This is a genomic window from Thiocapsa bogorovii, assembly GCF_021228795.1.
Lineage (GTDB): Bacteria > Pseudomonadota > Gammaproteobacteria > Chromatiales > Chromatiaceae > Thiocapsa > Thiocapsa bogorovii.
On the sequence record NZ_CP089309.1, the window covers coordinates 3,271,619 to 3,328,606 of the forward strand.

A 56,988-nucleotide genomic window follows, 5' to 3' on the forward strand; every position below is an offset into this window, starting at 1 on the left:
CGACTCAAGCTTTGCGAGACGCGCTTGACAGGCAGCGAGTGCCGCCGTAATTCGGTCTAAATTTGTGATGCGCCCGTTGGTTGCAGTCTCCAGGAAGTCAATTCGAGCCTCGCGTGCCGCCAGCGTCTTCTGCAGAATTTCGACCGATTGCTCTAGCTCCACGTGCCGTTGCTCACGCGCCTGCATGACCCGCAGGTCTTCGCGTAGAGCATCGCATTGTCGCTGGGACTCCGCTTTCGCGGCTGCGACCTGATGCTTCGTGTAGCCGGCGATCGCAATCACCTGAGCCAGGGTCCAGCGTCGACGCCAAAGATCGAAAAACGCCTCGAGGCCTGCCCGCGTTTCGGGCGTCGGAGCGCGAACGCCGAAGCCGCTCCCTTCCGAGATTCGATAGACGGCGGTGATCCGGTCGACGTGCAGGAAATTCGACCGAATGCTCAGCTTGACCCAGAAGTCCCAGTCTTCGTAAAGAGAAAGTTCCTCATCGAAGCGGATCTCGCCCCCGAAGAGGGATCGTTCGAAGAGCACGGAATGAATCGGTAGATAGTTTTCGACCAGGAGTCGGGTTGCATCGTGGCGTTCGTTGAACACATGGACGAGGTCCCAACCCCCGCTTTCGTTTCTCTTGCGGCATTCGATGCCGGAATAGGCAGCGCGAGCGGTATCGGAACGGCGCAATGCCCAGACGAGGCAGCTGACATGGTCCGGGAGAAACCAATCGTCGTCATCCAGGAAAACGACATATTGACCTGTTGCCGACATCACGCCGAGATTCGCGGCGGCTCCGCGACCGAGCGGTGTGCCCGTCGATGCCGTATGCAGAGGAAACTGCCCACACCAGGCTTCGGGGGGCGAGGTTCTATGTCCCTCGACATCAACCAAAACGACCTCGATGCGCCGATAGGTTTGGGCGGCAATCGAATCGAGTGCGTCGGCCAGCTCGGGGCGGTTTGCGCTGCGGATCACGACGGAGACCAAGGGTTGGTCCGACGGTGACTCGCTCCAAGTTTTCAATCGGGCCGAGATGCCCGGAACCGGCCGGGAGAGGTCTTCGCCTCGGATGACCGCCAGCCCTTCCGCAGCCTGAATCTCCTGAGGCAAGGTATAGGCACGGAGTCGGTTCAAGGCGGCAACCTGCTCTCTGCGCTGATGGTTGTCGGGCCGCGAATCGAAGCATTCCGCGGCCGCCTGTTTCAGGTCGAGGACCGGGGTGATATCGAGGAGCAGATTGGGTTGTAGCGGTACATCGATCTCGTAGACGACCAAAGCGCACTCGCTCGGAAGGCGACGGACCGCCTCGTGCGCGACAAGGCCGATCATGGAGCGTGTCGAATCGGGGTCATGGACGGACGGAGCGTAGATCAGCTTGGCGCCGGTCTCCTCGGCGATTCGAACGAGCCTCCGGATCATCTTTTCGCCGTAATCCATCTCCGAGGGCGGCTCACCCCAGAAAATCGGCTGTTGAGACCCTACGACCCGTGAGGCCGCGCGACTCTCGGATTCGAGGCAGCGCTTGGTCTCGGTTCTCGTCGACGCGTCGGCGATATCATGACAACCGTCGGTGACGACCACTACGAGAACGTCGTCCCCGGACGTGACGTGTCGGCAGCAGGCCCCGCCGCAGCCGAAAATCTCGTCGCCCGGCTCGGCGGCGACCACCAGGACAGGGCCATGACCCGGAAGGTGTTCCGACGAATTCTGGCTCGATGTCCCTGGCAGGTTCTTCATATTGCGAATCGAAGCGTTTCAGCGAGATAGGGCAGTTCTTGGCGCGGCGACTCCGCTGGCTAGATAAGCGTGACGGGGGCACAAGTAGATCGAGGCGCATCTGAAATGTAACGGACATGCTCGGCGTTGCCCGACGCGCTGCGCAAAGCAGCCGGGCACATCGACCTGTGCGAGGCATTAGGCGTGTGGCGTACCCTTCGACGGCCCGGGGGGGATGTTCCGCGACCGTCGTTTCGTGCCCAGGATCAGTCGAAGTCCATCCGTCAACCTCGATCCGACGATAATACTTGAGAACGGATCCAAGGTGCTAATCGTCGAACGCTACCAATCCACTGGAGTCGCGACGAAAGGCGGCCGGAGCGTTCGGGTTTGGATCGGGAGTCGCGTAGCAGAAGCGGCCGTCGAGTGCGCAGGCTCGTCAAGACAACATGGATGCTGGCTTGTATCGACGCTGCTGGTAAGATAGAGGCGTGTCGTTCAATGCTTCGGCGCGCAAATCGTCCCGCTTTTTCGCATCCTCAAGATCGATCTTGCCGACGCCTCCGTTTCGCCTCGGGTGCTCCCCGACGGCCAAGCGGCCGGCGCCGGCCTTGGAACACCGAGGGCTTGCGGGCTCCGCTCGTCTCGCGGCGAGAGTTTTGACCGGTTTAGTTGTTTGTCTACATGAGAGCCCCGCGCCCCCATCTCTTGAAAGCACCGTCTGACGCCAAGGCCATGGCCGGGCGTGCGATACGCGCCATTTACCACCGGCTTCCGTTGCCGGCCGGCGGGAAAATAGCCTTAAAGTCTTTCTCCTATCGGATGTTTTCGCCGTTTATAAGGCACACGGCGAGCTATCGGCACTGGCGCGAACAGCAGAACCCAGAGGAGGTTTCGTACCACGATGAGCCGGTTTCGCGAATTGCACCACCGCACCTCTTCCCTTCTCTAGAGACTGGTTTCCTGGAGGCGGCCGTCGATCTTGTGCTTCCGTTGGACCCGGATCCCGAGGTCACCATCCTCATGCCGGTTCACAATCAGGTCGGATTTACGCTGTGTTGTCTGCAGTCCATCGCTGCGGCGCCGCCGCGGGTTTCGATCGAGATCATCGTCATCGACGATGCGTCGACCGACGAGACATCCGAGCTGCTTAGCGCCGTCACGGGAATCCGTCATGTACGTAACGACGTCAACCGGGGTTTTCTGTTGAGCTGTAACCGGGGCGCTGCTCTGGCGCGAGGCCGTTACCTACATCTCCTGAATAACGACACTCAGGTCCAGGCCGGATGGCTCGACGCCCTGGTCGATGTCTTCGTGCATGAGCCGGACACCGGAATCGCTGGTTCCAAGCTGATTTATCCTAGTGGGCATTTGCAGGAGGCGGGAGCCGCCCTCAAGCGCGACGGGCGGGTCGAGTTGATTGGTCTTAACGGAGATCCTTCAGAACCGGTTTACAGCCGGCGCCGGCGGGTCGACCACTGCTCGGGCGCGAGTATCCTGATCGAGACGTCGCTGTTCAACCGCCTCGGGGGATTCGACGAAGTCTACGCGCCGGCGTACTACGAGGACTGCGATCTCTCCTTGCGCGTTCAGGCGCTCGGGCGTCATGTGGTCTACGAACCGAGCTCCGTCGTCCTGCATCATCTGAGTGTCTCGACGAACGCTCGCCCGTCCGAGAAGTCGACCCGAATTGCAGCGAACAGCGCAATCTTTCTCGGCCGGTGGCAGTCGACACTCGATGACCTGGATACGGTTCGGCTGATTGCGTTCTTTTTGCCGCAGTTTCATCCTATCCCGGAAAACGATCGATGGTGGGGCAAGGGATTCACCGAGTGGACCAATGTCACCCGCGCAACACCGAACTTTACGGGTCACCGGCAGCCGCATCTGCCGGCGGATCTCGGGTTCTACGATCTTAGGCTTGCCGAGACTCGGCAGGCACAAGCCGATTTGGCGCGCGATTACGGCATCTACGGGTTTTGTTATTACCATTATTGGTTTGCCGGCAAACGATTGCTGCAGCGCCCGATCGATGACATGCTGGCATCCGGACAGCCCGACTTTCCGTTTTGTATCTGCTGGGCCAACGAGAGCTGGTCTCGGCGCTGGGACGGGCGTGAGGCGGATATCCTGATTGCGCAGCAGCATTCGGAAACGGACGATTTGGCATTCATTCGTCATCTGCAACCATTTCTCCGAGACCACCGCTATATTCGAATACACGGCCGTCCGTTGATTCTCGTTTATCGTATCGAGTTGTTTCCCGAGCCGAGGCGTACTGCCGAGATCTGGCGCGAATATTGCGTTCGTTCGGGGTTGGGTGAGATTTATCTCGCTTGCGTTCAAAGTTTCGGTTTGTCTTCCGATCCGGCGGATTTTGGATTCGACGCGATCGTTGAGTTCCCCCCGCACGATCTCTCGGTTCCGCTCGATCCTCAGCCCCCTACAGACAACCCGGCATTTTCAGGGCAGGTCTATGATTATCCGGCAACCGCCGAGCGGTTCATGCAGCGCCCGTTGCCGGATCATCGGTTTTTTCGCACGGCAATGCCCTCCTGGGATAATACTGCTCGAAGGCAGGATGCGGGCACGATCTTTTTGCATTCTACACCAGAGTTCTATGAGCATTGGCTTTCGACGCTTGTGACGCAGTCGAGGCGCTTGAATCCTCCAGGGGAGCGATTCGTCTTCGTGAATGCCTGGAACGAATGGGCTGAAGGAAATCACCTGGAGCCGGATCAGCATTACGGCCATGGCTACCTTGAAGCGACTCGGGCGGCTCTGGGCGATATGGCGCCTTTGCGGCGCGTAAGCGCGTCGGTTCCATACGTTTCGACGGGCCTTCGCACGTCGGTCCAATCCGTCCGAACCAGCGTATGTTGATCCCTCTCCGCAACATTTTTGCTCGGCAGGGTGGGCTCATTCCGGTTTTTGAGCGAGCGCTGAGGATCGCGCGTGCGGACGGCTTGGCGGGTTTGCGCGATCGTCTGCTCGGCGTTTGGAGGTCGGCGCACGACCGCGAAGCGGACTTGCGGGACACCGAGGAGTCTCGGGAGAGGCGGCCTGCGAAAAAACCGACGGATCCTCCGCAGCGAATCACCGCGGCGCCGGGTGCACTCTTGATTGGGCATCCCTATGCCGTCCTGGGTCGGGCGGAGGATATTCGAACGGCTGCATCTGCTTGCGAAGCCGCAGCGATCCCCTTCGCCACGCGAAATCTTTACGGTGACTACGGCCGCGAGACGGCGGGGATGCATAAGGATTTCGACTTGATGCATCGCGAGGATTCGACGGCAGTCTACCGCGCCAACATTCTCGTCTTGAACGCCGACGAGATGGAGAGGGCGTGGCAGTATCAGGGCGAAAGTCTGGATTGCGGCGCCTACAATATCGGTTATTGGGCCTGGGAGCTCAGCCGCTTTCCGGATGCTTGGTTGCCGGCATTCGAGGGTTTGGACGAAATCTGGGCGCCTTCGCGTTTTATTCAACAGGCGATTGCCGAGAAGGCCGATTGTCCTGTCGTATGGATGCCGCTTGCAGTGGAGCACCGCATCACCGCAGCCGCGTCGCGTCGGGCACTCGGACTGCCCGAAGATCGATTTCTCTTTCTTTTCTTTTTTGACTTTCGCTCATTCGTCAGCCGTAAAAACCCATTGGCTGTCCTTAATGCATTTCGACAAGCGTTTTCGAGTGCAGACGATTCGGTCGGTCTCGTCATCAAAACGAATGGTATGTCAGAATGCGCCGATGCCTACGAGGACTTCAAGAGTAGCGGCATCGCCGACGACCAACGCATCACTTGGCTCGATCGTGTGATGGACGATCGGGAGATCAGGTCGCTGATGAGCCGCTGCGACTGCTTCGTCTCTTTGCACAGGTCGGAGGGCTTCGGGCGAGGTCTTGCAGAGGCGATGTTGATGGGTAAGCCGGTGATTGCGACCGGATATTCCGGCAATCTGGATTTCACGAACGAAGAGAACTGCTGCCTGGTCGATTGCGCCTTGGTCCCGGTCGGCAACGGCGAATACCCACATGGTGCGGGGCAGCTCTGGGCCGAGGCCGATGTTGAGATGGCGGCGGATTTTATGCGGCGTCTTGTCGACGACCGGGCCTTCGCGGCGGCGAAGGGGGGTGCAGGTGCTCGCTACATTCGTGCATTCCATAGTCCTGCGGCGGTCGGTGCCCGTTACCGGCGTCGCTTGGAGCAGCTCGGCTTAGTGGACCGGTCGATCTCGTGATGCCAGGGTCTCGGTCCATCACGAGATCCGCTTCGCGTGTCGGGTCTTGACGCGATGGCGCCTTGGAAAGCCGCTGTGGAGCGCGCTCTGCGGTCTCTCTTCCGGCGGCTGCCGCTTAACGACGCCCGACGCGAACAGATCAAGGCCGCAATTCGCGCATCTCGGGTTCCACTTTTTGTCGGAGAGGGGTTGGCGCAGCCGTGCTGGTCGCAGCTCGTCCCTCCCTGGACGGGAGATTGGTCCGCCCTGTTTCCGCCGAGTCGGGTTGAAGCGCACCGCATACTGGTCATTGATTGGAAACCACCGACCCCCGACCGCGATTCAGGGTCGTTTCGTATGCGCATGATCCTGGATTTGATGCGCGAGGCAGGATGGGGCGTCGATTTCATAGGTGACCGAGATGCGGAGGGTGTTTCCTATAGAAGATCGCTCCAGAAGATCGGGGTCTCTTTGCTGATCGGTCAGGAAAGCGCATGGAGACATCTGATTGTAAACGGCGGTATCTACCGATTCGCGTGGGTCTCACGTCCGGAGATTGCTGAACGGTATTTGCCGATGGTGCGAGCCCTTGCGCCGCGGGCCGAAGTGATCTACGACACGGTCGACCTGCATTGGATCCGTTTGCGCCGCGGTATTCCCTTCAGCCAGGATCCGAAGGCGCTTTCTCATCTTGCGGAGTCATTTCGGCGCATCGAAATATGCAACGCGCGGTGTTCCGATCTGACGATTGCCATAACCGAGGATGAAAAGCGGGCTCTCTTGGACGAAGATCCGGAGTTGAAAGTTTGCGTCTTGCCGAATATTCATGCGGTTTCTTCGGTTGTCCCTCCGGTGTCTGGCCGATCCGGCCTTTTCTTTATCGGTAGCTTTAGTCATCCGCCAAACGTAGACGCGGTATTTTACTTCGTCAGAGATATCTTCCCTCGGATTCTCGAGCAGATCCCGGCAGCCCACTTTTACATCGTCGGCAGCGATATGCCTTATTCCGTGCGCACGCTGAAGTCTCGACGCGTTCGGCCGGTCGGGTATGTTCGTGACGTGGAACCATGGTTTCGACGCATGCGTGTTTTCGTTGCCCCGCTACGCCATGGGGCGGGAATGAAGGGGAAGGTCGGTCAGAGTCTCGCCCTCGGCCTGCCCGTCGTGACGACGGGTGTCGGGGCGGAAGGGATGGGGTTGACTCATGAGATCAATGCCTTGATCGCCGAGGATCCGGCAGACTTCGCCGCCTCCGTGATTCGCGTCCATCGGGACAACGCGCTTTGGGATCGCCTCTCTTACGCAGGCCAAGCGCTTGTTCGTCAGCACTTTTCTAAGGACGCTGCGGAGTGTGTCCTAATACCTCTCCTGCGTGTCGAGGGGTCGCAACGGGAAGTTGGGCGTGATAAGGATTGAAGCGGAGGGCCCGATGCCCCTGATCAGCGTCGTGCTGCGTCTGTCTGACGGGTGTCCGGGGCTGAGGGATTGCCTCGATAGCCTACTCGCTCAGAGTCTCGGGGTGGACCGGATCGAGGTCTGCGTTGATGAGGAAGGCCGTGGCGAGGAAGCGCTGGCGCGGCTTGACTCGATCGCTTCCCCTCTTGTTCTCCGGCATCCGCCACGACGCAATTCCGTGAGTCCCGTCGGTCCCAATGCAGGTTTGTTCGCCGCGCGTGGCCGTATCGTGTTTTTCATGAGCGGGAATGATGTCTTGGAGGCGCGTTGCCTTGAGGAACACCATCTTACTCACGAGGAGTTCCCGGACCCGCACGTCTGCGTCCTCGGTTATACTCGCCTACGCGGCGAGGCTGCCCGTTCTCCGCTGATGCGTTCCCTTGTCGGATCCATTTGCGTGGACCCCGACAGGCGCGAGACTTCGCCTGTGTCCGCATTGGATGGATCCGCAATTTTCGGGCAAATACCCTCCTTCAAGCGCGATTTCCTTCTTGAGCAGGGGGCGTTGAATTCACGCTTTCCTAGCGGTTTCGAGTGGAGCGAGCTTGGCTATCGCCTGCATCGAGTGGGTCTGTCGATGATTCGTAACGCGGATGCCATGATCGATATGACGCGGCCTATCGGTCTCGAAAATGCTTGCGTTCACTGTTATCGACAAGGTCAGTCGGATCGGATCCTCGTTCAAGTTCATCCCGAGCCCGAGGCGCGCGCGTGGGCGCAGATTGATCATTGGGAGTCGGAATGGGAGCTTGTCGAGCCGATTTTTGGAGACATCATGAAATCAGCTCGCATGCTCGATCGATTTGCGCAAGAGCGTGTTCGCTTCGAGCTACCTATCGACGAGCTGGCAACACGCCTTCTTCATCGTGCCTATGCGGCTGCTTTTCGCGCAAACCGCCTTCTGGGAGCGATAGACGGCGTCGTTAATGGAATCAAGTCATGACATCCAATACCAGTAATATTCAATCGCCCCTGCTTCAGCAGCTCAGTCATGGTCTTGAGCTGGAGCAGCTCAAAAAGGCTTGGCGCGATATATTGGAAGGCTGGAGGCGTCGAGAGCTCTGGGCAACCTTGGGCCTGCATGATATCCGGCAACGTTATCGTCGTTCGACGCTTGGGCCTTTCTGGATCACGATCTCGATGGGTGTAATGGTGTTTGCGCTGGGTCTTCTATACGGTCAGATCTTCGGCCAAGAGCTGCATGACTATCTGCCGTTTCTCGCCGCCGGATTCGTGATTTGGGGTCTCGTATCCGCGATGATCCTGGGGGGGTGTACGACCTTTATCTCTGCGGAGGGAATGATTCGCCAGCTCAATGCACCTGTATCCATTTACGCCTATCGCGAGGTGTGGACGGCGGTCATCGCCTTCGCCCACAATATCTGGATATTTGTTGCCGTGGCTTGGTGGTATGACGTCGGGCTGAGCTGGAATGCACTTTGGGTTCTCCCTGCGATTGCGATTCTTCTGATCAACGGCTTTTGGATGGCGCTCTTCTTCGGGCTGCTGAGCGCGCGTTTTCGGGATGTTCCTCTGATCATCGGCAGTATCGTCCAGGTGCTGTTCTTTTTGACGCCGGTCATCTGGCGCCCCGAGATGTTACCGGACCGCGCACTCTTGCTGGAGTTGAATCCCTTCTATCACATGGTCGAAATCCTTCGCGCGCCGATGCTCGGTCACACACCTTCTCTCAGTAATTGGTTGGCCGTCTTGCTGATTGCCGTGGTTGGTTGGGGGGTGACGCTCTTCTTTTACTCCGCTTATCGCTGGCGGATCGCCTACTGGGTCTGAGGATTAGGCAGATGGCATCCATTACCCTGGAGAAGGTCTCGGTATCCTTCCCGGTCTATAGTTCCGCGACCAGATCCATCAAGAATCGTTTGATACAAAGTGCGACGGGCGGGCAGATCCGTTCCGAGTCGGGTTCGGACCGAATTTCGGTTGTTCAGGCCCTGCAGGATATCAATCTCCAGCTTGAGAGCGGGGATCGGATTGGTTTGGTCGGCCATAACGGCGCAGGTAAAACAACACTCCTTCGTGTCCTCGGCGGCATTTACGAGCCGAATGAGGGGCGGGTCGCGGTTAGGGGGTCGACTGTCCCGTTGTTCGATATCAGCCTGGGGATGGATCCCGAAAGTACCGGCTATGAGAATATTGTTCTACGAGGCCTCTATCTGGGTCTGAGTCGCTCTCAGATGCGCGGACGGCTCGACGAGATCGCGGACTTCACCGAGCTCGGCGATTTTCTCAACTTGCCGATCCGAACCTATTCAGCCGGGATGCGGATGCGTCTTGCGTTCGCCGTGTCGACGTCGGTCGCACCGGATATTCTTTTGATCGACGAGGGCATCGGGGCCGGCGATGCGGCTTTCCTGCAGAAAGCCAGTGAGCGACTGAAGCTCTTTACCGAACAGGTATCGATCATTGTGTTGTCGTCCCATTCAGAGGATCTGATCAAGCGAATGTGCAACAAGGCGGTGCTGATGGAGCACGGTCGCGTTGTGGGATCAGGGTCGACGCAGGAGGTTTTGACGCAGTATCGTCAGCGGCAGGAGGGGGCGAAAAGCACCGCAGCAAGCGTTGAGCTTCCGCTCGAGATTGCGTCCAAAGTCGCGACCCGCTCCGATGCATCGGCTTGGGCGATGGAAACGACTAGACTCCTGAGACAGGGTCGTTGGGATGCCGTCGATGTCGACCGTCTTGTGGAAGAGGTTGTCGCCCTCGTGGATCCGGATCGCGATCTGATCGAAGGACAGTTGACCTATCTCTTGGTGCAATTGCTCACATGGCATCAGCGGGAATCGGAGAGATCAGAGCTGCGGCGAGAGATTATTGATCAGGTCAGGCGGCAGACCGAGTTGATGATCAAGCAGGATAAAGAGGTCGCCGGCACTGCGAAAGACTCTCTGGAGAGCGCCTACCGAAAGGCGCGATCGGCCGCGGCGCGTCGCATGGGTATCGATGCATCGCGGTTTCCGGCGCAATGCCCGGTCGCATTGCCGCTCCTGCTGGATCCTACTTGGTTTCCGGGGGAAGGGCCGTCCGACGACGTCACGGTCGCACGCCGCCAGCCGACTGACGCTTAGGTTTGCCGCCCCGCAGAGAAAAACAGCAGCGCGCCAAGCATGTAACACGCCGCGACGAGCACAACCCCGGTCGTGGCCGGTAGCCAGGGACCCGGGCCGAGCAGCAGGACGAGGGTGCCGCAGACGATCACGGTGGCGCCGCCGAGTGCGCGGACCGACTGGGATGTCGAGGCGGCCTTGTCGTGGCTCGCGCTGCGGCCGTGGTTTCCGAGTGATCCGGCCTCGGCTGCCCGCAGTCGTTTGTCGTAGGTGCTGAGGATCCGGTAGGCCATCAAGGGGATCTCGGGGGTCTGATCGGCGACGGAGATAAAGTTGCGCTTGGTCCGGTCGAGTAGCCCGACGACCCCGATCTGATCCTTCATCCAGCGTTCCATGTAAGGCTTCGCGGTGGTCCAGAGGTCCAGCTCGGGGTAGAGCTGACGGCCGAGGCCCTCGATGTTGAGCAGTGTCTTCTCGAGCAGCACCAACTGCGGTTGGATCTCCATGTCGAAGCGCCGCGCGGTCTGAAACAGTCGCACCAGGAAGTGCCCGAAGGAGATCTCGGACAGGGGCTTCTCGAAGATGGGCTCGCTGACGGTGCGGATGGCGGACTCGAATTCATCCACTCGGGTGCCGGAAGGGACCCAGCCGGATTCCACGTGCAGCTCGGCAACGCGCCGATAGTCCCGCTCGAAGAAGGCGAGCAGATTCTCGGCGAGATAGCGCTGATCCTCCGTGGTGAGTGTGCCGACAATGCCGAAGTCGATCGAGATGTAGCGCCCCGAGGGCTCGACGAAGATGTTGCCCGGGTGCATGTCCGCATGGAAGAAGTTGTCTCGGAACACCTGGGTGAAGAAGATCTCGACTCCGCGCTCGCCGAGTTGTTTCATGCTCACGCCTTGGGCCTTCAGCCGGGCGACATCGCTGACCGGGGTCCCGTAGATCCGCTCCATGACCATGACGCCGGGGCGTGTCCAGTCCCAGTAGATCTCCGGGATGTAGAGCATCTCGCTGTGGATCCAGTTGCGGCGCAGCAGGGACGCATTGGCGGCCTCGCGTTGCAGATCCAGCTCGTCGTAGATGGTCTTCTCGTATTCGCGGACCACGTCGACCGGGCGCAGGCGCCGCCCGTCCTTCCAATAGCGTTCGGCGAGATGGGCAACGGTATACATCAGCCCGAGATCGCCCCGAATGGTTCGCTCGATGCCGGGTCGCAGCACCTTGACCACGACCTCGGTCCCGTTCTTCAGGCGGCCGGTGTGGACCTGTGCGATGGAGGCGGAGGCAAGCGGGATGGGGTTGAATTCGTCGAGCACGTGGTCGACCGAGCAGCCCCAGGCCTTCTCGATGATGGCGCGTGCCTCCGCGCCGTCGAAGGGCGGTACCCGATCCTGGAGCTTGGCCAGCTCGACGGCCAGGTCGTCGGGCAGTAGATCGCGTCGGGTCGAGAGGATCTGCCCGAATTTGACGAAGATGGGACCCAAATCCTCCAGCGCGAGGCGCACGCGCACGGGGTAGGAGGTCGGCAGGTCGCGCCGAAACCAGTGCCATGGCGAGATGTACATGACCCAGCGCAGCGGTCGAAACAGATGGGTCGCGAGGATGACCTCGTCGAGTCCGTGGCGCAGAAGGATCCAGTTGATGCGGAAGAGCCGCAGGGCCTCGCGGGGTCCGATCATGACGGGGTGCCGGACCCCGCGTGCGGTCGAGCGAGGCGCTCGAGGCGTTCGATACGCGCCTCGGCGCGCTCGACATCGTCGCGCAGGATGTCGACCTGCGCGAGGAATGCCTCGACCTCGTAGCGGGTCGGGGTCAGGCGGGCCTCTTCCTGAAGGTATTCCTGAAGATCCTTGGTCAGGGACTCGGATGTCTTGCGTGCCCACTGCGCCGCCGCACGCGCTTGGTTGCCGACCTGGTGGGCGAAGGGGTCACCGATCACGCGCGCGAGCTGCTCTTCCCAATCCACGTCGAGGCCGGCGATCGCTCGGTTGAAGGCTTGTGCCAGGGAGGTGTCGCCGAGAATCTCGACCTCGCCCTGGATGATCTGCGTCTCCTTGCGCTCCGCCATGCCCATGCGGGCGAGCGCGAGCGGGGTGCCGCGGATCAGGCAATCGGGCTCGGCGTCGTAACCGCCGAAGAGCTGGAGGCGTCGGTCGCTCGGGATGATGGTGACGCGCGTGCCGAACCCTTTCAGCTCGATGCCGATGATCCGCCCTTCCAGGGCGGCGAAGGCTGCAGCACCCTCGGGGTCCAATGCGATGTAGCGGTTCAGTGCCTGCTCGACGACGGCCAGTACCGCGTCCGGGATCTGGATGCCTTCGGTCACAGTTTGTAACCTCGGTGAATGGCGACGATACCGCCGCTGTGGTTGAAGTAGTCGCAACGCTCGAACCCGGCCGCTTCCATCATGGCGCGCAGGGTCTCTTGATCCGGGTGCATGCGGATGGATTCGGCCAGATAGCGATAGCTCTCGGGGTCATTCACGACCAGGCGCCCGAGCGTCGGCAGGACCGAGAAGGAGTAGAGGTCGTAAGCTTTGCTCAAGGGTCGGCTGACCGGGTGCGAGAACTCCAGGATCAGTGCCCTTCCGCCGGGTCGAAGCACCCGTTGCATCTCCACGAGTGCTGCTTGTTTGTCGGTGACATTGCGCAGTCCGAAACCGATGGTGACGCAGTCGAAGTAGTCCGAAGGGAACGGCAGCTTCTCGGCGTTGATCAGGGCGTAGTGAAGGTTGCCGACGTGTCCCCGGTCGAGCATGCGCTCGCGCCCCTCGGTGAGCATGGAGGCGTTGATGTCGGACATGACCACCAGCCCCTGCGCGCCGACGATGCCGGAGAAACGCTCGGCGAGATCGCCCGTACCGGAGGCGAGATCCAGCACCCGCTGACCACGGCGCACCCCGGCGAGCTCGATGGTGTGACGCTTCCAGAGCCGATGGATGCCCAAGGACATGAGGTCGTTCATGAGGTCGTATCGGGAGGCGACCGAATCGAACACGGCGCGCACGCGCGATGCCTTCTCCTCGACCGGGACCTGTTGATAACCGAAATGTGTCGTTTTGTCGTCGGACATGCTGAATCCCTGCTGAACCGCGCTTGATAGGGTCTGCACCGCTTCGGGGTTTTTTGGCCTTGACGCGAACAAGGGCCGTCGGCGGCGCGGTTCAGATCGATGGTTTTCTCAAAGGCCGCGGCTGTTATGCAGCAACGGCCGTGTGATCCGGGTCGGTCAAGGCGACGATCAGTCGCTCGCTGCCGAGCCGGCTCAGTTTACAACATCGGGTCCACGACAGCGGCGTCGGGGATCAGGACGCGCGGACCTTTCGTTTTTGTCCGGCCTTCTCCAGCTCGTCGAGATACTCCTTCCACAAACGCTCCTGCTCGACCCCGAGGTTGTAGAGGTACTCCCAGGAATAGATCCCTGTGTTGTGCTCGTCGTCGAAGTGCAGACAGATGGCGTAGTTGCCGACGGGCTCGATCTTGTCGATCCCGACCTCCTCCTTGCCGAGCTGCAGGACGCGCTGCCCAGGGCCGTGGCCCTGGACCTCGGCGGAGGGGGAGTAGACGCGCAGGTACTCGCACGGCAGGTTGAAGTGCGAGCCGTCGTCGAAGGTGATCTCGAGGATCCGCGATTGTTGATGTAGGTTGAGTTCGGTCGGTGTCGGCATGCTGTTCTCCTTGGCCCGCGAATCCAACGCGGACGTTTTGAATGGGGTTGATTGGACCAAAAAGACCTTGTTCTAAACCGCGTCAGCTCCGGCGGCGTTAGGCCGAGATGCGTTCGACGGCAGGCGACACCGGCACATGGGGAAGTGGACGCGGTTTAGAGGATGTAGCGCGACAGGTCCTCGTCCGCCGCGAGCCCCGACAGATTCTGATCGACATAGGCGGCGTTGATGGTCACGGTCACGCGGTCCAAGTCCGAGGCGTTGTAGGAGACGTCCTCGAGCAGTCGTTCCAGGACGGTGTGCAGCCGACGGGCCCCGATGTTCTCGGTCCGCTCGTTGACCTGCCAGGCGATCTCGGCGAGTCGACGGATGCCGTCCTCGGTGAACTCCAGGGCGACGCCCTCGGTGGCAAGCAGGGCGCGGTACTGATCGGTCAGGGAGGCGTCCGGCTCGGTCAGAATCCGCACGAAATCCTCTGTGGTCAGGGCCTTGAGCTCGACGCGAATCGGCAGGCGTCCCTGCAGCTCCGGGATCAGATCCGACGGCTTGGAGAGATGGAAGGCCCCGGAGGCGATAAAGAGGATGTGGTCCGTGCGCACCGAGCCGTGCTTGGTCGACACGGTGCTGCCCTCAACCAGCGGCAAGAGGTCGCGCTGCACCCCCTCGCGCGAGACATCGGCGCCCGCCATGCCTTCACCGCGCTTGGTCACCTTGTCGAGCTCGTCGAGGAACACGATGCCGTTCTGCTCGACGTTCTCGATGGCGCGCAGCTTCAGCTCTTCGTCGTTGACCCGTTTGGCGGCCTCTTCGTCCTTGAGCAGCTGTCGGGCGTCGCGGATGCGCAGCTTGCGTCGCTTCATACGCCCTTGGCCGAGGTTCTGGAAGAGCCCCTGAAGCTGGCTCGTCATCTCCTCCATCCCGGGCGGGGCCATGATCTCGACCCCCATCGGCGAGGCGGAGACCTGGATCTCGATTTCGCGCTCGTCGAGCTCGCCGGCGCGCAGGCGATCGCGGAACTTCTCGCGGGTCGCCGAGCTGGTCACGGAGCGGCTTTCCTCCTCGAAGCTCGAAGGTGGCGGGAGGAGTGCATCGAGGATCCGCTCCTCCGCGGCGGCCTCGGCCTGCCCCGCGAGCTTCGCCATTTCTTGTTCGCGCGCGAGCTTGATCCCGATGTCCGCCAAGTCGCGAATGATGGACTCGACATCGCGCCCAACGTAGCCGACCTCCGTGAATTTGGTCGCCTCGACCTTCAAAAACGGTGCGTTGGCCAGGCGGGCCAGACGCCGCGCGATCTCGGTCTTGCCTACACCGGTCGGCCCGATCATCAGGATGTTCTTGGGTGTGATCTCCGAGCGCATCGGCTCCGGGATCTGTGCCCGACGCCACCGGTTACGCAAGGCGATGGCGACGGCGCGCTTTGCCTCGTCCTGACCGACGATGTGCTTGTCGAGCTCCGAGACGATGCGTTGTGGGGTGATTTCCGACATCTGGACCTGTCCGTCGAGGGGGTCGCCCGAGTCGAGCGACCGATTTGGATAGAGGATCGACCTCACGAGGTTTCGTCGAGGGCCGCCGCGGGCTCGCGCATAGGATTCGCGGCGCGAACCGACGGCGACACTTGCGGGTACCGGAAACGGTCGCGGCCAACAGGCCCGGCCGTGGCGCGACAGACAGCCTTCACCGGTCTGTATCGAGCTCTTCGATCACCAGATTGTGATTGGTATAGATGCAAATGTCCGCGGCGATGTTCAAGCCCTTCTCGACGATCTCGCGGGCGCCGAGCTCAGTGTTTTCGAGCAGCGCGCGGGCCGCGGCCTGAGCAAAGGATCCGCCGGACCCGATGGCCATCAGGTCGTTCTCCGGCTCCACTACGTCGCCCGTTCCCGAGATGATGAGAGAGGTCTGCGCGTCGGCGATGCAGAGCAACGCCTCGAGCCGGCGCAGCATACGATCGGTCCGCCAGTCCTTCGCCAACTCGACGGCGGATCGGGTCAGGTGACCCTGGTGCTTCTCGAGCTTGCCCTCGAAGCGCTCGAAGAGCGTGAAGGCGTCCGCCGTGGCCCCGGCGAACCCGGCGATGACCTGCCCTTTGAAGAGGCGCCGGACCTTTCGCGCGTTGCCCTTCATGACCGTCTGTCCGAGCGAGACCTGCCCGTCGCCGCCGATCACGACTTTGCCGCCGCGCCGAACCGAGAGAATCGTCGTACCTCGAAAACCTTCCATCACCCCGATCCCGTTTGTTCAGGTCGCGGCTAGTCTACGACATCGGGGGGTTCGCTGACGAATATGCAGAGGGTCATCCGGCAGGTCCTGTCCCGCCGGGATGGCGCCGCTAAACCGTCTCCAGCGCGAGACCCGCCGCATCGGTTTGGGTCGCTGGCTGCACAAGAAGCCGACGTGAGCGCAAGACACGGTTCAAACTTGTCTATATCCTTGACTTCCTGCATCATGCCGCAGCGTCTCGCCGAACTCTCCACGAACAGTCGGAGACGTTCTCCCTGCCTCGACGCGCATTGCCGGAAGCGGCCTCCTGCCCGTTGCGTTCCTCATACGGTTGATTAATGCCCAGCAATCAGGCGATTGAATAGGCTAAAACATGCGTTGTGTTTGTAAGCGTGCGTTCCCGTCCTTCAGGTTCGTTGCCTCATGAAGCTGCTGATCGTCACCCATGGTTCGATCTTCCGGCCCGATCACATCCTGTCGGGCAATTCCATTCGGGCCTACTATCTCGGGCGGGGACTTGTTGAACACGGCATCCATGTCACATTCGCTTATCCACGGCCGCAGTCTGCGGATCCGAAGGAAGTTGGCGAGTCAGACACGTCCGAGCCCGATTCCCGGCTTTTCGGAAACAGCACCGAACTGCATGCGTTGATTCGCGAGGTGAAGCCCGAGGCTATCCTCGTCGGCTACTGGGAGCTGTTGGACTTCTTCCCATATGACTTCGAGATCCCGCTGATCGTGGATCTGATCGCGCCCCGGATTCTGGAGATTCTGTTTCAAGACGGGGAGGATGTTAATCACTATGCCGGTCGCATGCTGGCGCAATACCGTAAGGCGAGCCGTTTCATTTGCGGAACCCGGCGTCAACGCCAGTTCCTGATTCCGTGGCTGATCCTGGCCGGGTTCGACTGTCGATTCGATCCCCCGATCGATATCATCCCGATCTCGACCGAGCCCGTTTCGTCCCTGCCGCGGCAGCGTTCCTCGGATACCTGGACCCTCGTGACCGGCGGGGTCTCATGGCCTTGGCGTATGGCCGAGCTCTATCATCAATCGATACGCGAAACACTCGCGGAGGGCTCCGGTATGCGGGGCCGTTTACTCGTTCTCTCCGGAGGCTATGTCCACAAAGCGGCGTCGGAGGATGCGGCGGATTCGAACGGCGAGACTGCGCCTGATTCGGATTCAGCGGTCGAATCTCCGGGGTTGTTGCCCTACCGTGACATGGTGTCTCTTTTCCGGGATGAATGCGACATCGGGATCGAGTTGTCCGATTACAACATCGAACGGGACTTCAGCGCATCATTCCGGTCCGTGGAGTTCCTGCGCTGCGCTCTGCCGGTGATCTGTAATCGAAGTCTCGCCCTGGCGTCCGATCTCCTGGACTATGACGCGGGTTGGGTCATCGATGGTCCGGAGGATCTGCCCGCGTTGCTCGAGTCGATCGCGAGGGCGCCTGCGGATTATTCACGCAAATCGGCCAACGCCATCCGTCTCGTCGATGAGCGCTATCATTACTTGAAGACGATTCGGCCGCTCGTGGAGTACCTGAAACACCTAAAGCCTCCCGAGAAGCAGGCGGACTGGCTGTTCATCGACGCCGAGCCGCAGCTCGACCGTCTGAATCAACAAATTCTCGATCTCGACCGGGAGGTTCGTCTCCGCGATACCTGGATCGAAGAGCTGCGCCATCACGTTGAGAAATTGCAGAATCGATTGGACGAGATTCTCAAGAGTACGAGTTGGCGACTGACCGAACCGCTGCGCAATGGCTTGATTAATACGCGCGGCTGGATCGGGTCGTTACGCTATCGTGCATGGCAGGCGATCCGATTGGCCTGGGAAGCGCCCGAGCCGTCGGAGGCCTTTCACGCCTCGCGCGGCCGGTATGCGCAGCTCGAAGGCGAGATGGTAAATACGGACGGTGCACGTCGGGCGGGATATGTCGCCATCGTTTCCCGGGAAGACATCTTTCCGACCAATCACGGCGCGGCGGTCAAGATCGAGCGAACCGCTTGGGGGCTCTCTCATTTTGTCGACGGGGTCCTCCTGATCAGCAGCGACTGGGGTCGTTACTATCTCTTCAAGTCGGGGATCGCCGAGGAGCATCTCTTTCCTCGGCCGATTCGGTTGACCGGTCTCATGAATCGGTTCAGCCGCAAAAAGATTTTGCGCTCGGGCATGCCGTTGAACGAGGCCTATCTCTATCAGGCGCGCCATGATTGGAGCTTTTCCGCACGCCTCCTGTACCTGGCGTTCAAATACCGAATCATCCTCTACCAGGCCGAGTTCCCGGCCTACGTCAGACCCTGTTTGCAGGTCAATCGCATGAAGCCGGCCACGACTTTGCTCGTGGAGCACAACGTCGAATGCGACCGTATCCGAACGCAATACCCGCAGACAACGCCGCAGGCGTACGATTGGTTGCGAAAATTGGAGATCGATGCCTGCAATCGAGTGGATCATGTCGTTGCCGTGTCCGAGCCGGATCGCGATCTGCTCATTGCGCACGGGGTCGATTCCCGGAAGGTGCAGGTCGTACCGCATGGCGTGGATCTGCGACTCTTCGATCGGGACTATTCCTTTGGCTTGCGGGATCTGTATGACATTCCGGCGAGTAGCCCGATCATCGTGTATCACGGCATATACAGCTATCGCCCCAATCTCGAGTCGGTCGAATTGCTCGCCTCCGAGATTCTGCCGCGTCTGAGCGCGCGGGGGATCGATGCCCGGGTGTTCGCGATCGGGCCCGAGCCGCCCGCCGAGAGTCCGCATCCGGATGTGGTCTTCACCGGATCGGTCGAGAATCTGGCGCCCTATTTGAAGAGCGCGGATATTGCCGTGGTCCCTCTGCAGAAGGGCGGTGGAACGCGCATGAAGATTTTGGAATATTTTGCCGCCTCGGTCCCGGTCGTGGCGACCAGGAAGGGCATCGAGGGGATACCCGCGCAGCAGGGCGTCCATGCGCTGATCGAGGACGACTTCGACGGGATGGCGGATGCGATTGTCTGGCTTCTTGAGCATCCGAAGGACGGGCAAGACATGGCTGCGCGCTCGAAGGCTTATGTCGATACGCTGGACTGGACCTCGATCGCGAAGCGCTATCTGGATCTGCTGAAACCGGATGCCGGCGCAGTAACATAAGCCGTGATAGACGTGGGTTCGACGATGCATGCTGTTGCTCTCGGCGATACCCCGCGCGTGGAGGCTGTTGGACGATGACGACTCGAAAGCATACCGCTCCAGGCTGGGTTTCGACAGTCTCCGAGCTCGCCGCGCGTCTTCGCCGCGTGCTTGTGTGGACGTTGACGTTCGAGTTGTTCAACCAGCTTGATAAAAGACGCCTGTTGCGGTCGTTCATCGTGCCCAGAGTGCGCCCGGACTATCGCGTCCAGATCGAGATCCCGGAGTATGTCAGGGAGTCCGCGGAGCCCTATCAGATCGATGAATTTCGCGCCTTGATCGAGCGCGTCGATATTCGCGGCAAGCGGATTCTGGAGATCGGCAGCGATTATCACATGTGCTCGGCGCGTCTTTTTCAGGCGAACGGTGCGCTGGATGTGGTCGGCACCAATATCGGCGATTGGCGCAGCCTCGAGGCCCTGCCGGTCGGCGTCGAGCTGAAGGTCGGCGATGTCGCCGACGTGGAGTATCCGGCCGATAGTTTCGATATCATCTACGGGATCGCAGTCCTGGAGCATATCGTGGATTTCGATCGGGTCTGTGCCGCGCTCAAGACCCTGCTGCGTCCCGGTGGCGTCATCTATCTCCAGGGCGAGCCGATCTGGTCCGGGCCGCAGGGGCATCATCTTTGGTATCAACCGGAATCAGCCGGCGCATCCGCTGCGTCTTCGATGCATGATCCGGTCGGCGGACCTGTCCTCTACCGATTCGACGAGGCGGCAAGGAATCCGATTCCGGATTGGGCGCACCTGGTGCTCGGTTCTCACGAGATGGAGGATCTCCTGATTCGCAAAGGCGTGCCGGCGTCGCACGCCGCCGGGATCACCCGATTCGTTTACAATCTCGGCGGCGACAAGACGGGCTCCTGCTCGAACTTTCAAAGTGCCAGCGCGATCATCGCTGCGTTGAGCGTATCATTCGATATCGAAGCGGAACGGATCGCTATTAATATCGACGAGGAGCGGATTCATTCCGTTACCGGCAAGAATCAATACTATCGCCGGGCGCTTCGGCAATATTCGAAAGAAGATCTTTGGACACGGGGACTTGTCGTCTGGATGCGGCACAAGTCAGACGGCAATGACGCGGTTTGCGTAGAGCGTAACGCGACGGCGTCCGGAAACGCCGTGTCCGCGTGATCGGCGTCTTGCCACAATCAACCGACAGATCCTCCCATGAGGCAGCGACCTTGATTCAGATCAACGAACCCGCGCGCGAATACGCCGCGCTTGCACCAAGCATCGAGGCGGCGGTCCTCGCGTCGCTGCGCACGGGGCGCTGGCTCTTCGGCGAGGCAACCGAGGGTTTCGCGCGGGACTTCGCCGAGTATCTCGGCGTGAACCATGTCCTTCCCGTGGCTAACGGAACGGACGCGCTCGAGCTGGCCCTGCGCGCCGTGGGCGTCGGCGCGGGCGACGAGGTCATCACCGCCGCGAATGCCGGCGGGTACACCTCGATCGCGTGTCGGCTCATCGGGGCGATCCCGGTTTATGCCGATGTCGTTTCGCCGACGATGACCCTCGACTCGCAGGATGCCGTCGCGCTCCTCTCGAGCCGGGTGAAGGCCGTGGTGGTCACTCACCTCTACGGCAATCTCGGCGAGGTCGAGGGGCTGCGCGTCCTGCTCGAGGCGGCCGGCCGCGCGGACATCGCAATCATCGAGGACTGCGCCCAGGCGCATGGCGCGCGCGCGGGCGACCGACGCGCGGGCAGCCTCGGAGATCTTTCGACCTTCAGTTTCTACCCGTCCAAGAATCTCGGCGCGCTCGGTGACGGCGGTGCGGTGGTGACCAACCGGGATGATCTGGCGCATCAGGTCCGTCTTCTGCGTCAATACGGTTGGGAGCCGCGGTATCGCAATGTCGCCGCCTATGGCCGCAATAGCCGCATCGACGAAGTTCAGGCCGCGGTTCTGCGCATCAAGCTCGAGCATCTCGACGCCATGAACGGCGCGCGCCGTAAAATTCTGCAGGCCTATCGGAATGCGCTACCCGAAGGTTTTCGGCTGTGTGTGGCCGAGGGCGAGGCCACGGTCGGTCATCTCGCGGTGCTGCTATGCCCGAGTCGAGACAGCGCTCGATCACATCTGAACGAAATGGGCGTTCAGACGGATATCCATTATCCGACCCTGGATCCCGATCAGCCGGCCTGGTGCGATCTGCCGATGCGTTGCGGCCCCTTGTCGAATGCGCGTCTCGCCGTCGAGCGTATCCTGACCCTGCCGTGCTTCCCCCACATGACCGAGGACGAGATCGCGAAGGTCTGCGAGGCGCTCCGGTCACTCCCGCCGGCGGGTTAGACTTATGTCGCAGCCTATAGACCAATCCATCGTCATTCCGGTGTATCGCAACGAGGAGAATGTCCCGGATCTCCTGAAGGCGCTCGAGTCTCTCATCGCGTCGATCCAAGGCACGACCGAGGTGGTCTTCGTCGTCGATGGATCGCCGGATCGCTCCGGAGAACTGCTTCGTGACGCGCTCGCGGGCTGTTCCTTTCCATCCCGTCTGGTCTCCCACAGCCGAAACTTCGGATCCTTCGCAGCGATTCGTACCGGGCTCGTGCATGCGCGAGGAGAGCGCTTCGCCGCGATGGCCGCCGATCTCCAGGAGCCGCCCGAACTGCTGCTCTCCTTCTTCGAGATCCTCGCGCGGGACGAGGCCGACGTGGTTTTCGGCCATCGTGCCGAACGTCATGATCATGCGGCCAGCAAGCTCTTGTCGAATCTCTTCTGGGGCTTTTACCGGCGCTTTGTCCTGCCGGACGTGCCGCGCGGTGGAGTTGATGTCTTTGCCTGCAATCGCAAGGTCCGCGATGCACTCCTGAACATCGAGGAAAGCAACAGCTCCCTGGTCGCCCAATTGTTTTGGGTGGGCTTTCGGCGCAAGTTTGCCGCCTATACGCGGCTTGCACGCGAGAAAGGCAAGAGCGCCTGGTCGTTCAAGCGCCGCTTCAATTACATGCTCGACAGCATCTTTTCCTATTCGGACCTCCCAGTCATGGTCTTGTTGTGGACCGGGATCCTCGGGATCCTATTCTCCTTGCTGCTGTCGCTCGTGATCCTGGTTGCGAAGATGCTGGGTTGGATCGAGGTGGCCGGCTATACCCCCGTCATGCTCACCATCTTAATCATGGGCAGTTTTTCGCTGTTTTCACAAGGTTTGATGGGATGCTACCTGTGGCGCACCCTGGAAAACACCAAGCACCGGCCACTCAGCCTGGTGTCGGACGAGCGGGATTTTCAAGGTCGGATCGAGGGGAAGCCCAATGACTGAGCAGGAGTTTTTCGTTCACCCATCCGGGATCTGCGAAAGCGAAACGATCGGGTCGGGGACGCGCGTGTGGGCCTTCTCGCATGTGCTTCCCAGGGCGTCGATCGGGGCGGATTGCAACATCTGCGATCATGTCTTCATCGAGAACGACGTCACCATCGGCGACCGTGTCACGATCAAGAGCGGTGTCCAACTGTGGGACGGCATTCGCGTCGGTGACGATGTCTTCATCGGGCCGAATGCAACCTTTACCAACGATCGGTTTCCCCGCTCCAAGCGCTATCCGGACAGCTTTGCGGTCACGACGCTCGAGGATGGCGCCTCGATCGGGGCGAATGCGACGATCCTGCCGGGGTTGACGATCGGAAAACGTGCCATGGTGGGTGCGGGAGCGGTCGTGACTCGGTCTGTTCCGCCCAACGCGGTCGTTGCCGGCAACCCGGCGCAGATCATCGGCTATCAATCGGCGTCCGAGACGAAGCAGTCGCGGCTCGGCACCCTGTCGGTTCTCGAGGCCAGCCGCCTCGGGGTTGACGGTCTGCCCGCGCTCGTGGTGAACGGGTGCAACTTGGTGCAATTGCCTGTCTTCAATGACCTACGCGGCGATCTGATGGTGGCCCAATTCGATCAGCATCTGCCGTTTTCGCCGAAGCGCGTTTTCTTTGTCTACCATGTCCCGAACGATCACGTGCGCGGTGAGCACGCTCACCGCGAATGTGCGCAGTTTCTGGTGGCCCTCAACGGGGCCCTCTCGGTGGTCGTGGATGACGGCGCGGAGCGACAGGAGATCCGATTGGATCACCCGGGGGTCGGTCTGCTGATCCCGCCGCTAGTCTGGGGAATCCAATACCGCTTTTCTGCCGATGCGGTCTTGGCGGTCTTCGCGTCCCACCCCTACGAGTCGAACGAATATATTCGTGACTACGACGCGTTTCTGCGCCTGGTGACCGCGTCTGAACCGCAGGCATGATGAAACACCTTTTGGGATTGTTCATCATCCCGGTCGTGGGGTGGCCGACCGAGAGCAGAGTCCACCGAACTCTGCGCCGGCGCTGGTGGACTGCGCTGCGCTTGTCCACCCTACAGCGCTTGTCGACCTTATGGCAGCGATTGGCGACGTGGCCGGGTTGATCAGCAAGTCCCATCTTTTGGGCGGACAGGGTCTGCTCGGCGACGGTTTGCGGTTTGCCCTCGTCGGTGCAGCCAATACGCTGTTCACCCTTCTCGTTTTCCAGCTTCTTCTGTTTTGGCTTTCGCCTCTTGTCTCCTATTATCTCTCCTGGGCGATCGGGTTGACGGTTCTGCTTGTGGCCTTTCCTCGGTATGTCTTCAAAGGCAGCACCGCGACCGCCTGGCGAGCCGTATCCACTGTCGCCATCTATCTCGCAAGTCTGCTGATTGGCGGTATTCTGTTGAGTGAGCTGACGGCGATCGGGATGAATCCGCGTTTCGGCATCCTGATCACGATCGGCTTTACGACCATCTTCAATTTTGCGGCATCTCGGCTCGTGTATCGGTTGATTCGGCCGGATCCGGCTTAAACCGCGCCCGGTGCGGTATGCGTCGTGTGTTGGATTGGTTTAGCCGCGCCAGCTCCGACAACTGTCGGAGCTGGCGCGGTTTAAGGTTTTGAAAAATTTTAAATTACAAACTGCCTCTCCAAAAAGCTCGGCTCAATCCTTGAGCCCGACACAACGTGAAAACGACGCATATCACTCTGGACGCGGTTTAGGCGGGGCCGCCGATTTAGGACTCCGGGCTTGCTGCTCCGCCAATGCGCTCAAGTAGGCGGAGAAATCGAGTCTATGGCTGTTCAAAAGCTCGTCGCTCAGTGTTTTGGGGTCGAACGGCTCCCAGGCATCCTCGCCCCAATCAGGATTTTCGATGATGGTCTGTACCTTGCCTTGCTTGGACAGGATCACGCTCATGGTCGGATAGGTCCATCCCCAGCTCATGTTGACAAACTGGCGCTGAGCTTCGGGGGTCAGCTCGGCGAGGGCTTGCTCGTGAGAGAGAAGACCGCGGTGGTTGTCCAGAAGGCTGCGGAAGCTCGCGATGTAATGCCGCCACTCGTGCGTTGCGGCGACGTTCCAACCGACCTGTCCGAGCGCCAGCGCAAGCACCACGCCTGCAACAAAACCGGACTCGATGTATGCCTTGGTTTGGGCTGCACGCAGCGAGGCGACTGCCATCAACAGCACCAACGGCGGGATCAGGATCGGCCCGTAGCTTCTCGCGTCGAACTGCAGCTTTGCGGATAGGGCCCGTTCGGCGATCAGGGGAGAGATTGCGGCGAGTACTGCGGCCAGCGCGATGACGATCCACAGAATGCGCTGGAGCTTTAAGAGTCCGCGCCGTGTCGCATAGACCCCGACGAGGAGTCCGAATCCGGCGATCAGGCCGAGAATCGCGGGTGGGTTGTAATAGCCATAGCTCCTAATGAATGCCAGCGACGTAATCGTGGAGAAATAGGACAGAGACCGGCTTTCGTAGTACTCGGATTTCGGCACCAAGATAAACGACAGCACCACGGCCGTGACCGCGATCAAGAGTGCGGTCAGACCCGCGAAATAGAGGCGGTCGTTGGTGCTCTGCGAGCGCAGCAACCGGTAGAGAGCCGCCAACGCGAGGAGCGGTGCCATCAGGACGAACGTCTCGTGGATCACGAAGATCGGTAGGACGAGCGTGAAGACGAGGATGTTGGCAAAGAGCCCGGTTCGGAAAAACAGGATTGTAAAAAAGAGTAGCCAAAAATAGCTGCCGGCAAGCTGCGCCTCTCCGATTGCGGAGAAGGCGCCCGCCATGACACCGGCGAGATAGTAGAACATCGGAAAGATGAAAAGATGCTTATACGCCTTCGGGAGTACGAGGTAGGAGAGTGCGATGAAGACGATCGGCGTCATGAGCATCGTCAACCCGTGAATCCGGGCCAACACGACAAGGTCGTCGATGCCAAGCTTCATGGCAAGGATCGTCGCCCACTGATGCAGGAAATACGACGCGTTGCGAGGTGTCTCCCAAAAGAGAAACTTCTCGCCGGTCGCAAGACTCTGGAGGTGAAACGCCCCGTCGGCGTGAAGTCCGCGCAGTTCATAGGCGCCGTAAGCGGCCGCAATGGCGCAGAGCAGGAGCGAAAAGAGCAAAACGAAAGACGTATAGGATCGGTTGGCCGACGAATTCTCGACTACAAACATGGTGACGGGTCCTTGTATTCCATCAAGACAACAGCCTGCAGACTGGCGAATGAGCGACATTGACGGTCGGGTGCGAGGTTTGCATCACGCCTGACGCATCCTGCCGTCTCAGAATGCCTTCGGGATCAGAATCAACCCCCAGACCACGACGGCAAACACGATACTCGAAAAGACCGCGGCGGAGGCAATGTCCTTTGCGCGGGCCGACAGCTCGTTGCGCTCCATGCCGACACGATCGACGTTCGCCTCGATCGCCGAGTTCAACAGCTCGACGATGGGGACCACGAGTAGACTGCCGATGAGCATGGCACGCTCGACCGCGGAGTCGCCGAGCCATAGGCCGAGCGGGATGAGCGGAATCAGCAGGAAGACCTCCTGGCGGAAGGCCTCTTCCAGCTCGAAACAGGCCTTGAACCCTTTCATGGAGTAGCCGAAGGCGTAAACGACCCGCCGCCAGCCTTTGGATTTTCCTTTGGTCATGTCGATCCTTGCTGCTGTCCCTGAGGTTGCCAGGCGAGATCGAGCTGACGCGCGGCGCGCACGTCGTCGAGTCGGCGCACCGGCATGGTGTGTGGGGCCGTCTTCACCAGCTCGGGATTGGTTTGCGCCTCCTCGCGGATCGCGATCATGGCCGCGACGAAGCCGTCGAGATCCTCCTTGCTCTCGCTCTCGGTCGGCTCGATCAGCAGACACTCGGGCACCAGCAGCGGGAAGTAGGTGGTCGGCGCGTGATAGCCGTAGTCGAGCAGGCGCTTTGCGAAATCCATCGCGTTGACGTCCAGCTCTTTGGCCTCGCGCCTGAGCGTGATGATGAATTCGTGGCTGGCGCGCCGCTGCGGGTAGGCGGCATCGAAGCCGGCGGCCTTGAGCCGTGCCATCAGATAGTTGGCGTTCAGGGTGGCGAACTCGGAGACGCGGCGCATCCCCTCGCGTCCGAGCAGCCGGGCATAAATGTAGGCGCGCAGCAAGATGCCCATGTTGCCGCCGAAGGCGGTGAGACGCCCGATGCTCTCGGGGCGCTCTGGCTCGCCGAGCCAGCGGTACGCCTCTGCGTCGTAGGCGACCAAGGGGACCGGCAGGTAGGGCTCCAGGCGCGCCGAGACACCGACCGGTCCGGCACCCGGACCGCCCCCGCCGTGTGGCGTGGAGAAGGTCTTGTGCAGGTTCATGTGGATGACGTCGAAGCCCATGTCGCCCGGGCGCACCTTGCCGAGGATGGCGTTGAGATTGGCCCCGTCGTAATACAGCAGCCCGCCGGCGGCATGAACGCGCGCGGCGATCGCCTGGATGTTCCGGTCGAACACGCCGACCGTGCTCGGGTTGGTCAGCATGATCCCGGCGGTCTGGGGCCCGACGGCGTGCTCGAGCGCGGCAAGGTCGACGTCCCCGTCGGGGCCGGTCGGGATCTCGCGAACCTTGAAGCCGCACATGACCGCGGAGGCCGGGTTGGTGCCGTGTGCCGCGTCGGGGACCAGGATTTCGGTGCGGGCGAGATCGCCGCGAGCCAGATGATAGGCGCGGATCATGGCCACGCCGGCCAGCTCGCCTTGTGCACCCGCAGCGGGGGCCAAGGAGACCGCGTGCATCCCCGTGACCTCTTTGAGCATCTCCTGCAGCTCGTAGAGACAGGCCATAAATCCTTGGCTGTGTGACTCGGGTGCCAGCGGATGGCGCGCCAGAAAACCGGGCAGCATCGCCAGGCTGTTACAGGCCCGCGGGTTGTACTTCATGGTACAGGAGCCCAGCGGGTAGAAATGGGTGTCGATCGAGAAGTTCTTTTGCGACAGCCGTGTGTAATGGCGTACCGCCTGAAGCTCGGAGACCTCCGGCAAGACCGGTCGGCTCCGACGACGCAGCGTCGCCGGGATGTCGATGACCTCGGGCATGGCGAGCGGTGCCTGCGCGGTGGCACGGCGTCCGGGTCTGGAGCGGTCATGTATCAGCATGGCAGTCGGCTTCGATGAGTGAATCGGTTCGGAACCGCAAGGGCGCAGCGGCGCAATGGGAGACAAGGTCGGGGGGTTGGGTTCGGCTCGGCGATGCCGTCATCGTGCCGGGCTAGGCCTGCCTCCGAGAATCCGTTGCGCCTTTGCGGTTCGGAATGAACGCGCCTCAGAGTACAGCCAAGGCGGCGTCGTAGTCGGGCTCTTGGGTGATGTCGGGCACGAGCTGGGTGTAGATCACCTTGTTGTCCGCATCCAGGACCACGACGGCGCGGGCGGTGATGCCGGCGAGCGGACCGTCCTCGATGAGCACGCCGTAGTCCTTGGCGAAGCTGCGCGAGCGCATCATGGAGAGTGCGACGACGTTCTCGATGCCTTCCGCCCCGCAGAAGCGCCCCATCGCGAAGGGCAGATCGGCCGAGATCACCAGGGCGACGGCGTCGGATTTGCCGGCCATGGAGGTGTTGAAGTGCTTGGTGGAGGTCGCACAGACCGGCGTGTCCAGGCTGGGCACGATGTTGAGGAGCTTCTTCTTGCCGGCGAAATCGGCCAACGTCTTGTCGCCGAGGTCCTTGTCGACCAGCTTGAAGTCGGGTGCGGTGCTGCCGACGGCGGGCAGATCACCGGAGAGGTTGACTGGATTGCCTTGCAGTGCTGTTTGAGCCATGAGCCTATCCCCATCGTTGGTGGTTGGATGTTGCGTCCGCGTCTGTCGATCGAGCTGTCGCTGCCCGACCTCCCGAGGCCTGCGCGGTGGGCCTGTTCGCCCTTTTCGCCCTCGGTCCAGCGGAGAGTGCTAACGCAAGCGCCGCTAGGGGGCGGGTGCCACCGGCCGGGGTGCCTGCGTTCCGGTGGCGATGATACGCCCGAGCTCGCTCGCGTAGGATTGCATCTCATCCTCCGTTCTCATCTCGGTTGCGCAAACCAGGACCGCGGGATCGAGCTCCGGATAGTCCGCGCCGAGATCGAATCCGCCCAGGATGTCGTGTGCAGCCAGCGAGCGAAGGACGTCCGCGGCGGGTACGGGCAGCCGCAGCACCTGCTCGTGAAAGACCGCACGGTCGAACAGAGGCTCCACGCCCGGCACCTCGCACAGCAGTTGCGTCAGGCGTCGGGTATTGGCGTGACAGGCGGCGGCGACACGCTCCAGCCCCTCGGCGCCCAGGAGGGTCATGTGGATGGTCGCGGCGGTGACCAGCAAGCCTTGATTGGTGCAGATGTTCGAGGTCGCCTTGTTGCGCCGGATGTGTTGCTCGCGGGCTTGCAGGGTCAGGGTGAAGCCCGGCTTACCGTCGAGATCGAGGGTGCGGCCGACGATGCGTCCGGGCAGTTGGCGGACGAATTCCTGACGACAGCAGAGGAACCCGGCATAGGGTCCTCCGGAGGCGAGCGGCATGCCCAAGGGCTGCGCCTCGCCGCAGGCGATATCGGCGCCGGTGCTGCCCCAGTCGCCGGGCGGGGAGAGCAGGGCGAGCGCGACCGGGTTGACAACCCCGATGACCAGGGCGTTTCGGGCATGCGCCCAGTCGGTGAGCGCGTCGACGTCTTCGAGCACACCGAAAAAATTGGGCTGATTGACCACGAGCGCGGCGTAGGGGCCTTGCTCCGCAAGCGCGTCCAGGGCGGCGATCGCGGTGTGTCCGCCGCGGGGGTCGAACGGCACCTCGACCAGCTCGATCCCCTGGGGCGAGACGATGCTGCGCAGGGTGCGCCGATAGGCCGGATGCAGGGATCGCGGCACGAGGACCTTCTCTGACTTGACCTTGCGGTTCGCGCGCACGGCCATCAGGACCGCTTCGGCCAGGCCCGATGCGCCGTCGTAGAGCGATGCATTGGAGACGTCCAGTCCGGTCAACGCAACCATCATGGACTGGAACTCGTAGAGCAGCTGCAGGGTGCCCTGGCTGGCCTCCGCCTGATAGGGCGTGTAGGCGCTGTAGAACTCCCCGCGGGTCGCGATCTGCCAGACGGCGGCCGGGATGTGATGATCGTAGGCGCCGGCGCCGATGAAGCAGAGCGGCTGGCCGTCGGCGCGTGCGCGGGACTGCATCAGCCGCGCGACGTCCATCTCGGACAAGCCGGTGGGGATGGCCGCCAGCTCCCCCATCTGAAGCTCGGCCGGGATCTCGTCGAACAGATCATCGATGGAGGCGACGCCGACGGTGTCGAGCATCGCGGCGATGTCGTCGTGGGTGTGGGGTACGAAGGGCATAGCTTAGGGTCCCGGCTGAACCGCGTCTGGTGCGGCATGCGTTGTCGAGTATCGGATCGGCCGCCTACTCATTCACAAGCCTTGCAGCGGACGCGGTTTAGGTCTCGTCCTCGACGACCTGCTGATAGGCGGCCGCATCCAGGAGCCCCGAGAGCGCTGTCATGTCGTTCGGGGCGAGGCGGAAGATCCAGCCTTCGTCGTAGGGGCTGTTGTTGATCGACTCCGGGCTGTCGTTCAGAAGGTCGTTGGATTCGATGACCTCGCCGGCGAGTGGCGCATAGATATCGGAGGCGGCCTTGACCGACTCGACCACGGCGCAGGCCTCCTCGGCGTCGACGTCGCGCCCTTGATCCGGGATTTCGACGAAGACGATGTCGCCGAGCGCCTCTTGGGCGTGATCGGTGATGCCGACGGTGACGGTGCCGTCACCGTTGTCTCTGATCCACTCGTGGCTCTTGGTGTATCGCAGGTCAGCAGGGACGTCGCTCATGGTTCTCTCCGATCAATCGACGGGTTGTCTTTGCGCTCTTCGCGCCTTTGCGATTTAAACCGCGCCCGGTGCAGGATGCGCACTTTGTTGGACTGGTTTCGCCGCGCCGGCTCCGACGACTGTCGGAGCCAGCATGGTTTAAAGTCTCAAAAAATATTGAATTCTAAAGCGCATTTCAAAAAAGGTCGGATAAAGTCCCCGAGCCCGACACAACATGCAAACGACGCATTCCGCTCTGGACGTGGTTTCGACCTGACGACATGGGTCAGAGGTCGACAAGGATCCGGCCGTTGCGCACGAACGGCGGTTTGACGATGCGCGCGCTCACCGGCTTGCCGCGGATGTCGACCGCGCAGTCTGCGGGTGTGCCGGGCGCGACCCGCGCGAACGCGATCGAGCGCTCCAGGGTCGGCGAGAAGCCGCCCGAGGTGACCTCGCCGACTGGGCGGCCCTGCGCGAGGACGTTCTGGTGCGAGCGCAAGACGCCGCGCCCGGTCAAGAGGAGGCCGACGAAGTCGCGTCGGTCCGGATGATCGCGTCGAGCGGCCAGTGCCTCGCGACCGATGAAGTCGCGCTCCTCCGGCTGCCAGGCAATGGTCCACCCCAACCCGGCATCGAGCGGGCCGACCGTCTCGTCCATGTCCTGGCCGTAGAGGTTCATGCCGGCCTCCAGGCGCAGCGTGTCCCGAGCCCCGAGACCGCAGGGGCGCACATCCGCCGCGACGAGCGCGCGCCAGAGCGTTGCCGCATCCTCACTCGGAAGCATGATCTCGAAGCCGTCCTCTCCTGTGTAGCCCGTACGCCCGACAAACCAGTGCGTGTCTTCGGCGGCGAAGAAGGGCCCGACCTGCATCGCCGACGCGCGCAGACCTTCGGGCAACAACGGCTCGGCGCGGGCACGCGCATCCGGACCCTGGACGGCGATCATGGCGAGGTCGTCGCGGCTTCGGATCTCGACCTGACGGCCCTCGGCCTGTGACTGCATCCAGGCGATGTCCTTCTCGGCGGTGCCCGCGTTGACCACGGCGCGATACCGCTCGGGTCCGCGAAAGTAGAGGATGAGGTCGTCGATGACGCCGCCTTGCGGGTTGAGCATGCAGGCGTAGAGCGCCTTGCCCGGCGCGGTGAGTTTGGCGGCATCGTTGGCGAGCAGATGTCTCAGGAAGGGCAGGGCATCCGGACCCTCGATGTCGACCGGGCGCATGTGGGAGACGTCGAACATCCCGGCGGCGCGGCGCACCGCATGATGCTCTTCGATCTGAGATCCGTAGTGCAGCGGCATGTCCCAGCCGCCGAAGGGGACGATCCGGGCGCCGAGACGCTCATGCTCCGAATATAAGGGGGTGCGCAATCCCATCCGACTCTCCGTTCGCTCAGAGGGCTTACCCTGCGGGCTAGCCCGTTGAGTCGCCACCGCTCGCGAGGCGTCGACCTGGATCTGTACCCGGCGCAGATGCGCTCGGTGATAAAGGGCGAAGGACGCGGGTGATGCGAGTCGGTCGCGTGCGAAAACTGTCGTCCGGTACGGGACGTCGGGCCGGGATGCGAGTGCGCTCGAGGGCGCGGCCCCGGATGTGGGGACGACGGATCAGGCGCGCGTCGCGTTTCGGACCCGTGCAGGCACGAGCCTTCGGGATCCACCCGGATCCTCGACACCGCCCCTCTGTCCTAGACCTGAGAGTTTGCAGACGACCGAACGGTTCGTTCGCTGCTGCCCCTTCGGTGGGTCCCGACTGCCGAGACAGTCCGGACCGCTCTCCAGAGTCGGTCGTTATTCCCGCGGTCCTTTTGCCTGAGCGATTCCGGGCAGTGTTGCGCCTTCGGCGCCGGCCGAGGCCGGACTCTCCCGCGGGACTTGACGCGAAACGGGACTATAAGCGCGGTTCGGTCGGATTTCCAGCCATCGCGGTCGCGGACTTAAACCGCGCCCGGTGGGGTATGCGTTTTTTGTTGGATGGGCTTGGCCGCGCTGGCTCCGGCAACTGTCGGAGTCGGCGCGGTTTAAGCTGATTCCAGGGAGAGGAATGACTTGTGTCGGTGCGAACTTATTCGCACCTACGGCCTATGCGTAACCGTTGGGTCGTTCCGGGTCCGTATGGGCGATTTCCATCGCTCCGACCATAACGCCTCGACCTATGGGCAAGCGCTCTTATCACCCGGAACCTTGCCGGTCAGCTGCAGGAAGGTGTCGAACGGACCCATGACGCCCATGGCTTCCATCTTGGGTCCTTTAAACTTGAGCTTGCCGGTCGCCATCGCGCCCATCGCGCCGCAGCCCAAGCTGCCTTCGCCCATGCAGACCCAGTCCTCGTCGGTTGCGTTCATGAGGTAATCGACGCTCGGGTCGAGCGTCGTGGTCTTCACCGCGCCGCCGTAGGTGCACATGGCCTTGCCGTCCTTGTCACTGATCTGCAGCTCGACACGGCTGCCCTCGCCGCACTTAGTGCGGTAGAGCTGGATGACCTTGTATCCACGACCGGCGTTGTTTGCCGCCCAGTTATCGCCCGCCAGACCGGCGGTGAGCGCGCCGGCCCCGTTCCAGGCTTGACAGGCGGAGGCCGCCCAATCGGCGTCCATGAAGGTTGCGGCCTGTGCGCCGGCTGAGAAGGTTAGGGCGAGTGCCGGGAGAGTGAGTGCGATGCGGCGAATCATGATGGTGTCCTCGTCTGGTGTTTCGTGCGGGCGCGGAAAGTGCCCGTTCTTGGTGTTGTCGTACAAGCATCTCGATGCTAGTCGGCGCGGGGTCTGTGATGCAACTGCGGGGCGACGAGCTGATCAGGTCGCTCGCGGGGCGGGGTCTCGTTCGTCATGTCGGCGATGGCGCGGCACGTGGCGCGGAGCGCCACGGGGCATGCGTGACACCGCGGAGCGGATGTCACGAGTGCTGACGATCCTCAACCCTTACCCTTGTCGCGAGGCTCGTCGCCGCGGCGGCGGAAGCTCAGGCCGCCGCAGTCTGCACAAGGCGGGATGCGTCCGGCCTTGACGAAATGGGTCTCGGCCCCGCAGCGGTCGCAGACCAGGGTGCCGGGGCCGGTGACCTCGCCGGCCTGATAGAGGCTCATCTGGCGTGCAACCTCGGCCCATTGGGCCAGTTGCAGGCTGGTCTGGTCCGCAACCTTGGAAAAGGCGTCCATCATGCGCTGCTCGATCAGCTCTAGGTCGAAGCGCCACCAATCGCGGATGTCTTGGCCGGTCTCGGCGATATAGTTGGCCGCGTCCTCGATGTCGCGTTTGATGTAGTCGGAGACCTTATCGGCCTCTTCCCGGGTCAACTCGCCAAGCTCGACCATGTTGTCGCGCGCCTTCTCCAGTATCTCGCGGAACTTGGGTGCCGATTCTTCCCGGGTCTTTTCGATCGTCTCGTGGGTTTCCTTGAGCATCCGCTCGTAGGCATCCACCAGTTTGTCCGTCGTCGAGCCTTTGTCGTCTTTGTTCATCATCCTCTCCGGTGGGTAGGGCGCGGGGCAGCGCTTGCCGCTGCGACAGCACCTCACGCGTTTCACGCAAAGGCGTCGAGACGCCGATGTCTAAAGTGTGCAGTATGGCCGCGATTTCGCAAGGACCGCTTGCACCGACCGATCGCTGCTCGTTATGCCCGATGTGCCCCGTTTGTGTCCAAGTCGCCGCGGATCCGTCCGCTGCGGTATCCTAACGCCCATCGCCGTCACCCCCTTGCCGGAAGACCGAACACCCATGCAGACCGATTACGACCCGCAGGCCGTCGAGGCCGCGGCCCAGCGCTATTGGGAAGACAACCAGTCCTTCAAGACCGTCGAGGACCGCTCGCGCGAGAAATTCTACTGCCTCTCGATGTTCCCCTATCCCTCGGGGCGGCTGCACATGGGGCATGTGCGCAATTACACCATCGGCGACGTGATCGCACGCCATCAGCGCATGCTCGGAAAGAACGTGCTCCAGCCGATGGGGTGGGACGCCTTCGGTCTCCCGGCCGAGAACGCGGCCATCCAGAAGGGCATCCCGCCCTCGGAATGGACCAAGTCGAACATCGACTACATGCGTACCCAGCTCAAGCAACTCGGTTTCGGGTACGACTGGGATCGGGAGCTTGCGACCTGCAATCCGGATTATTACCGCTGGGAGCAGTGGCTTTTCACGCGTCTCATGGAGAAGGGGCTGGTCTATCGCTCGCAGGCGACGGTCAACTGGGATCCGATCGACCAGACGGTGCTCGCCAACGAGCAGGTTATCGACGGCAAGGGATGGCGCTCGGGCGCGCCGGTAGAGAAGCGCGAGATCCAGCAGTGGTTCGTGCGGATCACCGACTACGCGCAGGAGCTGCTGGATGCACTCGACGGCCTGGACGGCTGGCCGGAGCAGGTCCGCACCATGCAGCGCAATTGGATCGGGCGCTCCGAGGGTGTCGAGATGCGCTTCGGCATCGAGGGCTCGGACGAGACGCTGGAGATCTACACGACCCGTCCGGATACGCTCATGGGCGTGACCTATGTCGCCGTCGCCGCCGAGCATCCGCTCGCGCGACGTGCAGCCGAGGATCGGCCGGCGCTCGCGGCCTTCATCGAGGAGTGCCGCAAGGGCGGGACCTCCGAGGCCGAGATCGAGACGATGGAGAAGAAGGGCCATCCGCTCGGCCTGAACGCACTGCATCCGGTCACCGGGGAGGCGGTGCCGATCTTCGCCGCGAATTTCGTGTTGATGGGTTACGGAACGGGTGCGGTGATGGCGGTCCCGGCGCATGATGAGCGCGACTTCCATTTCGCGCACAAATACGGCATCCCGATCCGTCCGGTGATCGTCCCCGAGGATTGGAAAGATCTCGCGCTGGAGGTCACGTCTGCTGACGGCACACCCGCGGAAAGCCGCCCGGTCGTTGCGGTGCTCGGAGACGCGTCCCGAGTCCCTCTGGACTGGTCGCACTGGGACGCGCGTTTCGAGCAAAAAGGCGTTCTCATCAACTCCGGCCCTTTCTCGACCTTGACCAGTACCGAGGCGTTCGAGTCCATCGCGGCCTGGCTGACGGAGCACGACAGGGGCCGCAAGCGCGTGAACTTCAGGCTGCGCGACTGGGGTGTTTCGCGCCAACGCTACTGGGGCTGCCCCATCCCGGTGGTGAACCGTCCCGACGGCAGTCTGCGCCCCGAGACCGACCTGCCGGTGCGCCTGCCCGAGAACGTCGTCGTTGACGGTTCGGGCTCGCCGCTCAAGAAGATGCCGGCCTTCTCGGACCTTCCCGGCGGCGAGACCCGCGAGACCGACACCTTCGATACCTTCGTCGAATCGAGCTGGTACTACGCCCGCTACTGCTCGTCGGATTGCGAGACGGCCATGCTCGACGAGCGTGCGCGCTATTGGCTCCCGGTCGATCAGTATGTCGGCGGGATCGAACACGCCATCCTACATCTGCTCTACGCGCGCTTCTTCCACAAGCTGATGCGCGACGAGGGTCTCATCGACTGCGACGAGCCCTTCGCCAGGCTCTTGACGCAAGGGATGGTGGTCGCCGAGACCTGGTATCGCGAGGACGCCGACGGGCGCAAGCAATGGATCAACCCGGCCGAGGTCGAGACCGAGCGCGACGAGAAGGGCCGGCTGGTGCGTGCCTGGCTCGCGGCCGACGGGCTGCCGGTGACCTTCGGCGGCATCGAGAAGATGTCGAAATCCAAGAACAACGGCGTCGACCCGCAGGTCCTGACCGAGCGCTACGGTGCGGATACCGTCCGGCTCTACACCATGTTTACCTCGCCGCCCGAGCAGTCGCTCGAATGGAACGACGAGGGTGTCGAGGGCGCCTTCCGTTTCCTCAAGCGCCTGTGGTGGCTGGCGACGACCGAAGCGGAGACCATCCGCGGCGCAGGCGATCCGGCCGGGATCGATCTCGACGAGGCGACCGGCGAGGTCAGGCGCGAGATCCACGGCGTGCTCAAAAAGGCGCGCTTCGACTACGAGCGTCAGCAGTTCAATACCGTCGTCTCCGGCTGTATGACCCTGGTCAACGTGCTCTACAAGCTCGACCCGGAATCACCGGCACGCGGCACCGTTTTGCGCGAGGGTCTGGCGATCGTGCTGCGTCTTCTCGCACCGATCGCGCCCCACATCACCCATCATCTGTGGCGCGAGCTGGGGTTCGGCGAAGACATCCTGGGCTCGACTTGGCCCGAGGTCGACGCCGCGGCCCTGGTGCAGTCCACGATCGAGTATGTGGTTCAGGTCAACGGGAAGCTGCGCGACAGCGTGAAGGTTCCTGCGGACGCCGATCGTGCGACCATCGAGGCCGCCGCGCTGTCGAGCGAGAACGCGCATCGCTTCATCGGCGAGTCCACCGTGCGCAAGGTCATCGTGGTTCCCAACAAGCTCGTCAACATCGTCGCCAACTGATGCGGATGCCCCTCGATCCCCGTGATCTTTGCCCCGACCCCGGGCGCGAGTATCAGGCCGGCACTTCCATCCATGCCCCGGCTGTCGGGGACCCGGCGCCTGCATCGCTCCCCTGGCTCAGGCCGTGGGCGCGGACGGCCTTTCTTCTGATCCTGGGTCTGATCTGTCTCGCTCAGCTCGGCTGCGGTTTTCGTTTGCGCGGTGTCGTCGAGATCCCGGCCGAGCTGAATCCGGTCTACATCCAGGCCGCCGGCAATTCGCCCGTGCGCGAAGCCCTCGTCGACCAGCTCGCGGGCAGCGACGTGGCGCTGGCTGCAACGGCGGGCGAGGCGCGGCTGATTCTGCGCATCCTCTCCGAGGGTCGGCGCTCGCAGGTGGTTGCTGTCGACACGGGCGGTCGGGTCTTGGCATACGAGCTTCATTATCTGCTGAGCTACGATGCCGTCACGCCAGACGGCGTGCAGAAGGTGCCGGCCCAGTCGCTCGATCTGGTCCGCAACTTCGACAATCCGGACGTGGAGGTGCTCGGCAAACAGCTCGAGGAGGCGCTGATCTACGAGGATTTCGCGCGCGACGCCGCGGATCGGATCCTGATGCGTCTGCGAGTGACGCTGCTCTGAGCGGCCCCTCACGCCGAACCCCGAGCGACGAACCGATGCGACTGCGCTTCAACCAACTCCAAGACGCCTTGTCCCGCGGTCTGGCCCCGCTGTACCTGGTCTGCGGGGACGAGCCCTATCAGCTCGGCGAGGCGGCGCGTCTGATCCGCGAGGCGGCTCGCCGTCAGGGGTTCGCCGAGCGCGAGGTCCTGGATCAGGACGCCTCGTTCGACTGGCATGCCTTGGCTGCCTCCGCGGACGCCATGTCGCTCTTCTCCTCGCGCAAACTCATCGAGCTGCGCATCGGTACGGCGAAGCTCGGCAAGGACGGGGGTGCCGCGGTTCGCGCCTATTGCGATCGGCCCTGCCCGGACAACCTGCTGCTGATCATCGCGCCCGAGCTCGATCGCAAGGAGCTGCAGAGCCAGTGGGCGAAGCGGGTCGAGTCGGTCGGCGCGCTGGTTCAGGTCTGGCCCCTGAAAGGACGCGAGCTGGTCCAGTGGCTCGGACAGCGCCTACAGGCGGTCGGGCTCCAGCCGGGGCCGGGCGTGGCCGAGCTGCTGGCCGAGCGTGCCGAAGGCAACCTGTTGGCGGCGGTGCAGGAGATCGAAAAGCAGCGTCTGCTGCGGGATCCGGGACCGCTCGATCTCGCCGATCTGCTCGGGAACCTCGCCGACAGTGCCCGTTTCGACCTCTTTTCGCTGACCGATGCGGCCTTGTCGGGAGACCGCGCGCGGACCCAGCGGGTGCTCTCGGTCCTGCGCGCGGAAGGAACCGCGGATGTTCTGGTGCTCTGGGTCTTGGCGCGGGAGCTTCGGACCCTGGCCGAAGCGGCCGTCGTACGTGCGGGCGGCGCGCGTGCGCCGGGTGCGGGGGATGCGCGCATGCCGCCGCAGCGTTTTGCGGCAATGGAGCGCGCCTTGTCGCGTCTGTCGCCGACCCTGCTGCGTGCGTTGCTGCATCAGTGTTCGCTGGTCGATCAGTCGATCAAGGGGCTCGCTGTCGGCGACCCTTGGCACCGTCTGGCGGTGGTCGCCGATGCCTTGGCCGCCGGCGGTTTTCGAGCCGGTCGGCCGATCCCGCAGCGCTGAGACGCGGTCGTCCTGGTCTTCTCGGTTTCCACGCAGCGACCGCTTCCATCTGATATCCGGTCCCTTTTCGGCTATACAGACCCCGGGCGCCGTCTTACACTGATCCGAACGACTGGTGCGGCAAGGCAGATTTAAGATGATTGATTTCTTAATACCGAAACCGCGCCGGCTCCAACGGGCGTCAAGTCTGCGGGGGCTGATCCCATCCAAACACATTGCATACCGCGCTGAGCGCGGTTTAGGTTCGAAATGAGCGAACGACAGATCACCGATATCGACGCCTATATGTCAGACCTCGGACGCCGAGCCCGTGCCGCGTCGCGCGCTCTGGCTCGGGCGACGACCCGCCAAAAGAACAACGCCCTCTCGGCGATCGCCGATGCGATCGATCGTCGGCGCGACGCCATCGCCGCCGCCAACCGGATAGACCTCGAGCAGGGTGCGGCCAAGGGCCTGGACGCCGCGCTGCTGGATCGGCTCGAGCTGACCGAGGGGCGTATCGACACCATGATCGAGGGGCTGCGCCAGATCGCAGCCCTGCCGGATCCGATCGGCGCCATCACGGATCTGGATTACCGCCCCTCCGGTATTCAGGTCGGCCGCATGCGTGTGCCGCTGGGTGTCGTCGGCATCATCTACGAGTCGCGGCCGAACGTGACCGCGGATGCCGCCGGGCTCTGTCTGAAGTCGGGCAATGCGACCCTCTTGCGCGGTGGCTCCGAGGCCTTCGAGTCGAACCAGGCAATCGCGGCCTGTATCGGGCAGGGTTTGGTCGAGGCTGGTCTGCCCGCCGACGGGGTGCAGGTGGTTGCCACGACCGACCGCGCGGCGGTTGGTGCCATGATCGCCATGCCCGAGTTCGTCGACGTCATCATCCCCCGCGGCGGCAAGGGCCTGATCGAGCGGATCAGCCGCGAGGCGCGGGTCCCGGTCATCAAGCATCTCGACGGCATCTGTCACGTCTTCATCGACGCCCATGCGGATTCGGACAAGGCGTTCGCCATCGCCATAAACGCCAAGACGCAGCGTTACGGCACCTGCAATACCATGGAGACCCTCTTGGTGGACGAGTCCGTCGCGGCGAGCATCCTGCCGCGCCTGGCGGCCGCCTATCGGGAGAAGGGCGTCGAGCTGCGGGGATGCGCGCGCACCCTCGAGATCCTGCCCGAGGCGATCGCCGCGACCGAGGCCGACTGGGATACCGAGTATTTGGCCCCGATCCTGGCCATTCGGGTCGTCTCCGGGCTCGATGCGGCCATGGATCACATCGCCGCGCACGGCTCTGCCCATACGGATGCGATCGTCACCGAGGATTACAGCCGTGCTCGACGCTTCCTGCGCGAGGTGGATTCCAGCTCCGTGATGGTCAACGCATCGACGCGCTTTGCCGACGGATTCGAGTACGGCCTGGGCGCGGAGATCGGGATCAGCACGGACAAGTTTCACGCGCGCGGTCCGGTCGGGCTCGAGGGGCTGACCTCGGTGAAGTTCGTGGTGCTGGGAGACGGCGAGGTCCGCACCTGATGACCGGGGGATCTCTCGGTGGCATGGATGTGGCCGTCGGTCGCATCTCGAAGCCTCGATGATCGGCGTCCTCGGCGGCACCTTCGACCCCATCCATTTCGGACATCTGCGTCCGGCGCTCGATTGTCTTCAGGCGCTCGCTCTGGACGAAATCCGGCTCATCCCGCTCAATGTCGCGGTGCATCGTGCGCCGCCGGTCGCCTCCTCGGCGCTTCGTTTGGCCATGTTGGAGGCCGCGATCGCCGGGCAGCCGGGCTTCGTCGCGGACCCCCGCGAGATCGAGCGGCCGGGTGGCTCCTACACCTACGACACCCTGATCTCGCTGCGCGCCGAGCTGGGTCGGGAACGCCCCCTGTGTCTGCTCATCGGCGCCGATGCCTTCGCTGGCTTCCCGGGTTGGCATCGCCCGGCCGATATACTGGACTTGGCGCACCTCGTGGTCATGCAGCGACCGGGTGCATCGGTCGCGCCGGACCCTGCACTGCAGGCATTGTGCGCAGGGCGTATCAGCGACCGGGCCGGCGACTTGGCAGAGACGTCGGCCGGCCGCATCCTCTTTCATGAGGTCACGCAGATCGATGTCTCGGCCACCCATGTGCGCGAGCTGGTGCGGCAGGGTCTGAGTCCCCGCTGGCTGCTGCCCGATGCGGTGATCTCGATCATCACGCGGGAAGGTTTGTATCGGTGAGCCGGAGGCCCGCCGACCCGAAGGGCTACGTTTGCACCGTCGCCCGTCGGATCAGACCAAGGATGGTGTGGTCGTCACCGCGGATCGCGGTGCGACGCAAACCCCTGTGCGACTGTTCGTGTCGCATACCTGATTCAAAAGCAGAGGAGATCGCATGCAGCTTGAGACACTTCGGGAACTGGTCGTCGACACGCTTACCGACATGAAGGCCCGCGACATCGAGGTCATGGACGTGCGGGGCAAGACCGCGATCACGGACTATATGATCGTCGCGTCCGGCACCTCGGATCGGCATGTGAAGGCCATCGCGGAGACCGTGGCCTACAAGTCGAAAGAGGCGGGCGAGACCCCGCTGGGTCTGGAGGGCGTCACCGAGGGCGAGTGGGCCCTGGTAGACCTCAACGGGGTCGTGGTGCATGTCATGCTCCCCAAGGTGCGTGACTTCTACAATCTCGAAAAGCTTTGGGCCGCACCGGCTGTGGTTGCGAAGGTCGCCGCCGTTCCCGTTTAGGGCCGACCCGGTGGACCGCTTCGACCGGATCTTCGAGCTCAACCGCATCCTTCAGGCGGCTCGACATCCGGTCTCGCGGCAGCGGTTGCAGGAGGCACTCGAGTGCTCGCGCGCGACCATCAAGCGCCTCATCGAGGATATGCGTCTGCATCTGAATGCCCCGATCGTTTACGACCGAGATCACAACGGCTACAAGTACGATCTGGCCGACGGGGCGATGTACGAACTGCCCGGTCTGTGGTTCAACGCCTCCGAGCTGCATGCCCTGCTGACCGTGCAGCAGCTCTTGACGAGCGTCGAGCCGGGTCTGCTCGATCCACATCTCAAGCCCCTGCAGAAACGCATCGGCGATCTCCTCGAGCTGCAACGCCCCGGGTTCGACGGGCTTTCGGCTCGGGTTCGGATCATGCAGGTGGGCGCACGCCGCGGCGGTCGCCACTTTCAGACGGTGGCCGGTGCCTTGGCCCAGCACCAGCGGCTGTGGATCCGCTATTTCAATCGCGGCGACGATCGGCACAGCGACCGCGAGGTCTCGCCCCAGCGACTCACCTACTACCGCGACAACTGGTATCTCGACGCTTGGTGTCACCTGCGCGAGGGTCTGAGGACCTTCGCCCTGGATGCGATCCAGACCGCGCGTCCTCTGCCCACGACCGCCTTGTCGGTGGCGAACGAGGATCTCGATCGACACTTCGCCGTTTCCTACGGGATCTTCGCCGGCGCGCCGCAGCAGACCGCGGTGCTGCGATTCAGCGCCGAGCGCGCCCGTTGGGTGGCGAAGGAGCAATGGCATCGAGACCAGGCAGGGCTGTTCCTCGAGGACGGGCGCTACGAGCTGCGCATCCCCTACAGCAACGCGCTCGAGCTGACGATGGACGTGCTCAGGTACGGGCCGGATGTCGAGGTCGTCGAGCCGTCGATCCTGCGCGATCTGGTCCGGGATCGCCTCGCCGCGGCGCTGGCGCGGTACGGCTAAACCGCGTCCGGAGCGCAATGCATTGTTTTTGGATTGGAGCGGCCTCGGCCGGATCCTCGAGCGTCGGAGCTGACGCGGTTTAGGATGATTGACGGAAAAGGAAGCACGTTCGTGATGCGGCGCATGAAGTCGCCACTACATGGCTTTTGGCTCGTTGCCCGCTTCCTCGTCGCTCAGGATCTGCTTGATGGTGAAGGGGCAGACCGGCGGGAAGGTCTCTTCGGCGAGGCCCGTCTCACGGGCCGCCTCGAGGATGGCATCGCCATAGGCGTCAAGGACCGCTTGTTCCAGCTTCGCCTTCAGACTCGGGTTCTGTGCGAGATGGCGATGAAGACGTCGGCGCTGCTCCTTGATCGTCAGTGTCCAACTTCGACTGCGCCGATTGGGCTGGAATTGCCACTTGAGCAGATGGGTGAACAGCCGTGCGAGTCGATTCTCAAGCTCCCGCAACTCGCTCTTGCCCATGCTCTCGATCTCCTCGGCGATGTGCTCGATGTCGGCCTGGTCGATCCGTCCGCTGCGCAGCAGCGCGGCTTGGGTGTTGGCCCAGGCGTAGAAGTCCGAGTCGTAGGTGCTCTCCATCGGTGTCCTCGGGGAATGGCTGCTGGGTTACAGGTATGATTGGTACCGCAAATGCGCAAAGGACGCAAAGTCAGACAATGTACTCCCCCATGGAATCGACCGAACAACAAGCGCCAACCCTCTGCCTGGTCGCCGCGATCGCCGACAACGGCGTGATCGGTCGTGACAATCGGCTGCCGTGGCATCTGCCGGCCGACCTCGGGCACTTCAAGCAATTGACGCTCGACAAGACGATCGTCATGGGGCGACGGACCTGGGAGTCCCTGCCGGGTCTGCTGCCGCGTCGACGCCACATCGTGCTCTCGGGTGATCCGGCATTTCGTCCTGACGGCTGTCTCGTGGTGGATTCTCTGGATGCCGCGATCGAGGCGGCCGGCCCGGTCCCCGAGCTGTTCATCGTCGGCGGGGCGACACTCTATGCCGAGGCGCTGCCGCGTGCCGACGGACTCTATCTGACGTTGGTCCATGCCGCCGTCGAGGGCGATGCGCGCTTTCCGCAATGGGATCCGGCGGATTGGGTCGAGGTGAGCCGGGTCGAGCGTCCGGCCGACGCGCGCAATGCGTATGCGTTGACCTTCGTGGAGCTTCGCCGCGTGCCCGTGCTTCAGTCCGATCCGGGCCGCAGATAGCCCTCGCAGTCGATTTGGAAGGGGGTTATCGGTCTCTTGTCGTCGCCGGTGCCGTCGATCCGGATTGCGGTCAGCGCGCCACCCCAGAGACAGCCGCTATCGAGTCCCCAGACGTTGTGCTCGGCGAGATAGCCGATGGTGGACCAGTGACCGAAGATGATCCGGTCGTCGCGGGTGCGCCGGTCCGGCATCCGAAACCAGGGCAGGCGTCCGGCCGATTGGCTGCCGATCTCGCCTTTCTCGCCGAGTGCAAGGGCGCCGTCCGACGCGCAGAAGCGCAGTCGGGTCAGGCAGTTGGTGATGAATCGCAGACGGTCCATGCCGGTCAGGTCGGGCGACCAGCGCTTGGGTTTGTTGCCGTACATCGCCATCAGATAAGCGCGGTAATCCGGTCCGCGCAGGGTCGACTCGAGCTCCTGCGCGCATGCCCGCGCGTCCGAGAGGCTCCATTGAGGCGGCAGACCGGCATGGATCATCGAGAAACCGAGATCCGGATCATGGTGCAGCAGCGGGCGATGGCGCAGCCAGTGCAGGAGCGCGTCGCGGTCGGGCGCCTCCAGCACCGCGTGGAGCGTGCTCTTGCCCGCGTGCCGGGTATTGCCTTCGGCCAGGGCGAGTAGATGCAGGTCGTGGTTGCCGAGGACCGTGACGGCGCAATCGCCCAGATCGTGGACGAACCGAAGCACGGCAAGCGACTCGGGCCCGCGATTGACCAAGTCGCCGACGAGCCAAAGTCGGTCGACGCCCGGATCGAACCGGAGCCTGTCGAGCAGTTGCCGCAGCTCCCGATAGCAGCCCTGGATGTCGCCGACGGCGTAGGTGGGCATGGCCGCGTGGGTTCCGGCGGGCGCGCTCAGTGAATGGTCATGGCGGACGCCAACGAGAAGGCCGGGATATCGGCATCGAAGCGGGTGCCGTCGTCGCCGATCATGCCGTAACTGCCGTGCATGCTGCCGATCGGGGTGGCGATGATGGTGCCGCTCGTGTACTCGAAACGCTCACCGGGCTTCAGGTGGGGTTGCTCCCCGACGACGCCCTCTCCTCTAACCTCCTGCGCCTTGCCGTCCGCATCCGTAATGATCCAATGCCGATCCAGCAGGCGCGCCGATTGGTCGCCGTGATTCTCGATCACGATCGTATAAGCGAACACATAACGTCCTTCTCCGGGAGAAGACCGCTCCGGCTGGTACTGACTGTTGGCTGAAATCTTGATCGAAAACTCTTTCACCTGAACCTCCACATCGCAGACAAGCGCATCGGATCGCGTGATAATACACATGGCCCCGTCGCGCGATCCAGGCGCATCGGGGCCACTCTTAAATTTCGGTGTCCCGCAAGGACAGCGAGCCACTCAGCTAGAGTCGTGACATCAGGTCGGTTGACGCATGCGCTCCAAATCATCTCCTCCCAAGCCCGATCTCGTGGTGTTGGTGATCGCCTTTGCGTTGATCGGGATGGCGGTGACTCTGGCGTATCAGATCGGTCTTTACGCGAACGTCGAGCGCGCGCCGATCGCCAAGCAGGCGGTCGCTCCGAAGGATTTCGGCGGCTGAAGACCTCGGCGCGCGGGAGGACAACGTGACCTCAACCGTTCCTCGGCACGCCCTGCCGTGCGATGTACGCCGGCGCCCGGTCCCGGGGGCTCCGAGGCTCAACAACGCATCCGGTGGTAGCCTATGTCCGATAAACTCCGCGTCGCCGTCATCGGTGTCGGTTATCTGGGGCGTTTCCATGCCCTGATCTACTCGCGCATGCCGGATGTCGAGTTGGCGGGCGTGGTCGATGTCGACCCGGCCCGCGCCGCAGCAGTCGCTGCCGAGGCCGGATGTGCCGCGTTCGGGCGGATCGAGGATGTCATCGAGCGTGTCGATGCGGTCAGCATCGTGGTCCCGACGACCGCGCACCTGGAGGCGGCGGCTCCCTTCCTGTCCCGCGGGATCGCGGTTCTGCTCGAAAAGCCCATCGCGGCGAGTCTGGCCGACGGGATCGAGATCGTCCGGCTCGCGCGCGCGCAGCATGCCACCTTGCAGATCGGTCATGTCGAGCGGTTCAACGCCGGCGTCATGGCGCTCGCAGAGCGCATCCACGCGCCTGTCTACATCGAGGCCCAGCGGATGGGCGGATTCACGGAGCGCGCGACCGATGTCGACGTGGTCTCCGATCTCATGATCCACGACATCGACATCATCCTCTCCCTGGTCGGGGCACGGATCGCGAACATCTCCGCCGTGGGCGCCTCCGTGCTGACGGATCACGTGGATATCGCGAGTGCCCGATTGGAGTTCGACCAGGGGACCGTCGCCAACGTCGTCGCCAGTCGCGTCTCGGACAAGACCACCCGGCGGATTCGCGTCTTCCAACCCGGCAGCTACCTCTCGCTCGACTTCATCGCGCAGACCATCGATATCGCCGCGCCTCGCGCCGCCGCGGGTTCCGCACGCCCGGAGATCGCCCGCGAGCGGATCAGCGTCGAGCCGGTCAAGCCGCTGGATCTGGAGCTTGCCGAGTTCGTGCGCTGTATCCGGGAGGGACGCCCTCCGCTGGTGGACGGGCAGACCGGGTTGAACGCGCTCGAGGTTGCTTTGGAAGTTCGCGCACGCACGGGGCACTAGAGCTAAACCGCGTCCGGCTTGACATTCGCCGGGATGCTTTGGCCGCTGCGTCCGAGCCATCAATGGGCGCTTAAGCAGACGCGGTTTAGGAATTCATAATATTGTTTTTGAAATTATTTTTGATTTTGGTCGTGCCGTTCGAAGGGCTATTTGGGTTGCCGTCGCCGATGCCGTCGGTCTTGGCCAAGCCGTGCGAGGCAGAACCGACCGTCGGCGTCATCCACGAGCCTAATCGTTGTCGTTGTCGTTGTCGTTGTCGTTTCCGACAACCGTGGCAAAGGTGCTTTCTCGCCGAGTTGTTCTGCTTATTCTCGAACCGTTTGTTGTCGGTCACTCTATTCCACGGGAATTCCTCAGAGTAATCCGCGCTGGCCCTACCGGATTCGTCCACCGCTTTTGCGGCTGCCTACGGTCCAGCTGGTCTTGGGCCGGTTCAGGGGATCCTAACGGCAGTAACCGGCCACTTCCGACCGCTCGCTCTTCGGCTATGGCTGACCGCTCTACGCGCTTATGGAAAGCTTTCCATAAGCGCGTTTATGCAAAGCTCGCGATTATGCGGAGTTTAGATCGTGAAGCGCGTGCCGAGTGAGGCAAGGTGCGGCTTGGCGGGCAAGATGGGCATTGAATCCTCGACATAATCGCTGCGACGTCCTGAAGTGGTCGGCCCACTTGTCAGGAGGTTCGCATGAGCAACGATACACAGCTTCCGCTCTCGAAGGCAGATCGTCAGGCCCTCACTTCCGCTTCCGATCCCATCGGCGCAGAACTGCAGCGTTACGACGCGCATCTGCGTGACGTGCATGGCCTGGCACCCGGCACCCGAAGGGGCTACTTACGGATTGCGGGCCGGTTGCTGCATCAACATTTTGATGGTGATCACGTCGATATCGCCACGCTCCAGCCGTCCGACATCCGCCGGTTTCTCACCCACGAATTGATCGCGCGTCACACCCCCTCTCATGCTCACAGCGTGACCGGCGGGCTGCGCAGCTATCTGCGCTATCGCAGCACGCAGGGAGATGCGGTTGAGCCCTTGACCGCCGTCATCGCCTCCCCGGCGCACTGGACACTGGCGCACTTGCCGAAGGCGCTCTCGCGCGAGGAGGCCGCACGCCTGCTCGACGCCTGCCAAGCGGTCCAGCGCTGGCCGAAACGTGGGTATGCCATGGCACGCTGCGCGCTGGACCTGGGTCTGCGGGCGGGAGAGATCGCCCCTTTTGATGATCAGCGACATCGATTGGCAGGCCGGGACGGTCACGCTGCGGGCCACCAAGTCGCGACGACAGGATGTGTTGCCTTTGCCGGTCGAAACCGGAGAGGTACTGGCCGACTATCTGATGCATGAGCGCCCCGGGAGTGCCGGCGCGGCGGTCTTTGTCCGTGCGCTCAAGCCGTACGATCGCCCCGTGACCTCGACTGCCGTCCAGAAGGTGATCACCCGCGCCTTGCGTCGCAGCGGGCTGCCGTATTCCGGCTCGCATGTGCTGCGGCACACCTTTGCGGCGGATCTCCTGGAGCGAGGCAGCTCTCTCAAGGAGATCGCCGATCTGCTGCGCCACCGCTCGCTGCGAACCACGCAGATCTACGCCAAGCTCGACACGCCGCAGCTGATCGGCGTTGCGCTGCCCTGGCCGGGGAGTGTGTCATGAGCACGACCATCCCTCTTCAGCAGCGCGTCGACGACTATCTGTCCGAACGCCGTCGGCTCGGCTTCGAGCTGCGCCCGCTCCACGGGCTGCTCACCGATTTCGCCACCTTCGTCGCCGAGCGCCATCACGACGGACCGCTGAGCATCGAGCTGATGGTCGAGTGGGCCCGAAAAGGGAAAGGAGGTCAGGGAACACGGGAAACCTGGTATCGGCGCCTGGCCAATCTACGCCCCTTCCTGCGCTATCTGCGCCAGTTCGAGCCGGACACCGAAATCCCCGAGGAGACGCTTTTCGGCCCGGCGCCCGGCCGCGTAGCACCCCACATCTACCGTGAGGAGGAGATCGTCGCGCTTCTTGCCGCCACCCGCACGCTCGGTCCACCCGGGTGCTTGCGTGCCGCGACCTATGAAACCTTGTTTGGCTTGATGGCGGCAACCGGGCTGCGCGTGTCCGAAGCCATTCACCTGCGCGAGGCCGATGTCGACCTCAAGCGCGGCCTGCTGACCGTGCGCGAGAGCAAGTGTGGCAAGTCACGCCAAGTACCCTTGCATCCCAGCACCGTCGAGGCGCTGACCCGCTTCCGCCAACGGCGTCGGCGCGAGATCCCAACGACGCCCGATCCGGCGTTCTTCACCGGCGCGCGTGGGTCGCTCCCGGGGCAACCCCTCGGCGAACGCCAAGTCCGTCGTGTCTTCAGTCAGTTGCGCGAGCAGCTCCACTGGGCCAATCGCGGCGCCCATGCCGCGCCGCGTCTGCATGATCTGAGGCATACCTTTGCCGTCAGACGCTTGATCGCGTGGCAGCGCGAAGGCTGCGATCTTGACCGGAAGATGCTGGCCCTCTCGACCTATCTGGGCCATGCCAACATTGGCTGTACCTACTGGTATCTCTCTGCGGTTCCGGAGCTGATGGCCGTGGCCGGTGCGAAATTCGAGCGCTTCGCCGCGCTCGAGGAGTGCCGGGATGCCTAAGCCTGCGTCGCCAGCTCCCTCATTCGCCGCCCTCGTGCAAGCCTACTTCACCGAGTATCTCACCCGGCAGCGGGCCTTGAGCCCACAGACCGTTGCCGCCTACCGTGATGCCATGGTGCTCTTTCTCCAATTCGCGCAGTCGCACCTGGGCAAGGCACCGGTTGCGATGACCCTCGCGGAGATCACCCCGGAACTGCTCACGGCATTCCTCGATCATCTTGAGCAACAACGCCGGAACTGCGTGCGCAGCCGAAACGCCCGCCTGGCGGCGCTGCGCTCCTTCTTAAAATTCGCCGCTCACCGGGATGTGGCGTCATTACAGATCGTCGAGCGCGCGCTCGGCATCCCCGTGAAGCGTTTCGAACGCCCCATGTTCGGCTACCTCTCCGCGGAGGAAATGCAGGCCGTGATCCATGCGCCACCGAGTACCTGGTTCGGTCAGCGTGATCACCTGCTCCTGCAGCTGCTCTACAATACCGGGGCACGGGTCTCCGAGATCACGCAGGTCAACGTCGGCGACGTCGTCTTGGAGGAACACGCCGCCTGCGTGCATCTGCATGGCAAGGGGCGCAAGCAGCGCAGCGTTCCGCTCTGGCGCTCCACCATCAAGGCCATCCGCGCCTGGCTGAAACAAAACCCCGACCTTGGCGCCGGATCTCCGTTACTACCCAACCGAAACGGGCAGGCCATGACGCGGACGAATGTCTCGCTACGCTTGGAAGCGGCCGTGCAGACAGCCTCCAAGCGCTATCCCGCATTGGCTAGTCGCGCCATCTCGCCGCACACGATTCGACATACGACGGCCATGCACCTGTTGCAGGCGGGCGTCGACATCAGTGTCATCGCACTCTGGCTCGGACACGAAAGCCCGGTGACAACGCATCAGTACATCGAAGCCGATTTGGCGATGAAAGAGCACGCGCTGGCCAAGCTCCAGGAGCCGGACACGGTGCTCCATCGCTACCGGGCACCCGACAGCCTGATCGAGTTCCTGACGACCCTGTGATTATGAGAAGCTCGCAGCGTACCTTGACCGCCTGCCGACGGCGGTCAGTGAGTCCTGCCAAAGCCCGCTTTGCATAATCGCGAGTTTTGCATAAACGCGCGTTGCGGTCACCGACCTACGCGAGGAGGGCAAGGAAGTACCGCAGGAAGCGGACATCGACCTGCGGTGGTGGTCGGCGCTACCATCCACCCGGGGAGAACGGAGCCTTCTGGGTGGTGAGCGGGCGGACCCGGCCACAAGCCGTCGCACGTCAGTCCAAACCGAGTGACTCTTCAACGCGCAAAGCGGACTCTCAGGGCTGGGCTGCCTCCGCCAGCGATCACTTGACGCGGGAAGCGGACTATAATCGCCTACAGCCCCCGACGCCGGGCTTGCGGTATTCTCGCAGGGGCGCTTTCCCGATTCGAACAGAAACTCGCGAGGATAGATTCAATGTTTCACTGGATCATGTTTGCGACGGGTTTACTGGTATCAGGCATCGGCATGAGTGCTGCGGCGGCCGACCCAAACTGGGGCGGTTTCTACGTAGATGGCGCGATCGGCGCGCGCAGCACGACGACCGATATAAAGACCAGCGCGACATATAGCACGTATTCCGAAAACCGCTTCAATAGAATTCCTTTCACGGAATTGAAAACCGACACGTACGACACGGCGGACGACGGAGGTAGCACCAACTTCCTTGGCCAGATCGCCGGCGGATGGCGTTGGGACAATGGTCAGATCGTGGCCGGGATCGGACTCTTTGTCGACTTGGCGGGCGACGATGCCGGCCGGACAAAGGACAGCGGTTCCAGCTCGACGACCTCCTGGCCCAGTGGCGTTGAAGGCAGCACCGTCTACTCCGACAGCGCGGAGCTGAAACAGACCAGTCGCTATGGAATTAGCCTGGACATTGCGCCGAGCTGGCGCACTCAGCCTTATCTGAAGGTGGTCTACGCGTGGTCGGACATCGAGCTGAAGATGCGCACGTCCGAGTGTGGCACCTCACGCGGGTACGGGCCCACGGCGCTATCCTACGACGAGACCTATTCGGGTCTAGGCATCGGCGGCGGCGTGCGCCATCTCTTCGACGATCACCTGTACTTCTTCGCCGAGGCAATGTGGCAAGACCTAGGTTCGAAGTCGTTCAACAGCGTCGCGCTTTGCGGGGACTACGGGTCGCTCTACAAGGCCGAGTACGGCGAGTACGCAACCGGCACCCAAACGGTCAAGGTCGAGCCGACCAACTTGACTGGCGTCGTTGGCATCGGCTGGAAGTTCTGACAAGTCAGACCCGATCCGTCCGATCGGGCGGCGCCGCTTGCACCTGCCGCGCGCGGAGAGGTAGGAGACCCAGGGTAGTCCGGGGACCCTCGATGTAACGCATTGGTAGGGCGAGCGTCGGCTGTCCACCCGACTTCCCACTCCGACCGACGAAACTCCAGTGTTTGGAACTGGAGCCCAACCGTCGCGGATCCCGGCAACGCGATAGACAGCAAGACGCGCGTTACAGTCAGCGATCGACGGCATAGGCGGCCGGGCCGCCCAGCAGAAAGCGGACATTCATCCGAGGATGGAGGCTAGGCCCGCCGAGCCCCGCGCGGGGCGGAGCTGTCTGCGCCGGGAGGGACCGGACCCGGCCAGAGGCAGACATGAGCCACAGACGAAAACCTCGCCGAGGCGTGGTCGTGAGGCCAGTGGATCTTGAGGTCTTCGCAGCTAAGCGTGTGCGCTCCTATGGCCGGGGGGCCGTCCATCGCCTCGCAATTCCTATCCCGCCTTCCTTCCGCCGAAGCGAATCCGGCGACACGCCAAAGGCTTGCGTCACCGGCCTTTGGCTGTGACCCGGTCTTTCGTGTGGCTAGCGGTGCCCCTGGAAGGGCTGTCCGTTAATGGTGTCTACCGGAAAGCCCCAAACCCCGAGACCTAGGCTTTGCGCCTTCCTCTCATACGCTCGGTACTCCAGAGGCGCGTCATCGGTGGCCAAGGCGCAGCCTGCCTTAAGCAGATAGGCCGCCAAGTCGATTCCCTGATGGAAGGTTGTGTGGTTGACGTAGCACACGGCGCTCACGCTGCCGTCGTCATACTTTCCCTGCGGATAACAGTGGACAAAGCCCTGCACCCGAAAATCCAGGGCCGCCCGTGCGGTGCAAGGCCCGCGCCGCAGATTCCAGCACCGGTCCTCGCGCGCCGAAGGGGGAATATAGATGCCGTAGAGATGCACCACATGGTTGTTGATTTCGATGGTGCAGTCTTCCTGGACGAATGGGCGGCCCACGATCTCATACAGCGCGTGGCTGTCCATCGCTAGGAGGGCCAGCGCGAACGCCAGGACCAAGGTAATCGCGGTACGTGGTCGCACCACTTTGGAACTCCCAAAGAAGACCATCAGTTGCGGTTGCGCGTGATGCATGGGCCAAGATTCGCTGCCTGTCAGACGCCCACTTGGTCCCAGCCCCTACCGCAGTCTTTGAGGCCTGAATCCGCTGCACGTGCGCAGTGGTTATAGTTCCGCGGGCGAGTGCGGAGGGTAAAATTCAGCGCGGTCCTGAACCGGTAACTCCCGTTCTTCCTGCGGACTGATATGACATGATCACAGCCCCGTCATGCAGCCGTTCTGTTACCCCAGAGCGTAGTGCGTAGGCCTCTGGGCTACAAGAGCGAATAACACACTGAAGGTGGCACTTGAAACGAATTCAGATGCAGGTGCGGGACGGGATGGACCATGAACCGACCTGCAAAAGGTCAGTTTGGGTAGGTCAGCACCGACCCAAGACAGGGAATGCCAAATCTCGCGAACCCATCGTCAGGGACTAGTCCACAGGGAGCTTTACCGGAATTTAGCCGGTCGGCTATGCCAGACGTTGTGCGCACGCCGATGTCTGCTGTGGATCGGGAACGGCCCGCTGCCCCAGCGCGGATTTCTAGAGCGCCACAGGGTGGAACCGTCTGGGGGAGATCGCCGCAGAATGTCCGCTTTGTGGAACCTCTGCCGCATTGTTGCTTCGGCGGTCAGTGACGGCATAGCGTCCGAAGCCGCCGCGGGCAGTCCGGCTCAGGGGCGTCCGGAACACGCGCGCTGCTGCCACTGACGCCTCAGACAATCGGTAGGCCGACTGGACCGGAAGCGGACACCCGATCTAGAGCGGCGAGTGGGGCTCAGTCCCAATAGCTGCCACTGGGTCCTTCTCCCGCTGCGCCGGTCTGGTTCAGTTTGCTGCCAGTTTGGTCTAGGGTTCCTTGAGGGCGAAAACTTGTTGCAGATGAGTCAAGTTTTTTTCGCGACGCAATCAACACTCCCTCGCCGGATGGCAAGATTTTGCGCGGACGCTGGCTGGGTTGTGCTGCGCGCGGCAGGTGCCTGAGGAGGCAATGGCGGTTAGCTTACCGACGCATCGTAACGTGAACAGGTCACGTTTAGAGCCGCGTTGCGTCTTATGGAGCTATTGTCAAATCTGGTGTATGACCATAGGGCCAGAGTTTGATCAGGCGGCTTCCCGTTGCTCCTCTTGGGTCTCCGGTGGGTCGTCGGACACCGGAATCCCGTCTTCGTAACGTGTTCCGCCGAGCAGTTCGGCCACTTTCTCGGGGGCACGGATGCGCCGCCAGGTCTTGGCGGCCTCTTCGCTCATCTTGAAGGCCAGGCCGAGGAAGGTCGCGCGGGTGACGCAGTTCTTGGTCCGGCCGGTGCGATGGCGCACAGTGGCGAAGGTGGACTCGATGGGGTTGGTGGTGCGCAGGTGCACCCAGTGCTCGGCCGGGAAGGCGAAGAAAGCGAGCAGGGCCTCGCGGTCCTTTTCGAGCTTCTCGGTCGCCTTGGGGTATTTGGCCCCATAGCGGCTGATGAAGCGCTTGAAGGCTTGCGTAGCCTGCTTGCGGGTCGGTGCCATCCAGATCGCCTGCAGATCCGCCTTCGCCTTGCCTTGCAACGACTTGGGCAAGGCATTGAGCACGTTGCCCATCTTGTGGAACCAGCAGCGCTGATGCACGGTCTCGGGGTAGACCTGCTCAAGCGCACCCCAAAACCCCAGCGCCCCGTCGCCGACGGCCAGGCGCGGACCCGCCTGCAGACCACGTGCCTTCAGATCGCGCAGCACGTCGAGCCAGGATTCGGTGGATTCGCGCAACCCGTCGACGATGGCGACCCACTCCTTGGTGCCGTCGGGTCTCACCCCGATGATCACCAGCAGACAGAGCTTGGGATCGTCGCTCTCGCGCAGTGTCGTGTAGATGCCGTCGACCCACCAGTAGGCGTATTGCCGGCCTTCGAGGCTGCGCTGGGTCCAGTCCTTGTACTCCTCGGCCCACGCGGCCTTGAGCCGGCCCAGCGCCGCCGCGGAGAGCCCTTTGGCGTCCTCTCCCACCAGCACCTCCAACGCCTCCCCGAGGTCGCCGCTGGAGATCCCCTTCAGATAGAGCCACGGCAGCGCCGCGGCGACCCGGGCACTGCGGCGCACGTACGGCGGGGCCAGCGCGGAGTTGAACTTCACCCCGGCCCCGGAGCGGTCGCGTACCTTGGGCACCTGCACCTCCACCGGACCCACCGTGGTGAGGATCTCGCGCGCCGGCAGATAACCGTTGCGCACCACCGCCCGGCGTCCGTCCATCAGCGACACCCCGGCAAACTCCTCGAGCAGCTGCTCCACCTCCGCCTCGATGGCCCGCTGCAGGATGTCGCGCGCCCCGCGGCGCACCAGCTCCTCCAGCGGCAGGCCCAGCTCGGCCAGCACCTCGCCCCGATCCCCTCTTGCACGGCGGGCCCCCGTACTCGTATCGTCGCTCATGGCGCACCTCTCTCGTTGCTGCTTTGGGTCTCGACAACCACATTGTCAGCAACGGTGCGCCGCCTGCTCAAGCTCTATCAGTCCCCGCTCATACACCAGAATCGAGCATAGCTCCGTCTTATGCGTTTACTCCCAGAGCGTTCGTTGGCTGAACGGAGCCTGTACCGTGAGTTTAGCCTATGAGCCCGCTACCCATGGCTCGTCGGTCTGAGGCGAAGCCTCGCTAGAGTTGGGGCGGCAGAATCGTCTCGCAGAGCGGCCGCTGATCTTGCACGTACCGGGGTTGCCGGAAAGTCCAAGAAACCGGCATCCATCAAGCACCTGCCGCGGGCAACTTCGCTTTAGGAGTTCCCGATAGCGCGATCAAAGCTTCGGGCAGTACCGAGCCCGCCCGCAAACCACGGGGCGGACTACCGATGGCAGCAACGGGGCGGACCGGCACGTTCAGGCCCTTCGACACGTTTGGACAATCGCCAGACATGAATACACGCGACCGCCCCCTACGCGAGTCGCAAATGCGCTATGGTTCGCTTCGTCCGCCGCTAGGCATCTGAGGACAGGAAGAACAAGTGACAGGAGACCGAAAACGATGCCGATCCAGAACATCATCATCCACGAAGTGTCCAAAGAGCCGCAGGGCGCAGCTGCATTGACCCTCCGCAACGAAGAGAACCCCATCAACGAGCATGCCGAGCGCGTCAGCTCGAAGCTTGCCGGGCTCTTCACAGGCGTCAACATCGGCGGATTTCGGCAGCCTGAGGAGCCTGGGCTGCCACTGACCGCTTTCGAGTCACTGCTTCAAACGCATTTCGACGGCTCTGATTTCACCGATTTCGTCGCTTTCTCACGCGGAGCTGCGACGATTTTGGCAGACGCCCTCAACAGACCATCCGCACAGTCAGCGAAGGGTGGATACCTGCTAATGAACCACTATACACATCAGGCCAACCACTTCCTGTCCGTGGTTATGCTGCGGATGCGGCAGGGTATCAGCCTAGGCGCCGATCTGAGCTTTGCCGAGGTTGAGGAGTTGAATCTCGACACCCTGCACATGGCAGGACGCATCAACCTCACCGAATGGCGCGGCGGTGCGAGTGAGCGATATATCGCGTTCAAGATCGGGCGCCAGGCGCGCGATGTTACCCAGTACTTTTCGGACTTCATCGGCTGCCGCGAATACACGGCCGCGAAGTTGGACACTAGACATCTTGTTGAGGCGACCAAGACCTTCTGTGAACGACGATACCTCAGCGAGGCCGAAAGTGTGAGCGCAAAGCGAGCGGTCAGTGAGCTGTGCCGCGAACGCATCGAGAATGAACAGCCAGTCTTGATAGAGGACATATCCAACTTGCTCGATGCTCGGTTTCCTCCTTCTGACGAAGACCAGCGGGGCATGCTTCTCGCCATCGCCCAAGACGAATACGGCCTGACGAACAGGCTTTCGGCGGTCGACAAGAACGCTCTGCGATCGCTCGTCCGGTACCAGGGCAAGACGAGGCAACTATCGATCAGCTTCGATGCCGACCTCCTGGAACAAGGCGTCGTCCAATTCGACCCAGCCTCCAAGCAATTGACGATCAAGGAACTGCCGGAATCTCTTCTTGCGGACCTCGATCAATCTGTCGGTCAGACGCAATAACCGTGGCACTTAGACACGAACATCTCACGGCCATACGCCAGATCTGCCGTGCGTTGGAGCCCCGCAAGGGGGTTTGGAATCGGACGACCGGCGCACTTGAGGGCACAGTGCCGCTAGGCAGCGAGCTTTACGGTCAGCTTGATCTGCTCATCCAAGATCGAGTGCTTGACGATACGGTCAAGATCGACGGGAAGTACGCGGAGTGGTCGAGCACTGCGCCGACCCCAGAGAGTCAGGCCAGCTTGGAACTGCCCATTACCGACTGGGCCATCGGTAAATATGTCGTCTACCGGAGCTTGGGTGCGCTGATCGGCCGTGGCCAGTTTCTGACTCAGGCACCGACTGCCTGCTATCTGGTTGACGAAGACACCCTGATCCCGGACGAGCCTGGCAGCGAGCGCATCCAGCATTATCGACAGGTCGTCAAACTCGCAGATCTCCTAGACAAGCAAGCTGATCATGTTGATCGAGCGGGCGGAACGCCGCGGCTCGTTTTCCTGCACAAGGCATCCCTCACTATTCCGTTGGTCTACAGCGCAGACGACCTTGATACACCTGTACAAGGCCTCGAAGCCCTTAGCCCGAATATTTCATAAAAAAGGGCGACTCTCGTTCAACCCATTGATAAAATGGCTGTTCCGCCAAGAACGCTTCGGAAGAAGCTAAACGAGGTCGCCCATGCCCGAGTCTACCCCGGAACAGCTGCGTTTTCCCCCGGTCGCCGGTTTCACGGTCCGCGGCGACTTCGACGGCGGCGCCATGT

At 62.5% G+C, this 56,988-nt stretch carries 51 protein-coding genes, 1 pseudogene and 1 riboswitch (2 of these 53 only partly in view); of the genes and pseudogenes, 30 read left to right on the plus strand and 22 right to left on the minus strand.

All coding sequences use genetic code 11. The features are described from left to right. On the minus strand, nt 1-1,728 hold the 5' portion of the coding sequence (locus LT988_RS14735) for a PIG-L family deacetylase (RefSeq protein WP_232406314.1). The gene continues 1,596 nt to the left of window position 1, outside the view; only the first 1,728 of its 3,324 coding nucleotides appear in the window; its start codon is at nt 1,726-1,728; its stop codon lies beyond the left edge, outside the window. 714 nt (nt 1,729-2,442) lie between these two features. Here LT988_RS14735 and LT988_RS14740 point away from each other — a divergent pair. From LT988_RS14740 to LT988_RS14765, 6 genes are all read left to right on the plus strand, one after another. Then, a complete protein-coding gene (locus LT988_RS14740; protein ID WP_232406315.1) occupies nt 2,443-4,590 on the plus strand; it encodes a glycoside hydrolase family 99-like domain-containing protein in 2,148 nt (715 codons plus the stop codon). A 389-nt stretch (nt 4,591-4,979) separates the two neighbouring features. Continuing rightward, the gene (locus LT988_RS14745) at nt 4,980-5,945 is read left to right on the plus strand and encodes a glycosyltransferase (protein ID WP_232406316.1); all 966 of its coding nucleotides are present in this window, start codon (nt 4,980-4,982) and stop codon (nt 5,943-5,945) included. 336 nt (nt 5,946-6,281) lie between these two features. Beyond that, nucleotides 6,282-7,340, plus strand: coding sequence for a glycosyltransferase (locus LT988_RS14750; RefSeq protein WP_232406317.1), 1,059 nt, complete (start codon nt 6,282-6,284; stop codon nt 7,338-7,340). Between the two features lie 13 nt (nt 7,341-7,353). Continuing rightward, nucleotides 7,354-8,322: a glycosyltransferase family A protein gene (locus LT988_RS14755; protein ID WP_232406318.1), complete on the plus strand. Its 969-nt coding sequence runs from the start codon at nt 7,354-7,356 to the stop codon at nt 8,320-8,322. Further along, the gene (locus LT988_RS14760) at nt 8,319-9,170 is read left to right on the plus strand and encodes an ABC transporter permease (protein ID WP_232406319.1); all 852 of its coding nucleotides are present in this window, start codon (nt 8,319-8,321) and stop codon (nt 9,168-9,170) included. The genes LT988_RS14755 and LT988_RS14760 overlap by 4 nt, the downstream gene beginning before the upstream one ends. Nucleotides 9,171-9,181: 11 nt before the next feature. Further along, complete coding sequence (locus LT988_RS14765; RefSeq protein ID WP_232406320.1) at nt 9,182-10,465, plus strand: DUF29 family protein; 1,284 nt, start codon at nt 9,182-9,184, stop codon at nt 10,463-10,465. Here the strand turns inward: LT988_RS14765 and ubiB are convergent. From ubiB to hslV, 6 genes are all read right to left on the minus strand, one after another. Next, nucleotides 10,462-12,123 (minus strand): ubiquinone biosynthesis regulatory protein kinase UbiB, encoded by a 1,662-nt coding sequence (gene ubiB, locus LT988_RS14770; RefSeq protein WP_232406321.1) that lies wholly within the window; start codon nt 12,121-12,123, stop codon nt 10,462-10,464. The two genes, LT988_RS14765 and ubiB, sit on opposite strands and share 4 nt — an antisense overlap. Beyond that, nucleotides 12,120-12,770, minus strand: a complete 651-nt coding sequence (locus LT988_RS14775) for a ubiquinone biosynthesis accessory factor UbiJ (RefSeq protein ID WP_232406322.1) — start codon at nt 12,768-12,770, stop codon at nt 12,120-12,122. Before LT988_RS14775 ends, ubiB begins: the two co-directional genes overlap by 4 nt. Further along, the gene (ubiE, locus tag LT988_RS14780; protein WP_232406323.1) at nt 12,767-13,516 is read right to left on the minus strand and encodes a bifunctional demethylmenaquinone methyltransferase/2-methoxy-6-polyprenyl-1,4-benzoquinol methylase UbiE; all 750 of its coding nucleotides are present in this window, start codon (nt 13,514-13,516) and stop codon (nt 12,767-12,769) included. Before ubiE ends, LT988_RS14775 begins: the two co-directional genes overlap by 4 nt. A 232-nt stretch (nt 13,517-13,748) precedes the next feature. Next, nucleotides 13,749-14,111 carry a gamma-butyrobetaine hydroxylase-like domain-containing protein gene (locus tag LT988_RS14785; protein WP_232406324.1) on the minus strand — a complete coding sequence of 121 codons (363 nt, stop codon included), beginning with the start codon at nt 14,109-14,111 and terminating at the stop codon, nt 13,749-13,751. A 155-nt stretch (nt 14,112-14,266) separates the two neighbouring features. Further along, the gene (gene hslU, locus LT988_RS14790; protein WP_232406325.1) at nt 14,267-15,598 is read right to left on the minus strand and encodes an ATP-dependent protease ATPase subunit HslU; all 1,332 of its coding nucleotides are present in this window, start codon (nt 15,596-15,598) and stop codon (nt 14,267-14,269) included. A gap of 190 nt (nt 15,599-15,788) precedes the next feature. Further along, complete coding sequence (gene hslV, locus LT988_RS14795) at nt 15,789-16,334, minus strand: ATP-dependent protease subunit HslV (RefSeq protein WP_232406326.1); 546 nt, start codon at nt 16,332-16,334, stop codon at nt 15,789-15,791. Nucleotides 16,335-16,757: 423 nt separating this feature from the next. Between hslV and LT988_RS14800 the strand changes: the two genes are divergently transcribed. The 6 genes from LT988_RS14800 (at nt 16,758) to LT988_RS14835 (ending at nt 24,327) form a co-directional block, all read left to right on the plus strand. Then, entirely contained in the window at nt 16,758-19,478 is a 2,721-nt protein-coding gene (locus LT988_RS14800) for a glycosyltransferase (RefSeq protein WP_232406327.1), read from the plus strand. A 74-nt stretch (nt 19,479-19,552) separates the two neighbouring features. Further along, nucleotides 19,553-20,656 carry a class I SAM-dependent methyltransferase gene (locus tag LT988_RS14805; protein WP_232406328.1) on the plus strand — a complete coding sequence of 368 codons (1,104 nt, stop codon included), beginning with the start codon at nt 19,553-19,555 and terminating at the stop codon, nt 20,654-20,656. A gap of 50 nt (nt 20,657-20,706) precedes the next feature. Beyond that, the gene (locus LT988_RS14810) at nt 20,707-21,816 is read left to right on the plus strand and encodes a DegT/DnrJ/EryC1/StrS family aminotransferase (RefSeq protein ID WP_232406329.1); all 1,110 of its coding nucleotides are present in this window, start codon (nt 20,707-20,709) and stop codon (nt 21,814-21,816) included. A 4-nt stretch (nt 21,817-21,820) separates the two neighbouring features. Continuing rightward, on the plus strand, nt 21,821-22,789 hold the full coding sequence (locus LT988_RS14815) for a glycosyltransferase family 2 protein (RefSeq protein WP_232406330.1): 969 nt from the start codon (nt 21,821-21,823) through the stop codon (nt 22,787-22,789). Next, nucleotides 22,782-23,756 carry a WxcM-like domain-containing protein gene (locus LT988_RS25270; protein WP_269752048.1) on the plus strand — a complete coding sequence of 325 codons (975 nt, stop codon included), beginning with the start codon at nt 22,782-22,784 and terminating at the stop codon, nt 23,754-23,756. The genes LT988_RS14815 and LT988_RS25270 overlap by 8 nt, the downstream gene beginning before the upstream one ends. Nucleotides 23,757-23,886: 130 nt before the next feature. Beyond that, the gene (locus tag LT988_RS14835; RefSeq protein ID WP_232406331.1) at nt 23,887-24,327 is read left to right on the plus strand and encodes a GtrA family protein; all 441 of its coding nucleotides are present in this window, start codon (nt 23,887-23,889) and stop codon (nt 24,325-24,327) included. 171 nt (nt 24,328-24,498) lie between these two features. Here the strand turns inward: LT988_RS14835 and LT988_RS14840 are convergent, their stop codons facing one another. The 9 genes from LT988_RS14840 to LT988_RS14880 form a co-directional block, all read right to left on the minus strand. Further along, nucleotides 24,499-25,980 carry a hypothetical protein gene (locus tag LT988_RS14840; protein WP_232406332.1) on the minus strand — a complete coding sequence of 494 codons (1,482 nt, stop codon included), beginning with the start codon at nt 25,978-25,980 and terminating at the stop codon, nt 24,499-24,501. A gap of 108 nt (nt 25,981-26,088) precedes the next feature. Continuing rightward, a complete protein-coding gene (locus tag LT988_RS14845; protein WP_232406333.1) occupies nt 26,089-26,460 on the minus strand; it encodes a diacylglycerol kinase in 372 nt (123 codons plus the stop codon). Beyond that, a complete protein-coding gene (gene gcvPB, locus LT988_RS14850) occupies nt 26,457-27,926 on the minus strand; it encodes an aminomethyl-transferring glycine dehydrogenase subunit GcvPB (RefSeq protein ID WP_232406334.1) in 1,470 nt (489 codons plus the stop codon). Before gcvPB ends, LT988_RS14845 begins: the two co-directional genes overlap by 4 nt. A 166-nt stretch (nt 27,927-28,092) precedes the next feature. Then, complete coding sequence (gene tpx, locus LT988_RS14855; protein ID WP_232406335.1) at nt 28,093-28,590, minus strand: thiol peroxidase; 498 nt, start codon at nt 28,588-28,590, stop codon at nt 28,093-28,095. Nucleotides 28,591-28,734: 144 nt separating this feature from the next. Then, the gene (gene gcvPA / locus LT988_RS14860; protein WP_232406336.1) at nt 28,735-30,135 is read right to left on the minus strand and encodes an aminomethyl-transferring glycine dehydrogenase subunit GcvPA; all 1,401 of its coding nucleotides are present in this window, start codon (nt 30,133-30,135) and stop codon (nt 28,735-28,737) included. 97 nt (nt 30,136-30,232) lie between these two features. Beyond that, on the minus strand, nt 30,233-30,625 hold the full coding sequence (gene gcvH, locus LT988_RS14865) for a glycine cleavage system protein GcvH (RefSeq protein WP_232406337.1): 393 nt from the start codon (nt 30,623-30,625) through the stop codon (nt 30,233-30,235). Nucleotides 30,626-30,890: 265 nt separating this feature from the next. Next, a complete protein-coding gene (gene gcvT, locus LT988_RS14870; protein ID WP_232406338.1) occupies nt 30,891-31,982 on the minus strand; it encodes a glycine cleavage system aminomethyltransferase GcvT in 1,092 nt (363 codons plus the stop codon). Between the two features lie 413 nt (nt 31,983-32,395). Beyond that, nucleotides 32,396-32,484, minus strand: a riboswitch (glycine riboswitch). Between the two features lie 274 nt (nt 32,485-32,758). Then, complete coding sequence (locus tag LT988_RS14875; protein ID WP_232406339.1) at nt 32,759-33,277, minus strand: SCP2 sterol-binding domain-containing protein; 519 nt, start codon at nt 33,275-33,277, stop codon at nt 32,759-32,761. Nucleotides 33,278-33,519: 242 nt separating this feature from the next. Beyond that, nucleotides 33,520-34,065 (minus strand): zinc ribbon-containing protein, encoded by a 546-nt coding sequence (locus LT988_RS14880; protein ID WP_232406340.1) that lies wholly within the window; start codon nt 34,063-34,065, stop codon nt 33,520-33,522. A 256-nt stretch (nt 34,066-34,321) separates the two neighbouring features. Between LT988_RS14880 and leuS the strand changes: the two genes are divergently transcribed. The 7 genes from leuS (at nt 34,322) to LT988_RS14915 (ending at nt 42,371) form a co-directional block, all read left to right on the plus strand. Further along, entirely contained in the window at nt 34,322-36,982 is a 2,661-nt protein-coding gene (gene leuS / locus LT988_RS14885; protein ID WP_232406341.1) for a leucine--tRNA ligase, read from the plus strand. A gap of 5 nt (nt 36,983-36,987) precedes the next feature. After that, nucleotides 36,988-37,602 carry an LPS-assembly lipoprotein LptE gene (locus tag LT988_RS14890; RefSeq protein ID WP_232406342.1) on the plus strand — a complete coding sequence of 205 codons (615 nt, stop codon included), beginning with the start codon at nt 36,988-36,990 and terminating at the stop codon, nt 37,600-37,602. Between the two features lie 35 nt (nt 37,603-37,637). Next, nucleotides 37,638-38,672: a DNA polymerase III subunit delta gene (holA, locus tag LT988_RS14895; RefSeq protein WP_232406343.1), complete on the plus strand. Its 1,035-nt coding sequence runs from the start codon at nt 37,638-37,640 to the stop codon at nt 38,670-38,672. A 249-nt stretch (nt 38,673-38,921) separates the two neighbouring features. After that, complete coding sequence (locus LT988_RS14900; RefSeq protein WP_232406344.1) at nt 38,922-40,196, plus strand: glutamate-5-semialdehyde dehydrogenase; 1,275 nt, start codon at nt 38,922-38,924, stop codon at nt 40,194-40,196. Between the two features lie 58 nt (nt 40,197-40,254). Continuing rightward, nucleotides 40,255-40,884, plus strand: a complete 630-nt coding sequence (nadD, locus tag LT988_RS14905; RefSeq protein ID WP_232406345.1) for a nicotinate-nucleotide adenylyltransferase — start codon at nt 40,255-40,257, stop codon at nt 40,882-40,884. Nucleotides 40,885-41,038: 154 nt separating this feature from the next. After that, nucleotides 41,039-41,395: a ribosome silencing factor gene (gene rsfS / locus LT988_RS14910; RefSeq protein ID WP_232406346.1), complete on the plus strand. Its 357-nt coding sequence runs from the start codon at nt 41,039-41,041 to the stop codon at nt 41,393-41,395. A 10-nt stretch (nt 41,396-41,405) separates the two neighbouring features. Next, nucleotides 41,406-42,371 (plus strand): helix-turn-helix transcriptional regulator, encoded by a 966-nt coding sequence (locus LT988_RS14915; RefSeq protein WP_232406347.1) that lies wholly within the window; start codon nt 41,406-41,408, stop codon nt 42,369-42,371. 135 nt (nt 42,372-42,506) lie between these two features. Here the strand turns inward: LT988_RS14915 and LT988_RS14920 are convergent, their stop codons facing one another. Beyond that, the gene (locus tag LT988_RS14920; protein ID WP_232406348.1) at nt 42,507-42,953 is read right to left on the minus strand and encodes a DUF29 domain-containing protein; all 447 of its coding nucleotides are present in this window, start codon (nt 42,951-42,953) and stop codon (nt 42,507-42,509) included. Nucleotides 42,954-43,042: 89 nt separating this feature from the next. On the opposite strand from LT988_RS14920, the gene LT988_RS14925 reads away from it, so the two are divergent. Next, nucleotides 43,043-43,582 carry a dihydrofolate reductase gene (locus tag LT988_RS14925; protein WP_232406349.1) on the plus strand — a complete coding sequence of 180 codons (540 nt, stop codon included), beginning with the start codon at nt 43,043-43,045 and terminating at the stop codon, nt 43,580-43,582. On the opposite strand, the gene LT988_RS14930 is transcribed toward LT988_RS14925, so the two are convergent. Further along, complete coding sequence (locus LT988_RS14930) at nt 43,558-44,409, minus strand: symmetrical bis(5'-nucleosyl)-tetraphosphatase (protein ID WP_232406350.1); 852 nt, start codon at nt 44,407-44,409, stop codon at nt 43,558-43,560. The genes LT988_RS14925 and LT988_RS14930 overlap by 25 nt on opposite strands. A 26-nt stretch (nt 44,410-44,435) precedes the next feature. Next, complete coding sequence (gene apaG, locus LT988_RS14935) at nt 44,436-44,810, minus strand: Co2+/Mg2+ efflux protein ApaG (RefSeq protein WP_040730330.1); 375 nt, start codon at nt 44,808-44,810, stop codon at nt 44,436-44,438. Between the two features lie 157 nt (nt 44,811-44,967). Between apaG and LT988_RS14940 the strand changes: the two genes are divergently transcribed. Further along, a complete protein-coding gene (locus LT988_RS14940; protein ID WP_232406351.1) occupies nt 44,968-45,135 on the plus strand; it encodes a hypothetical protein in 168 nt (55 codons plus the stop codon). Nucleotides 45,136-45,258: 123 nt separating this feature from the next. Then, on the plus strand, nt 45,259-46,194 hold the full coding sequence (locus LT988_RS14945) for a Gfo/Idh/MocA family protein (protein WP_232406352.1): 936 nt from the start codon (nt 45,259-45,261) through the stop codon (nt 46,192-46,194). Between the two features lie 85 nt (nt 46,195-46,279). On the opposite strand, the gene LT988_RS25275 is transcribed toward LT988_RS14945, so the two are convergent. Beyond that, nucleotides 46,280-46,414, minus strand: a complete 135-nt coding sequence (locus LT988_RS25275) for a hypothetical protein (protein WP_269752049.1) — start codon at nt 46,412-46,414, stop codon at nt 46,280-46,282. A 465-nt stretch (nt 46,415-46,879) separates the two neighbouring features. On the opposite strand from LT988_RS25275, the gene LT988_RS14950 reads away from it, so the two are divergent. The 5 genes from LT988_RS14950 (at nt 46,880) to LT988_RS14970 (ending at nt 51,086) form a co-directional block, all read left to right on the plus strand. Beyond that, a complete protein-coding gene (locus tag LT988_RS14950) occupies nt 46,880-47,539 on the plus strand; it encodes a tyrosine-type recombinase/integrase (protein ID WP_232410675.1) in 660 nt (219 codons plus the stop codon). Next, nucleotides 47,454-47,843 carry a tyrosine-type recombinase/integrase gene (locus LT988_RS14955; protein ID WP_232410595.1) on the plus strand — a complete coding sequence of 130 codons (390 nt, stop codon included), beginning with the start codon at nt 47,454-47,456 and terminating at the stop codon, nt 47,841-47,843. The genes LT988_RS14950 and LT988_RS14955 overlap by 86 nt, the downstream gene beginning before the upstream one ends. Next, a complete protein-coding gene (locus tag LT988_RS14960) occupies nt 47,840-48,814 on the plus strand; it encodes a tyrosine-type recombinase/integrase (protein WP_232406353.1) in 975 nt (324 codons plus the stop codon). The genes LT988_RS14955 and LT988_RS14960 overlap by 4 nt, the downstream gene beginning before the upstream one ends. Further along, on the plus strand, nt 48,807-49,820 hold the full coding sequence (locus LT988_RS14965) for a tyrosine-type recombinase/integrase (protein WP_232406354.1): 1,014 nt from the start codon (nt 48,807-48,809) through the stop codon (nt 49,818-49,820). The genes LT988_RS14960 and LT988_RS14965 overlap by 8 nt, the downstream gene beginning before the upstream one ends. 432 nt (nt 49,821-50,252) lie before the next feature. Then, complete coding sequence (locus tag LT988_RS14970; RefSeq protein ID WP_232406355.1) at nt 50,253-51,086, plus strand: outer membrane protein; 834 nt, start codon at nt 50,253-50,255, stop codon at nt 51,084-51,086. Between the two features lie 577 nt (nt 51,087-51,663). Here LT988_RS14970 and LT988_RS14975 read toward each other — a convergent pair. Continuing rightward, entirely contained in the window at nt 51,664-52,164 is a 501-nt protein-coding gene (locus LT988_RS14975; RefSeq protein ID WP_232406356.1) for a nuclease-like protein, read from the minus strand. A gap of 1,123 nt (nt 52,165-53,287) precedes the next feature. Then, entirely contained in the window at nt 53,288-54,586 is a 1,299-nt protein-coding gene (locus tag LT988_RS14980) for an IS256 family transposase (protein ID WP_232406357.1), read from the minus strand. A gap of 589 nt (nt 54,587-55,175) precedes the next feature. Here LT988_RS14980 and LT988_RS14985 point away from each other — a divergent pair. The 3 genes and pseudogenes from LT988_RS14985 to LT988_RS14995 all read left to right on the plus strand — a co-directional run. Further along, nucleotides 55,176-56,225 carry a nucleoid-associated protein gene (locus LT988_RS14985; protein WP_232406358.1) on the plus strand — a complete coding sequence of 350 codons (1,050 nt, stop codon included), beginning with the start codon at nt 55,176-55,178 and terminating at the stop codon, nt 56,223-56,225. Between the two features lie 107 nt (nt 56,226-56,332). Continuing rightward, the gene (locus tag LT988_RS14990; protein WP_232406359.1) at nt 56,333-56,821 is read left to right on the plus strand and encodes a hypothetical protein; all 489 of its coding nucleotides are present in this window, start codon (nt 56,333-56,335) and stop codon (nt 56,819-56,821) included. Between the two features lie 82 nt (nt 56,822-56,903). Next, nucleotides 56,904-56,988 (plus strand): annotated as a pseudogene (locus LT988_RS14995) (IS1380-like element ISTro1 family transposase) (its annotated part continues 1,304 nt past the right edge of the window); the annotation flags it as partial.

What these genes read in the sequence shown, in the direction of transcription:
- LT988_RS14740 (WP_232406315.1), top strand. Translation starts at nt 2,443, where the DNA reads ATGGCCGGGCGTGCGATACGCGCCATTTACCACCGGCTTCCGTTGCCG.
- LT988_RS14745 (WP_232406316.1), top strand. Translation starts at nt 4,980, where the DNA reads ATGCATCGCGAGGATTCGACGGCAGTCTACCGCGCCAACATTCTCGTC.
- LT988_RS14750 (WP_232406317.1), top strand. Translation starts at nt 6,282, where the DNA reads ATGCGCATGATCCTGGATTTGATGCGCGAGGCAGGATGGGGCGTCGAT.
- LT988_RS14755 (WP_232406318.1), top strand. Translation starts at nt 7,354, where the DNA reads ATGCCCCTGATCAGCGTCGTGCTGCGTCTGTCTGACGGGTGTCCGGGG.
- LT988_RS14760 (WP_232406319.1), top strand. Translation starts at nt 8,319, where the DNA reads ATGACATCCAATACCAGTAATATTCAATCGCCCCTGCTTCAGCAGCTC.
- LT988_RS14765 (WP_232406320.1), top strand. Translation starts at nt 9,182, where the DNA reads ATGGCATCCATTACCCTGGAGAAGGTCTCGGTATCCTTCCCGGTCTAT.
- ubiB (WP_232406321.1), bottom strand. Translation starts at nt 12,123, where the DNA reads ATGATCGGACCCCGCGAGGCCCTGCGGCTCTTCCGCATCAACTGGATC.
- ubiE (WP_232406323.1), bottom strand. Translation starts at nt 13,516, where the DNA reads ATGTCCGACGACAAAACGACACATTTCGGTTATCAACAGGTCCCGGTC.
- LT988_RS14785 (WP_232406324.1), bottom strand. Translation starts at nt 14,111, where the DNA reads ATGCCGACACCGACCGAACTCAACCTACATCAACAATCGCGGATCCTC.
- hslU (WP_232406325.1), bottom strand. Translation starts at nt 15,598, where the DNA reads ATGTCGGAAATCACCCCACAACGCATCGTCTCGGAGCTCGACAAGCAC.
- hslV (WP_232406326.1), bottom strand. Translation starts at nt 16,334, where the DNA reads ATGGAAGGTTTTCGAGGTACGACGATTCTCTCGGTTCGGCGCGGCGGC.
- LT988_RS14800 (WP_232406327.1), top strand. Translation starts at nt 16,758, where the DNA reads ATGAAGCTGCTGATCGTCACCCATGGTTCGATCTTCCGGCCCGATCAC.
- LT988_RS14805 (WP_232406328.1), top strand. Translation starts at nt 19,553, where the DNA reads ATGACGACTCGAAAGCATACCGCTCCAGGCTGGGTTTCGACAGTCTCC.
- LT988_RS14815 (WP_232406330.1), top strand. Translation starts at nt 21,821, where the DNA reads ATGTCGCAGCCTATAGACCAATCCATCGTCATTCCGGTGTATCGCAAC.
- LT988_RS25270 (WP_269752048.1), top strand. Translation starts at nt 22,782, where the DNA reads ATGACTGAGCAGGAGTTTTTCGTTCACCCATCCGGGATCTGCGAAAGC.
- LT988_RS14835 (WP_232406331.1), top strand. Translation starts at nt 23,887, where the DNA reads ATGGCAGCGATTGGCGACGTGGCCGGGTTGATCAGCAAGTCCCATCTT.
- LT988_RS14840 (WP_232406332.1), bottom strand. Translation starts at nt 25,980, where the DNA reads ATGTTTGTAGTCGAGAATTCGTCGGCCAACCGATCCTATACGTCTTTC.
- LT988_RS14845 (WP_232406333.1), bottom strand. Translation starts at nt 26,460, where the DNA reads ATGACCAAAGGAAAATCCAAAGGCTGGCGGCGGGTCGTTTACGCCTTC.
- gcvPB (WP_232406334.1), bottom strand. Translation starts at nt 27,926, where the DNA reads ATGCTGATACATGACCGCTCCAGACCCGGACGCCGTGCCACCGCGCAG.
- tpx (WP_232406335.1), bottom strand. Translation starts at nt 28,590, where the DNA reads ATGGCTCAAACAGCACTGCAAGGCAATCCAGTCAACCTCTCCGGTGAT.
- gcvPA (WP_232406336.1), bottom strand. Translation starts at nt 30,135, where the DNA reads ATGCCCTTCGTACCCCACACCCACGACGACATCGCCGCGATGCTCGAC.
- gcvH (WP_232406337.1), bottom strand. Translation starts at nt 30,625, where the DNA reads ATGAGCGACGTCCCTGCTGACCTGCGATACACCAAGAGCCACGAGTGG.
- gcvT (WP_232406338.1), bottom strand. Translation starts at nt 31,982, where the DNA reads ATGGGATTGCGCACCCCCTTATATTCGGAGCATGAGCGTCTCGGCGCC.
- LT988_RS14875 (WP_232406339.1), bottom strand. Translation starts at nt 33,277, where the DNA reads ATGATTCGCCGCATCGCACTCACTCTCCCGGCACTCGCCCTAACCTTC.
- LT988_RS14880 (WP_232406340.1), bottom strand. Translation starts at nt 34,065, where the DNA reads ATGAACAAAGACGACAAAGGCTCGACGACGGACAAACTGGTGGATGCC.
- leuS (WP_232406341.1), top strand. Translation starts at nt 34,322, where the DNA reads ATGCAGACCGATTACGACCCGCAGGCCGTCGAGGCCGCGGCCCAGCGC.
- LT988_RS14890 (WP_232406342.1), top strand. Translation starts at nt 36,988, where the DNA reads ATGCCCCTCGATCCCCGTGATCTTTGCCCCGACCCCGGGCGCGAGTAT.
- holA (WP_232406343.1), top strand. Translation starts at nt 37,638, where the DNA reads ATGCGACTGCGCTTCAACCAACTCCAAGACGCCTTGTCCCGCGGTCTG.
- LT988_RS14900 (WP_232406344.1), top strand. Translation starts at nt 38,922, where the DNA reads ATGAGCGAACGACAGATCACCGATATCGACGCCTATATGTCAGACCTC.
- nadD (WP_232406345.1), top strand. Translation starts at nt 40,255, where the DNA reads ATGATCGGCGTCCTCGGCGGCACCTTCGACCCCATCCATTTCGGACAT.
- rsfS (WP_232406346.1), top strand. Translation starts at nt 41,039, where the DNA reads ATGCAGCTTGAGACACTTCGGGAACTGGTCGTCGACACGCTTACCGAC.
- LT988_RS14920 (WP_232406348.1), bottom strand. Translation starts at nt 42,953, where the DNA reads ATGGAGAGCACCTACGACTCGGACTTCTACGCCTGGGCCAACACCCAA.
- LT988_RS14925 (WP_232406349.1), top strand. Translation starts at nt 43,043, where the DNA reads ATGGAATCGACCGAACAACAAGCGCCAACCCTCTGCCTGGTCGCCGCG.
- LT988_RS14930 (WP_232406350.1), bottom strand. Translation starts at nt 44,409, where the DNA reads ATGCCCACCTACGCCGTCGGCGACATCCAGGGCTGCTATCGGGAGCTG.
- LT988_RS14940 (WP_232406351.1), top strand. Translation starts at nt 44,968, where the DNA reads ATGCGCTCCAAATCATCTCCTCCCAAGCCCGATCTCGTGGTGTTGGTG.
- LT988_RS14945 (WP_232406352.1), top strand. Translation starts at nt 45,259, where the DNA reads ATGTCCGATAAACTCCGCGTCGCCGTCATCGGTGTCGGTTATCTGGGG.
- LT988_RS25275 (WP_269752049.1), bottom strand. Translation starts at nt 46,414, where the DNA reads ATGACGCCGACGGTCGGTTCTGCCTCGCACGGCTTGGCCAAGACCGAC.
- LT988_RS14950 (WP_232410675.1), top strand. Translation starts at nt 46,880, where the DNA reads ATGAGCAACGATACACAGCTTCCGCTCTCGAAGGCAGATCGTCAGGCC.
- LT988_RS14960 (WP_232406353.1), top strand. Translation starts at nt 47,840, where the DNA reads ATGAGCACGACCATCCCTCTTCAGCAGCGCGTCGACGACTATCTGTCC.
- LT988_RS14965 (WP_232406354.1), top strand. Translation starts at nt 48,807, where the DNA reads ATGCCTAAGCCTGCGTCGCCAGCTCCCTCATTCGCCGCCCTCGTGCAA.
- LT988_RS14970 (WP_232406355.1), top strand. Translation starts at nt 50,253, where the DNA reads ATGTTTCACTGGATCATGTTTGCGACGGGTTTACTGGTATCAGGCATC.
- LT988_RS14980 (WP_232406357.1), bottom strand. Translation starts at nt 54,586, where the DNA reads ATGAGCGACGATACGAGTACGGGGGCCCGCCGTGCAAGAGGGGATCGG.
- LT988_RS14985 (WP_232406358.1), top strand. Translation starts at nt 55,176, where the DNA reads ATGCCGATCCAGAACATCATCATCCACGAAGTGTCCAAAGAGCCGCAG.